The sequence below is a fragment of the Enterococcus sp. DIV0170 genome, from assembly GCF_051710765.1.
GTDB classification, from domain to species: domain Bacteria; phylum Bacillota; class Bacilli; order Lactobacillales; family Enterococcaceae; genus Enterococcus_A; species Enterococcus_A raffinosus.
In genome coordinates, this window is sequence record NZ_JBIOLG010000001.1 from 3,106,099 (window position 1) to 3,163,769 (window position 57,671).

Genomic DNA, 57,671 nt, shown 5'->3' on the forward strand with positions numbered 1-57,671 from the left:
GTTTGGGACTATCCATTGGCGTAGCGATCTTAGCGAAACTATTGGCCTTGCTCTTACCAAAACTAGGAGGCGCCACCTTAGCGATTCTTCTAGGGATCATTTTAGGAAATACCTTCTTTAAACAATCGGTTCTAGCTGACGGGACCAAATTTTCAGAAAGTCGTTTATTAGAATACTCAGTCGTTCTGCTAGGCTTTACCGTGACCTTCCAAACGATTGGAGAAATGGGAATCAAGGGACTGCTCTTCATTGTATTGATTATGGCAACTGTTATCAGCGGTGCCTATTGGATTGGCCGAAAGCTGGGATTCAATGAAAAAATGGCTATGATGATGGCTGGAGGAAATGCGGTCTGCGGCTCTTCAGCGATTGGTGCAATTGCCCCTGCAATCGAAGCCAATGATGACGAAAAAGGACAGATCATCACTCTGGTAAATCTACTGGGAACAGTAATGATGCTGACTTTGCCATTTTTGGGAATGTCTTTGTTTGGTGATGCCCTATTGAGCAAAAGCGCGCTTCTCGGAGGAACCCTTCAATCTGTTGGACAAGTCGTTGCCGGCGCAAGCTTAGTGAATCCAGAAACCGTCAAATATGCGATGCTCTTCAAAATTACCCGGATCATTTTTTTAGTAGTCGTAGTTTTTGTTTTCGAACGCAAAGCTCAGCGAGACAATCTCGTAGCAACAAAAGGATCGAAGAAAAAATTCCCGATCCCCTGGTATGTCACTTGCTTTTTAATTTTCTGTATCATCAATAGTTTCTTTACCTTGCCAACAGTCTTCAGTGACGGCGCTCATTTTATCAGCACTTGGTTTGAAACCACTGCTTTAGCTGCCATCGGCCTGCGCCTAGACTTCCGAAAATTCTTAAAAGAAGGTCCACGCTTTTTGCTTTACGGACTATCGGTTGGGGCTGTTCAAACCGTTGCTGCGTTAGTGTTTATTTTTCTTTTGGGGATTTAATTTAAATAGAAACGATACGTGTTCCATGTGCTTCTGAGACATTTAGAGTTGCTAGTAATTGATCAACATTATCAAATCGAATCCCTGCTCCTGGCAGAATAACTATTCGATCATTTGCATATGAAATCAGTTCTAATAAATGCGAAACTGTCTCAGAAATTGGCTTTTCGCCGCTTCCACCGTGAGTTAAGATACGATCAACTCCTTTTTCTGCCAGCCAATCAATTGCTCGAAATTGATTTTCTCGGCTCAACTCATCGAAAGCCATATGAAAAGTAACAGACATATCTCCTGCTCGGTCTTTTAAATGCAGTATAAGTGGTTCATCTAACCAACTATTTTTCAAACAACCAAAAACAATACCATCTGCCTTTAAGTCTTTACAAATCATCACATCAGCTTCCATAATTTCAGCTTCGGCTTTATTATATTCAAAGTTCCCACCTCTTGGTCTGATCATGACCATAGTGGGAACTTTTTTTCCTTTAGTATAATCGAGTGTTTTTTTTATTACACCATAGCTAGGTGTCGTTCCACCTTCTGCGAGATTATCACACAGCTCGATCCTGCCAGCTCCTGAAGCAATAGCCTCAGGAATCCTTTCAAAATTTTCAGCGCAAAATTCTTTAATTATCTTCTTACTCATTCTACATTCTCCCGTTCACTAGATCGCTTTGTCTGTAATTGCTTCAGCAAAACGCTCCATTCCTTTTATCAAAAATTCTAATGGACAACCGAAATTTATCCGAATATACTGTCCATCACCCTCTTTGAAAATCGTTCCTTCATGTACATCAATGCCATATCTTTCTTTCAAAACGATTCTTATTTCATTAGAATCTACACACGGGCTATCTATAATTTTTATCCAAGCTAAGTATGAGCCTTCAGATTTGATTAGTTCCGCACGCTCTAGGTCAGAAAAAAATCCTTCAAGATAGTGATAGTTTTCTTCTAAAACGTTAATCAGGTTTTTCAACCATAGAAGCGCATCTTCAAAATTTCCATATAAACCATTTAGTGTTTCAATGGCAAATATATCTAAATCGTTTAACCCATTTATCTTAAAACTTTCTGCTAGCCGTGTTTTTATCTTTTGATTTCTAATAATGATGTAGGATGCCTTAATACCTGCGACATTGAATGTTTTCGCCGGTGAAGAGAGCACAATTAGTTTTTCCACAGCCTTGTCTGTTTTTAATACTGAGTTGAATGAATAGTCACTAAATACAAGGTCACCATGAATCTCATCCGAAATCAGATATAAATCTCGGGCTTGTACTAGTTCCTTAACTCTCTCGATTTCAGTATTATTCCAAACACGACCCACTGGATTGTGAGGATTGCATAAAACAAGCGCTTCAATCTGCGGGTCTTCACTCAATACTTTTCTAACTTCATTAAAATCAATCTGATGACTGTTATCCACATGCAGAAGTGGTATTTCAACTACCTCAATGCCAATATTTTCTGCGATAGTTATTAACGGTGGATAACTTGGTGTAAACATTACTATTTTTCCACCTGTTGATAAACAAGTTTCGAGGATTACTCGATAGCTGTGCAAAACGCTTGTCGAAAAAAGAATCTCTTCTGGTCTTACTTCACAATCGTACCGCTTTTTGTACCATTCACAGATCCGATGATTTACTTCCTTGGGGATATCCGTATATCCGAAATAATTCTTATGAACTCTGGAAAGCAAACACTTGGATAAAAACTCTGGTGATTTGAAATCCATATCGGCAATCCAAAAGGGCAAGATCTCCTTCTCACCATAACGCGACCATTTTTTCGAATAAGTTTCTTTTCTGATTTCTGCGACTGTTTTCACTTTATACTCCTATGCTGCAGTTTTTTTATACAAGATCCTAAAAAAGCCCTAAACTTGAAAAGACAAGTTCAAGGCTCTGTTTTTAAATATGAAAGATTCGATCGGCATATTTGTCTTCGATCGCTAAATTACGTTCATGTCCGCCATCAACATTCGCACTCATGTATACAGGCGGCTCAAAGCCTTTTTCTACCATGATTTTGATTGCTTCAAACATTGTTTGCTGCAAAAGTAAGGTTGCCGCAAAGGAAGAGGTTCCACAAACTTTTGTGTCTAACCCTTCGATTTCTAAAGCAGCATCACCGAAACCAGAATGATTATCCAGCACGACATCCGCAAACTCGAATAACAGTTTTCCGCTAGGATGACGCGAAGTCGAAGCTTTCGAGATATCTAATGCCGTAACGACAATTAATTTATTCCCGCGTTTTTTTATTTCTTCTGCAATTTCGATAGCCATCGGATTTCTTCCTGAGTTTGAGATCAAAAAGAAGACATCATTAGGATCAACCATGACCTTATGCATCAGCGTTTTACCTACACCTTCACATTGCTCATACATTCCTCCTGCCGGATCCATGATCGTCTTCGAAGTAATCAAACCGCCAGCGCGTCCGCTAATTTCAATTGCCGCAGCATACGAATGACCACTACCGAAAGCTTGAGTAATCCCGCCTTTCATAATCCCTTCCGCCACAATTTTTGCAGCCTCCGAAATATTTTCTTTCTCATTCTCTTCAAGCACTTTTGTAACTCGTTTACATTCTTCAAAAAATTCTAATGTCATTTTCTATTCTCCCTTTTTTCTAGTAATCATTTTTTACCTGCAATCGCAGAAAATTAAACAGACTAAGTAAAACTAGCATCCCTTTTTTATCCTAAAATCTTAAGATTATAAAAGATAATCGACAACACCATTACTAGTAGAATGGCTTTTGTTGAAGTCATCCCTTTTTTCCCTAGTAACCAATAGATCAAACCTACTAAACAAGCTGGAATCAGTGCAGGCATAATCTGATCCAAAATTTCTTGTAGCTTCATTGTCACCTCACCGGATTTATAGACAAAGGACACATTTGCTGTAATAACTGTCGGAATCAGCGCTCCTACTACAGTAACCCCTAGCAAAATCGCCGCATCCGTCAATGCATTCAGTTTGTCGCTGAATTCATTGACTAGTTTGAGACCTTGTTTGTATCCGAAAGGAAGAAATGTAAATCTGGCGATACAGACAGCAATATTAACCAGCAACCAGATGATCACACCGGTCACATTGCCTTTTTGCCCCATATAAGCCGCAATCGAACCTAAAACAGTAGGAATTAATACACCAAATATCGTGTCTCCAACTCCGGCAAATGGTCCCATCAACCCTGTTTTGATCCCTGTAATTACTTCTCTGGATTCAAATCCTTCTTGTTCCTCGATTGCCAGATCGATCCCAACAATAAAATGCCCCATCATTGGATTACAATTGAAGAACTGATTGTGTGTTTCTAGCATTTCTTTAAGTTCATCCTTGTTGTCGCCGTATTTCTTTTCTAAAAATGGCAACATGGTATAGAGATAACCCGTAGACATCATCCGCTCATAATTCCAACAGATTTGACTTCCTAATAACCAACGATAACTGGCGCGAAAAAGATCCTTTTTTGTGATCGTACTATTCTTCATATTCTCCATCTTCGTAGCCCCCTATAGTTAAACTGGTATCGGCAGCAGCAATAGGTTTCATTTCTGGATTTTTTTCCTCCCCAACCTTACGATTAAAGTGATTAATCGCTAAGGCCAATCCAACCATTGCGACTCCCAGCATCGGTACTTTCAAATAAGCCGCGCAGAAAAATCCCGCTATTAAATAGGCAATATATTTATTTGTAGGAAGATATTTTAGTAAAACAGCTATTCCCACTACGGGAAGCAGTCCCCCCGCTACCTTCAACCCGCCCATCAGCCAATCCGGCATATCATTTACGATGACGTCTACCACCTTTTGCCCAAAGATAAGCATGATTCCAACTGGAATAGCTCGGGATAATCCCCACGGAAACATTCCTAGCACCGTATTTCGAGCAATCCCCCTAGTATTCAACTCTTCGATGTTCTTATCGATTCTGTGTAAGAAAAAGGTATTTGCAAATCGAGCTAACACGTCTAGTTGAACCATCAATAGACCAACTGGTACGGCAATAGCTAGAGCAAACTCAATTCCTTTCCCTGATATATGTGCAAAAGCTGTCCCAACTATCGCACCCGTTGTAAAATCAGGAACGGAAGCGCCTCCATAAGTTCCTACCCCAAGTACCATCAATTGCAAAGTAGCCCCGATCGTCAATCCCAAAGTGACATCTCCCACAATAAGCCCCGCAATCGTGCCAACGATTACCGGAAACTGCATACCAATAACCAGAGTCAAATTGTCTAAAATACAAAAGAATGAAAAAATAATTAAGATTGCAATTTGCCACGTAGCTAATTCCATATTAATGCCCCTCCTTCAGTAGTTTCATGAAATCACTTTTTTCTTCATTGGGAACCATTTGTGCTACCAGATTTACCCCTTTCTGATTTAAATAATTAAATGCTTCAATATCAGTTGATGTGACACCAATTGATTTCGCTATTTGTTTAGAACCTTTCTTCGCAGACATATTCCCAACATTTATTTCTTCTAATACCACACCGTTATCCTTTAACTCAACAAGTGTCTTGGGGTTCTTAACGATTAAAAAGACTTTTTCAGCATCATATTGCCCATTATTTATTCGCATTGAAGCGCCTTTTGTTGTTAATATACTCAGCTTTACTGAGTTGGGCTTTGCCATCTTAAGAACCTCTTTTTCCATCTCATTTTTTACAACCTCGTTATCAACGACCATAATTCGAGTGGCTTTCAAGTGATTCGTCCACATGGTTGCCACTTGCCCGTGAATCAAACGTTCATCAATTCGAACATTAACAATCATTTTTTTCGCCTCCAATTTCTAAAGCTCTTTAATAGATTCTTTGGCATCGACTAAACTTTGCGAAATACTTTCCCCCATTGCTAAACTAAGCATCATAGATAAATTTAATCCTGTAAAAACTCGTACTTTTTCATTTTTCTTTTTAGTTAATAGCGCCGCATTTGCGGGACTTCCCCCAGGAATATCACAGTAAATCGATACATGTTCTGTTGAAGCTGAGATTCGCTCATTGTACTGTTCGATAATATCGCTGACAGACATGTCTTCGGTAAAATCAACAGTGTACATATTTTCTTGTTTTCCTGCGATCATCTCTAAACTATTTTTGATTGCTTCACCGTACTTGCCATGTCCACATAATATAATCATTTTTTCCTCCTATACTGAAGTCACAGTAATATCAAAGTAGTCATGCTTTTTATATGAAAGAATTAATTCAATTAATTTGTTGTCTGCTGAGTATGTTTTTTGTGTTATAAACACTACCGGGGCTTCTCCAGAAATTTTAAGTAATTTCTTTATCTCATTAGGTACAGGAGATAGTATTTTGAAATTTTCTTCGAATTGATTGTTGAATAGATTGATATTTTTCTTCTCGCGAACCGTATCATAGATTGATTTCAATTGTTCCTTCGATGCACCTTGAATATAATTTGAGTCCATATAGGTTGTCGTCAGTTGAATTGGGGTATCCCCAGCATATTTCAGACGAGTAATTTCTTGAACCTCAATCCCCTCCTCAAATTCACCAATAATCTCAGAAGTAGACTCCGTTTTAACAGAAATGACTTCTGTACGCTCATCACTGCGATCAAAATATTTATAATCATTTTCAAAATACCGGACTGTTGTTCCTCTAAGCGCCTTTGTAACAAAGGTTCCCTTTCCTTGGACTCTATAAACATACCCTTCTGAAACAAGCTCATTCAAAGCTTTTACTACGGTTGTTGAACTCACGTTGTACTTATTTTTTAGTTCTGCTTCGCTTGAAATCTTTTGTCCTGGCTGGAATTCCTTTGAAAGTATTCTCTTTACGATGTCCTGTTTAATTTCCTCATATTTTGCTATAGCCATATTTATTTCCTCCTTAAAACTTAACACGTTAACCTGTTAACACCTTGATAATAGCATCTATTAATTATTTGTGCAAGCGTTTTCTAAAATTGATTTATTTTTGAAGAAAGCAAACATACCTCTTCTTTATTTCATAATAAAAGTCCTCCTTTTAAAAAAAGAGGACTTAAATAAGTATTTAAAAACTGGAAAATTATTATTCTACCACCGCTACAATCTCAACTTCAACCAATGCATCTTTGGGTAAATTAGCGACACCAACACAGGAGCGGCTTGGTTTTTCATTATCAAAAAAGCTTTCATAAATTTGATTGAAGGCAACAAAATCAGACATATTCTTCAAGAAGCATGTCGTCTTTACGACTTGGTCATAGTCCGCACCGACCGCTTTTAAAAGTCCACCAACGTTTCGCAATACCTGATAGGTTTGATCCTCGATCGTTTCACCGACCATTTCCCCACTTGTCGGATCTAATGCAATCTGACCTGAAGCATACAACATGCCGTTTACCACTTTTCCTTGTACATAAGGGCCGATTGCCTTTGGTGCCTCTGCCGTTTCAACGGTATAGATAGCTGTTTCTTTAAAATTTACCTTCTCTACATTGTTTTCCATTTTCCCCACTCCTTTTTTGTTTGGTACCTATTACTAAAATAAAAAAGCATCTCACTAATTTCTTAGTGGGATGCTCTGGAGAATCCCACTCAACAAATGTCAAACAGGACCTCAAACTGTTTTTTTCAAAACAAGTTTCAAGTCCTCAGTCTAATAATAATGATCATTTGTCCAGTAGTCGTCGCGTTCATAGAAATTCTCCTTAGAAAAATTAAATTTAAATGGCAATTAAATTAATTTATGGTTGTAATGATAAAGGAGGTTTTATCAGTTGTCAATGAGTTTATAGAATTTTCTGACATTTCATCTCTCATTTTTGTAAGTCGATTGTTCGTTTAATAAATGGTGGCTGACAAAAAAATTCAGTATCGTGGTTTTCAGAGAGAGGAGTTTTTTTATGAACAAAGGAATGACTGGTTTCCAGTTAAAAGTTTTAGGGGTTGTGACCATGGTCATTGATCACATCGGAGAATTTTTTCTCTTTTTGGGTGTTCCCATCTGGTTCCATTGGATCGGACGAATCGCAGCACCGCTGTTTCTATTTGAAAGTTCTGAGGGGTTCATTCATACGAGCGATCGTAAAAAGTACATGTTCCGATTGCTAGCCGGCTATTGGCTGATGGGGATCATTAACTTCATCCTAAATCGTTACTTTTCTATCGGTGGATCAATCGTTATCAATAATATTTTTGGCACCATATTCTTAGGGACTGTCTACATGCAGGCCTGCGAATATTTCAAACAAAGGAAAACCTTTATGAAGGGCCTCGTATGGTTCCTTGTACCTACCCTGTTAAGCATTTTCGCGATGATGCTATTGTCTAACGACAGCCTATTCGATTCGAAAATCGGCTTGTTGTTTTTCCAAGTATTCACTCTAATCGTTCCAACAGTCATGATGACAGAGGGTGGCTTTTTACTAGTGGCCCTCGCTGTTTTATTCTATCTTTTCCACGGAAAGAAATTTCTACAAGTTGCGGCACTAATCGTTGTCGCCGTTATTACACTTGTTTTTGGCGGTGGAATTCAATACGCCTTCTCCTTTAACTATCAATGGATGATGTTCCTAGCGGCAATCCCAATCATTCTTTATAACGGCGAAAAAGGGCGGGGTATGCGGAATTTCTTCTATATTTTCTACCCTGCACACATCGCTATCTTCGCTGTTCTAAGCTTTCTTATCCAACGCTAAGCTTGACCTTGGCGAAAAAAAGCTTTACAATGCTTTCTGTGAATAAATCGTACAGATAACACGCAGGGCGTGTCGAGAGAGAGGCGGTTTCTATTAATTTAGAAACCACCTCTCCTTTTTTGCGAGTTCAACTTTTTGCAGTTATTAAAAGTGTGAGGCCGGTTTCTTCTGTGTCAACTAGTTCAAGTACAGGTTGTTTAGTTGAATCGTATGCGTGACGAAGATATGACTCATTTTTCTGGGTTTTAGAAAAATGAAGTCCCCTTGACTTGAGGTAGCTGCGAGTTCATCTTTTCGCAGAATACCAAAAGATGAAATGAATTTTGGGTCTTCACTAATTCAAGTACAAGCTGTTTCGTTGAATCGTATGCGTGACGAAGATATGACTCATTTTTCTGGGTTTTAGAAAAATGAAGTCCCTTGACATGAGGTAGCTGCGAGTTCATCTTTTCGCAGAATACCAAAAGATGAAATGAATTTTGGGTCTTCACTAATTCAAGTACAAGCTGTTTCGTTGAATCGTATGCGTGACGAAAATATCTCTCATTTTTCTGAGTTTTAGAAAAATGACTTCCGGTCACTTGAGGTAGCTGCGAGTTCAACTTTTCGCAGAATACCAAATGATGAAATGAATTTTGGGTCTTCACTAATTCAAGTATAAGCTGTTTCGTTGAATCGTATGCGTGACGAAAATATCTCTCATTTTTCTGAGTTTTAGAAAAATGAATGCCGCTCCGCTACGCCAATATGAACCCGGCGGCACAAACTCAAAGCACTGTTATCTGTCGAAACAAAGTGAGGTTATTACATGAAAGAAAAGAAAATCCATTTGTTGTTAGCTGTCCTTGCCACTGGAATTATGTCCTTTGCTGGGGTCTTGATTGAGACCGCCATGAATGTGACCTTCCCTACGCTGATAACACAGTTTGGGATTTCGACTGGTATGGTACAGTGGGTCACGACGATTTATCTCTTAGTGATTTCCATTATGGTGCCCTTTTCCAATTATTTATTGAAAAATTTTTCGATTCGCAAGTTATTTATTGTCGCAAATCTGTTCTTCATTGCGGGTTTAGTGATTGATTTATGGTCTCCTTCTTACAGCATTCTTTTAGTCGGACGTTTACTGCAGGGTGTCAGCACAGGGATCGCTTTACCGCTGATGTTTCATATTATATTGAATTTCACTCCTATGCATAAACGAGGCACCATGATGGGGGTTGGAACATTAACGACTTCGATCGCTCCAGCGATTGGGCCCACTTATGGCGGAATCATGACTGCCAGCCTGTCTTGGCATGCAATTTTTCTATTTTTATTACCTGTACTCGCGATTTCTTTGGTGATTGGTCTTTATGCCATCCCAGAGATGCCTGTCAAGAAAGCTGGGGCGCTGGATGTCGTTAGCTTGATTGGCGTCGCGTTACTGTTCAGCGGACTATTAATGTTCTTAAATCAAATTGGCAGCTTGCTAAGTCTTGTTTCGCTAGCTATCGGCATTGTCGGATTCGTGATCTTCTATCGTCAGGCAACGCGCGGAAAAAATCCGCTAGTGCGTATTACCGTATTGAAAAATAAAGTCTTTGTTTTATTCTTGTGCGGCTTTTTGGTTTGTCAGTTTTTACTTTTAGGGATTTCCTTCGTTTTACCAAACTTCATTCAAATCGTCTTAGGCAAAGATGCCTTTATCGCAGGGCTTGTCATGATGCCTGGAGCCGCAGTCGGCGCGATTTTAGCTCCAATCTCTGGACGTGTCTTAGACAGCTTTGGGCCGAAAAAACCGATCTTATTAGGCTTGAGCTTTGCGACGATCGGTTGGATCGCCTTAACACTGTTATTACGTTCACCGTTTCTGCTAGGATTCGTCGCAGGTCATGTCTTTTACATGATCGGTATTGGCTTTTCCTACAGCAACTTAATGACTACAGGAATGAACTTGCTGTCAGAGGATGAATATGGTGATGGCAATACGCTGTTTAATACGTTGCAGCAATTCTCTGGTGCCGTTGCCACAGCAATCGTTGCAACAATCATTAACTTGGCTCAACAATCCCAATCGGATTTTATCGCCGCAACAGTTACCGGCTCCCAGCTTTCCTTACTCGTCCTATTAGCTTTACTACTGGCGGTCTTTACTGCTTGTCTGGTTCATTTTCGCAATAAACCCGCTTTGGATTGATGGTAAGAAACAGGGCAAAAGTTCCTTCTATCTTCGCTAGCTTTCATGTCAGATCCTGATACACTTAACCTATCAAGGTTGGAGGGATAGAAGATGACATTAGGAAACAATTTCTACACTGCACGTAAAAAGCAGGGATTGTCTCAAGAAGATGTCGCCGAAAAACTCGGCGTTAGCAGACAAACCATTTCAAAATGGGAGCTCGACGAAACCCTGCCGGATATCAATCAATCGAAAAAATTAGCCGCCGCATACAAAGTTTCTTTGGATGAACTAATCGAATTCGATCCAGACCTAAACGATATCAAGGAAGTCATCGCTAAAACCAGTGAAGAGAAGCAGCAGAAGATTGACTGGACGACGGTTTGGTCTGAAAAATACCCTGTGTTGGCAACCTATCAAAAGACTGTCCATGTAGAAACGTATGCTTCTCAGCTAACAGAAATGCTGAAGCGTTTGAAAAGGGATTATGGCTACAATGATCAGGACGCTTTTCTAGTGTTGAAGGATATTTTGGCTCAAATCTGGAACAACAAATAACGGGAAAGCCGTGACGGACTCTGTCACGGCTTTTTCCTATTCTTCACATTCAGTTCCTGTACTTACCATTTCTGCGGCTTCGCTTTTTTTCACTTGAAGAATCAAGAGGATGGCGAATAAAACAATGAGTGCCCCGAATAATGGTGTATAGGCAATAGACATTTTACCAGTGACTTGTGCACCGATTGTCGACCCTAATGTAATTCCGATATTGAAGGCGGCGATATTAAACGCTGAAGCCAGAGTAATGTCCTGCGGTACGTACTTTTCTGCTAACTGTACAACATACAGTTGCAGACCTGGCACGTTCATGAAGGCAAATAAGCCTAACAGCATCGCTGCCAGCAGTCCTAGAATACTGTTTCCAATCAAGATGGTCACAAATAAGAACACGAGGGCCGCCATCAAAAGACCGAACATCTTGATCAAGGATGCCAACGGCTTTTCATTCGCGAAATGTCCGCCAACAGTATTCCCGATAGCGACCATTACGCCATAAACGATCAAAATAACCACGACAGCACTGGCAGAAAAACCAAAATCGGCTAAAATCGGCGACAGATAAGTATATGCAGCAAAGGTACCGCCATAACCGAAAGCGGTAATCAAGAAGGACATCACCAATGGTTTATTGGTAAAAATTCGGGGGAAGCCCTTCAAGTCCACTTTACCTGGAATCGGTAAATGACGGGGAACCAAGAAGCTGCTGGCGATTAGTCCCAGCAACCCAACAACAGCGATAAAGATAAAGGACATGTTCCAAGCTGTCTGTTGACCAATGAAGGTTCCAAGCGGTACTCCTGTCACGGTAGCCACAGTCAAACCTGTAAACATGATCGCGATGGCACTTGCACGACGTGAAGGCTCAACAACATCGGCTGCAATCACAGTTGAAACAGACATAAAGATTCCGTGAGCCAAGGCTGCCAAAATGCGGCCTAGCAATAAAATAAAGAAGGTCGGTGCAAAAGCCGCCAGCAGATTTCCACTGATAAACAGCAGCATAATGCCGATCATCAAACTACGTCGGTTCCATTTTCCTGTTAAAACGGTCAATAAAGGGGCTCCAATCGTAACGCCTAAAGCGTACAATGAAACAGTCAACCCTGCTTGCGCAAGTGTGACATGAAAGCTGTGAACGATCATCGGTAACAGCCCGACGCTGATAAATTCCGTTGACCCGATCGCGAAGGCATTAATCGCGAGAGCCAGCAATGTTAAATTTGGTGAGAGTTTCTTTTCCATTTTGTTCCTCCAAAAAAAAGTATTTGTAACCTACGAGAAGATACTATATACTGTTGATGATCTTTTGATAAGTACCCACTTTTTTGTACTATAGATACCTTTTAGTAACTTTTGGATGGTATCAACATTTTAAGGAGGAATTTTTTTTGGAGAATCGTTCCTATATGATCGGTGTCGAAGCGACGATGGATGTTATCGGCGGAAAATGGAAACCCATTATTCTTTGTAACCTTCGCCATGGACCGATGCGTCCCAGCGACTTGAAGCGAGGAATTACTGGCATCAGCCAAAAAATGCTGACACAGCAGCTTCGTGAGTTAGAGGAAGATAATATTATTGACCGGAAAGTGTATCAACAGGTGCCTCCGAAAGTCGAATATTCATTAAGCGATTATGGCCGCAGCCTGTCTGATATTCTAGATAGTCTGTGCAGCTGGGGCGAGCAGCATGTCGCTCACCTGCAGGAGCAAGGACAAGATATTTGTTTGAAGGCAAACTAAAAAGAAGTTGAGAAGGCGCTAGTCTCTAAAATCGTTCGCTTGTAACGTTTAGAGAAGGGACTCTTTCTCAACTTCTTTTTTATTTGATGACGATATTATCGGTCATTTTGGCCCAATGATTGGTTGGACCATGTCCGTGCCCAACAAAAATCGGCTGGCTGATAGCTGCTTGGATAAATTTCTTGCCGATAATAATCGCTTCCTTCAGCTCGGTTCCTTTTGCCAGTTCCGCGGCGATACAGGCGGAAAAGGTGTCACCAGTTCCATGAGTACTTGCTGTCTCCACTCTCGGCGCACTCATCCAGAAGCTTTCTCCTGATGCCAGCAAAACATAATCCGCCGCATCCTTGTTCTGGCTGTGTCCGCCTTTAACGACAACGTTTTGCGTACCGAAGGTTTGCAGCTTTTTCGCTGCCTCGATCATCTCCTGATCCGTCACGATCCGCTGACCAATGATGACTTCTGCTTCTGGCAAATTGGGGGTAACGATCGTCGCTAATGGCAGTAATTGCTGATTGATCGTTTTTACCGCGTCACTTTGTAACAGATGATGGCCGCCCTTCGCTACCATTACAGGATCTACGACTATTGGGCCAAAATCTACCTGCTTCAGCTTTTTTACCACCGTTTCTACTCGTTCCACATCCGCCAACATCCCAGTCTTAGCAGCACCAATCGCAAAATCAGCGGCTAAAGAATCAAACTGCGCTTCGATAAAGGGGCTAGGAATCGCCATGCTGTCTTGTACCCCATAGGTATTTTGAGACGTCAATGCCACAATAATGCTCATTCCAAAAGCTTTTCGTGCCTGAAAGGTTTTGAGGTCCGCTTGAATTCCTGCGCCACCGCCAGAATCTGATCCGGCAATCGTTACAACCTGAGGCGTTTCATTTATCATTTTGATTCCCCCAATACTTTATCCATTTTTTCTTTCAAACGTCGAACTTTTTCGCCGACCGCTTTTGCCTGCATGATTTCGCTAACGATCGATACTCCGGCGATTCCTGTTCCGTAAAAATCCGTCAGGTTATCTTCCTTGATCCCGCCGATCGCAACACTAGGAATCGTTACCTGCTCATTGATTGCCTTCAGTGTTTCGATCGAGGTTAGCGGCGTCTCTTTGGTTTTTGTTGGGAAAATCGCCCCAATGCCTAAGTAGTCCGCACCGGCTTTTTCTGCCTCAACTCCTCGTTCGACAGTTTTTGCTGACACGCCCAAGATCTTTTCGGGACCAATCAGCGACCGCACCACCTCTACTGGCATTTCATCATCCCCGATGTGCACACCTGCTGCATCAGCCGCCAAGCAAATATCTACCCGGTCATTGATGATCAGCGGGATCTGATACCGATCCGTCACCTGTTTTACCTTCAAAGCCAGTGCATAAAATTCTCCCGTCAGTAAGTCTTTTTCTCGCAGCTGAACAAGTGTGACCCCATTTTTACAGGCCTCTTCAATCACCGTCAGAAAGTGTTCATCGCTAAAATCATAGCGAGCTGTTACCAAATAAAGCGTTAAGTCCATTGTTTTTCTTCTCCCTTCACTTCAGTCCACCATTCTTTTTCCATCAAAAGCGAGAGTTGATTCAAGGTTGCTTGTCGAAAAGCCGCCAAGCCATTTTCATCGCCTGCTTGCTCTCCGCATAGATTAAAATAGCTGACCGCCGTAACGACCGCCGCCGAAGCCTCTGCTCCAGTCCCCAATAACGCGGCGATCAAAGCACCGACAACATCGCCGGTCCCAGTAAAGCGATCCAATGCCGGCACGCCGTTTCGCAGCTGCCAGACTCTGCACTGATCCACAATAATATCTTGGCTGCCAGTAGCTAAAAAGGTTGTTTTAGGATACGTCTTTGTTAATTGCTGCAGAGCATTTGTTAGCTCTTCGATTGCTGGGTCGCTTTGATCCAGCTCACTGCCATCCACTCCGCGGGCATGGCTTGGTAAGCCGCAAAAATTACGCAGTTCAGAAATATTCCCCTTTACTACGGTTGGCTTTTCTTCAACAAGCTGACGCCCTATCCGATCTCTTGTGCGGCTGACCCCATAGCCTACTAGGTCAACGACGGTTGGCTTTCCCACCTTGTTTGCCAGCTTCGCAGCGGCGACTAAACTTCTTTCACGTTCCTCCGAGAGATGACCAATATTCAGCAATAAACCGTCTGTCTGTCGAAACAGCTCGTCAAACTCCCGCGGATCACAAGCCATGATCGGCTTTGCCCCGATATAAAGCAGCGCGTTCGCTACCGTTTCACAGGTCACCTCATTGGTTATACAATGAATCAGCGGAGCCTCGGTTAAGGGCAGTAGTTTTGAACCATCTATTTTCATCATCCAAACATCCTTTCACTGGAAAATAAGCGCTGCCAGCGTTTAAAAATCGCTGTTTCCTGCAACTTTACTAAGACGACAAAAGCAATCGCCGAGCCAATCAGGGTCGCACCGACAAAGCGCGGAGTGTAAATCAACCAATACAGCTCGTTCTGACTGCCGGTGAACCACACCATCACAGGATAAGATAAGAGCGAGCCGATAATTCCCGTACCAACAACTTCACCCAGCATTGACCAGATCAGTTTTTTTCCCAAACGATAAAACAACCCCGCAAAGAAAGCACCAAACACCGCTCCTGTCAGCGCCAAAGGCGGAATCCCTAACATCGTCATACGGATCAAGGCACAAACTAGCGCCATCACCGTTCCATAAATGGGACCCAACAACACGCCGGCGATAATGTTCATGACACTAGACATCGGCGCCATCCCCTCGATTCGCATCAAAGGTGACAAAACAACATCCAAGGCAATCATTAAAGCCAATAGCGTCAATTTGTGGATTTTATTTTTCTCCACGACAAAAAACTCCTTTCTCATTTTCAAGCAACCATTCTGCAAGAAACAAAAGGAGTAAAAGACAGAAAAACCCAACCAAAATAAAATGGTCGGGTACGATCAGTCAACTAGCTACATTTCCCTGCGGCAGTCTTAACTGCATCAGGTTCCATGGGTATAATCTCAGCTAAACAGCACCCCAAATGTTTCTCTTCAATTGATTGGAGTATAACATACTTTTTTTAATCCAACTAGCTTATAATAAGAAAAGACTTCGTAAGCTCCCTCAGCTTTGACGCGATAAGACGTTTAAGAAAGCGGCTAGAACGCCCCCAGCCTCTAGTCCTGTTACAATAAACTAGATAAGTAAAAACTGAAAGGATGTTTTTTATGCCGAAGCCAAATTTTTCCGCGATTCACCATGTCGCTATTATTGTTTCCGACTATGAGAAGGCGAAGCATTTCTATGTCGATATCCTTGGTCTGCCGATTATTCGGGAGCATTACCGACCAGAGCGTCAAGATTACAAACTTGACCTACAGTTGAACGACGCAGAATTAGAAATCTTCGCGGTGAAAAATCCACCGAAACGCCCAAGCTTTCCAGAGGCAGCGGGATTACGCCATTTAGCCTTTAAAACAAAGGATATTGAAGCAACCATCGCTTTCTTGAACAGTCACGGAATCGAGTGCGAACCTCTGCGAACCGATGACTTTACTGGTGAGAAGATGACCTTCTTCTTTGATCCTGACGGTCTGCCATTGGAATTACACGAATAAAAAACGCTCCTTTTCGTCGTTGAAAAGGAGCGTTTTCTCTATTCGGTTTTTCTAAGCGCAAAAATACGCGTTACTACGAGTCCAGCTAACAGAAGACTGATCAGATAAAAGAAGCCATTTTCTGCATTGTGTTTCACGCCTGTGACAACGACTGATTCAAGATAACCGGCATTTAAAACGGGCTTTCTTTCTTTTTCGATGTCGATAGTAATCGGATCAGAAAAGCCATCCGGGTTCACGTGACTGCTAAGTTTCGTACTCCCTTTTTTGACAAATCCATACTTGCCATATTCCTCATCCAGTACTTTCACAGAAACCTTATAGGAATTTTGGTCGGTAGCTGTAAAGTAGTAGTTGCCATCTTGGTTTGTAAGGGTTGTTTCGATCGCAACATACTCAGAGGAATTTTCCACCTTCTTATATAAGGTCACTTCTCGATTCTCTAATTCTTCACCCTTGTCATAGGTACTATTTTTGATTTTATCAAGAAAGATTGTCCCAGAAAGGGTCGTTGGCGGTCCCCAAATCGCATAAAGTACTTTGTCACTATCCATCGTAATCTTGTCCGTTCCCTCTGTACTATAGCGCTTGCCTTCACCATCAGCACTTTCGCACCAATATAGAAATACATACTCAGGATGGTCACTTGGCGGGGTATATTTCAACTCTGTTTCTGAACGAATTGTTGCAATTTCTGGAGGATTTAGTTTGAAATATTGTTCCTCATATAGTTCGCCGCCGCCACCATTTGGATCATAAACGATTCTTACTGAGTTCGGGAAATAATTGACCTGATAATCATTCAGATAACTATTTTCAAATCCAAGCGGTCCATTGATAATATGTGGTATAGGCTGCTTTCTCTGAGAACGATTGTCTTCGGTGACCTCACCTGAACCGGTAACTGTAATGTTTCGATAGTAAGCATCTGCATCTACTGGAGAATCATAATAATAATCCTCTGTAAAAATACCGCCACCGCTTCTTTTTGCGACGTTCAGCGAAATGGCACCGCCAGTAACCGATAACTGCGCCGTTGCTTGGAGATACACGCCCGCACCGTTATTGAGCGCGGTATTTTGAGTGATCAAGCCCGCATTCATCTGAAACTCTGCACCGGCACTGGCAAAGACCCCGCCGCCATTTCGTGCAGGATTACTAGCAATCGAACCATCGTTCATGGTAAAGACTGTCCCTGCGTTATCAATATTCACCCCGCCGCCAAAATTACTGGTTGTATTTTCGGAAATTGTACTTGCTGAGCCGTTCATTTCGACGGTACTGGCGCTATTGGCAGAGATCCCACCGCCATAAGAAGCGGTGTTTTTACTCAGACTGCTATTCATGATAATCAAACGAGCATCGGCTTCTAGACGCGCCCCACCACCATTTCCTCCAGCGGTATTGGCTTCTATAAGACTATTACTGATGGTCCCTTCAACATTTTCTTTAAGAAAAAGCGCCCCACCCTGCGATTCCGAAGTATTCTTGATTACCTCAACTTGTTCAGCCTCCGTCCCGCCAAGTGTGAATTTTGCGTGGGCAGTCGCAAATAATGCACCGCCACTGCTTTCGGCTTTATTCCTTTCGATTTTCCCTTTGGTCATCTTGAATTCCGTATCCGGCAAATCGATATTTACGCCACCGCCGTCACCACCTCTATTCTCACTTTCCGTTCCGCTCACTGGCGGCGTGCCCTCTACGATCTCAGACTCACCATCCGCGATAAGACGGGCACTATTTCTTGTAATATCGGTCGCTGTCATCGTGATTTTGCTGCCGTCATTGGCGGAGATGCCACCGCCATAGCGAGACTCATTGCCGCTGATTGTGCTGGTTTCTATTTCTAATACCGTTGCCATCCCCAGCTTTAAGGCGCCACCATACCTGCTGGCCTTATTTGAATCAAAGCGACTCTCGCTGATCTTGGTCTGGGTGCCGTTGACAAAGATGCCGCCGCCTTGATGTCGCGCGGTATTTTCTGTGAAAGTAGACCCAGTGATCGACAACTCTTGACTTCCTTCACTTACATACAGACCACCACCATCATAAGCACTGTTTCCTGTAAATTCACTGTCGATGACGGTCACCTTCGCTGAATACCAGCCGCCAGTCCCATTCGATTGATTCTCGATCATGATCCCGCCGCCATAGCCTTCTCCTGCTTGATTCCCAGTCGATTGATTGCTGCGTACTTTTACATTAGTAATTGTGACAATGGCTTTATCTGCTAAGATACCGCCACTCTGCTTCGCTTTGTTTTCGCTGATTTCTCCTCCTTGCATGGTGAAGGTGGTCGCTGTCCCATCTAAATTGACTCCGCCGCCGCGTTGCCCTGCAGTATTTTTACTGATAGTCCCGTCAGTCATAGTTATTTGGCTATTTTCATTTACCGAGATGCCACCGCCATAATTGGCCTCATTCTCACTAATTTCACTTGCGTTGCCGGTCACCTCGAGAATCGCTTCACCTGTTGCACGTATCCCACCACCATCAGTGTTAGCGGTATTGTTCTTTATCTTTCCATCAATTATCGTTAAGGTACTTTTTCGGATAAAAATACCACCGCCATTTACCTCGCTAGTATTTTGACTGATTTCACCGTTGGATACCTGAATCGGTCCTTCTGTTGTATAGATCCCACCGCCGTTAGCACTAGCTTCGTTCTGATAGATTGTTCCACCTGTCATTTCGACTCTTCCACCAGTAGTATAAATGCCCGCACCATTGGTTGCTTCATTTCGGTTGATTTCACCAGCATTTTGGGTAAGCGTACACCCGCTGACTAGATAGATTCCGCCGCCATTCCCATTGTCCTCTACTTTATTGGCGGTGATACTGCCGCCGTTCATCACGACGCTGCTGTTATTTTCGACTTTGATACCGCCAGCTTCATTGTGCTTCGCAATATTTGCAGTCACTGTCGCTTGGTCGTTGACCGTTAGAGAACTTTGATCTAAATGAATTCCGCCGGTCCGCCATTGTCCGATATTTTCAGAGATGCTGCTCGTCCCGCTGACTTCTACTGTGCTATCTTTAGCGTATATCCCGCCGCCGGTGTCACTTGATTGATTTAGATACACCTTACTGTTGCTTTTTAAGTAGACTTTGCTATTTTCCTTTGCTTCAATCGCACCACCTTTATTTCCAAAGGTCTTGGTAATTTCCGCATTTTCTCCAAGGTTCAGTGTTCCTCCTGTTAGTTCCACACCGCCATTGGATGGTCCCCATTGTCCGTCGTTATAGGCCTTTCCCGCTCCTGCTAAAGTAATATTCTCTAAAGTAAGACTCGCATCACTGCTGACTTTTATGTGGCGCTTTGTTTGTTCTTCTGGGTCCGTTTCACTTTTAGGCTCGATGTTTTGGGTAATAGTATTGTTTGAAGCAGACGTCAAAAGGATGTTTTTTCCTGTAGCAATCGTTGCTTCTTCCCCTTGGGCAGTGTCATCACCTGTCAGTAGAATCGTGAAAGGCTCAGTATTTGTTGTAGCTTCAACAGCAGCTTTTAAAGTCGGGTAAGAGCCTATCAATGCATTTGTGGAATCATAGACTTTATAATTTCCACCTGTTGCGTTGGGTAACCTTTTGAGCCGCATTCCTGCACCTATACCCACGATAGCTTCGTTTTCTGTTACCTTTATCGGCTTAGAATAGGAACGTGAAGATTCCGTTTCCTTGTCGCTATCAAACTTGTTGTCCGTTCCCGACTGAATATCGGCGATCGGAACTAAATAGTCATTGCCATCCAACGTTTGTTCTTCGACGACCACTTGATATTCCCCTGCCGCTAAGTCCTTAAAGGAGTAATTTCCAGAGTCATCCGTCACCGTTTCAGTTATTTCTTGGTTCTTATTTTCCGCTTCCACCAAATAGAGTTTGATCGCTGCTAACTGTCGTTCATCCCTGTCATGTGCACCGTCCTCATTTTCATCTAGCCAGACCATGCCCATGATTGTTCCAGTTATTGCCTGCGCAACAGGGGCTCCTTCAACTTTTTCGGTTGATTCTATGGTTTGCTGCCCTTCATTGTCAGTCGTTGCTTGTGTACTTGACTCTTTTTCATTGCTATGAAGGGATTCTTGAAGCTCTTCTGCAGTGGAGGACCCCTCTATCGTTTCAGCAGAGATCATAGAAAAAGGCATGTTTGTCAAAAAAAGCGTGAGGATCAGCCAAAGAGTCAGCCAGTTTGAACAGCTATACCACCGCTTGCTTTTATTCCTCATTTTTGTCAAACCTCCTCACTTGTATCTTCTTCAGTAATCCTTTTTTATGAAAAAATGACCGCCTGTCATATCCTCAGAAAAAAAGACAACTAGCCTTTGAGAAAGCGTCGACCCATCAAGGATGGATCGACATCTTACTCTTTGGTTTCAATGTATTGCTTTCCTTTGTAGAAACTCATTGCCGCAAGTAAAACAATGAATCCCAATAGCCAAAGATTTTCCTTCAGCTGGCCCGTACTTGGCAGACGACGTTCTGATTCCTCAGTTTTTTCCTTTTCCTGCTTAGTATCGGGCAGAGACTCCGTCATAGGTTCCTCTTGATTTTTTGTTTGTACCGCCGTGTACATATTTTCAAATACAGCCGCAGCTACCTTCAGCTTTTGAGCATTCTTCACTGTAAGATCAACGTTTAAAGCTCCATCTATGTCCACAACATGAGCGGTGATCAGATAGACTTGATCATCATAGATAATCTCAGGTTTATCCGAGGGGATTTGTTGATAGAGTTTATAGATAAACGTCCCTTCATGAGAAAAATCGAACCCTTCAATAATTTTGCTTTCGTTTCCTGCTAGCTGTACTTGATAAGGTGTCTGATTATTAGGCATCGGACTGTTCGGCTCTAACGGTTCAAGAATATAGATACCTGTTTGGGCGATCTGCTCCAAACTGCCAGCGTCCATTTTAAAGGTCTGCTCAATGGGAATATGGGCCGTCGCTTGGGCCGAGACTTGCGTTGGAAAGAAAAAAGCAACGACAAGGAGAACAACTAGATAAAAACAAGTTTCATATCTTTCACGTGTTCTCATTTTATTTGCTCCCTTCTTTTTTCCTTCACAAAAACAAACCAAGCAAGATGACGAGCCAAAGGACCAGCAGGAAAGCACCTCGCCATTTAGATAAATTTCCCCACCAAGCTTGCGGATCAATTCCTAAAAAGGGTTTGACTTCTTCTGCCTGATAAAAGGGATCCTCAAAGGGTTCGTCAAAGAGTTTTCCAATCAATAGATGCCGACCATTTGTCGGTTCAGACGCACAGGTACTTAATAAAACAATCCGATCGTCTTCCGTGACCTTCATCGAACGCGTTTGACTGGCCTGTTCCAGCAAATACGACAAATAAGATTCACGAGCCGCACTCTCCTGAATCCCTGGATTATACAGCTGCCAGTCATAGGCATCCCCCTTAATGAAGGCAAAAAATTCAATCCCATAATTTTTTTCATCATAATAAAGATTGCCGTATTGGTGCTGATTGAAGTATTCTTTTTCAATGAATTTATCCAAACCGCCGAACATCGCTTCTTTATCCATGTGATGACCATAAATAATACTATTGAAGTCAGAAAAATCTGAGGCGTTTTCACTAGATAAAAAAATACTCCCCGCCAGCGAATACTTTCCTAGGACACTTGTATTCACATATTTCTGATCATTATCAGCCTGCGTTACGGGATAATCAATTTTTGTTCCGTAGACTGTCAGCCAGGCAATCACCTCGTCATTGATTTCCTTCAATTCCTGAAAGGATAGCGTATCATCTGCTTCAGGTTTGTATTGTTGCAAATTGGAGGACTGCGCACTTGATAACAACTGATTCGTATCCCACATTCCGTAAATCCCATACGCACATAGCAGCAATAAAAGAATCACTGCTATGCGATCAATCAAGTTACTAAAACAACGGACCAAACGAACGCTAAAAGAAAGTGTTTTTTTCGTTGGTTCTTTTGGCGCTGACATCTTACTGTGCTCTTCTTCGCTTACTTACTGTCAAAAATACGATTCCGACACCAGCAACAAGGACCATGACGATGAATGGGAAATTATCGGTAAGAACCCCTGTGATACTAGGATCTTTGTATTCATTGGTTACAACCGTCGTATTTTTTATTGGCGTTTGGGCTGTCACGTCTTCAGCGTCCACAAGCAGATCGCTAATGCCGCCTACCTCAACTGTGAATTTCAAGTCATCATCAGGTGTGCCATCCGTTGCTACTCCATTTGTACCTCGTCCAGTAACCACTGCTGAAGGGGTATATCCCTTAGCGATTGTTTCGACTACGTTGTAGGTAGAACCGACAGGCAGATTATCAAAGCTGATTTTTTCTCCGTGCTTTAATTTAACATCAATTTCAAAAATTCTTGTTGATTCATCATAGATAATAGGACTGTCTGGATCAGAACCTGAGGGTGTCGTATACGTTAACTCAAAATCCTTTTTAGTTGTTTCTGGCAATGTCACAGTAATTTTAAAATCGAACGCTTTTGTTCGATCCCCAGCGTTTCCTGCAACTCGTTTTTCTACTTCAAGTTCTGTCTCATCCCAAAATTCATTGACGAATCGGAATTCACTGCCGCCATCTAGCGTTACACTACCCGGTGTCGGATCTACTTTGTAGCCACCAGGCGTTCCGTCATCTTTTTTAACTTGATAAACAGTGATTCCTTTAACTACAGGATTTCCATCATCACCATTTTCAACGTAGACACGTACAGTGTAAAGCGCTTCTGAATAATGACTGATCACCTTCGATTTGGTATCAGGCGTTACCTCGACTACTTCATAAACAAAAGTGCCCGCATGAGGAAAATTGAGCGCTTTAATATCTGCCAATAAGTTGGTCGTTGACCTTACAAAGTTATCGTTCGTCGTCCCTTTATCTGGACTGCCAAAATTTATTGCAGGAATCGACCATGCTGGCTGATTGACAATTTCACTGGCATCTATAATCCCATCTTCATCCTCAGTTCCTAATGGTGTGGCAGTAAATTCAAATGACAGATCTGGTACAAGCACACCTTCTGGTATTTTTAATTCCTTCGTCAAAACCGCTTCATCTTCATATAATGTGTCATCTGCTCTGACTTCTGTGGGATTAATCATTCCTATCCCAATAATTGCACTCAATGCTGCTAAACCAATTAAAAAAACATGTAATAAATTTCTCTTTTTCATCCTCTTTCCTCCTCAAAAATATTTATCTATTTAGTTTCAATTTCCATTTAGGTTGAAAACTTAAATACTTCTTCGTCTCAATATCGTGATCACCTTACCAAGCGTATCCTTAGTCTTGATTGGCCCATATACACGGCTGTCTATTGCCGCTTCTCGTTTATCGCCTAAGACAAATACCTCCCCTGCTCCGATTTTTACTGGATAATCGATTCCCTCTGTATAAGGAAGGGTTTCCTCATAAATCTGATGCTCCACTTGTAAATGATTGTTAATCTCTAGTCCCTCTTCGGTTATGTCTACTGTGTCACCTTCAATTGCAACCACTCGCCGAAGCTGCAGGTCGTTCTCGTATTCTAAAGCGATCACATCTGAAGCGACATAGTTTTTATTTAGCCGATAATATAAAGCGACATCTCCAGATTTTACCGCCGGCACCATTGAATCATCTGGATAGCGGGTGATGCCATAGACAAAATGGACGACAAAATACGCCAGGGTCAACAAAACCGCTAGCTTTGTAACAAGAGAAAATAACTCCTGCTTAAAAAAGTCTGAAGAGGCCCTATTACGCTTTTTGGGTTGTTCGTTTACTTTTTGAGCTTTTTTCATTTTTCTTACCTGATTCTTTTCTTAAAAATCATCACACATACTGCCGTAATAACAGTTTAGAATAACGAAAGTTCAATTATAAATTTTATTAAAGTTCAAATAATAGTTTTAATAATAAGTGATATTTATTAGCAAACAATTGCTTTTCAATTATAAATTAACATATATACATATTTAACTCAACTGAAATATTAATCGTTTTTTCATTAAACCAGTTATTTAATCACTGTGTTTTTTTATTAGAAATGAAAAAAACTGATTAAAACACACATAAACAATACTCGGTTTTCGTAAAACGCTTATAAAATCGCGTTTTTCTATTTCATTTTATTTGAATTACATACAAAAACCAACATTATTATAAAGTCGATTATATATAACAATTAAAAACAAACCTCCTAACATAGCGGCTATTCATTTATTAGCAGATTTTTCTTTAAAAAAACAAAAAAGAGCAGATTTCTCTGCTCCATTCGTGGGATTGCTCCGCAAGTTCTATTCTTTTTCTACTGGATACTTCACTGCATTTTTCTTCAACTTCTCACTGATGATCTCATCAATATCAAAATCCAAATTATCTGCCATCATATAAGAATAAATCAGCACATCCGCCAACTCTTCCTTCAAGCGTTCAGTCTGCGTGCGAGCTTCTTCGGATTCTTTCCATTGGAAAAGCTCCAATAGCTCCGCCGCTTCCAAGCAAATCGATAGGGCTAAATCTTTTTCATTGTGAAAAGGACGCCAGTTTCGTTCATCGCGAAATTGATTGATTTTCTCCATACTATTCATACATCAGCCTTCTTTCGCTACTATTCTACCATAGATACTAGCTGACGTTTTTCCTCAAGCTCGTTGATCGTCTCCTGGATCCAACGGGTACTCTGCCGCGTCAAAAAAGGATCGATCACAACGACGGGATACTCCTCCGGCAGTCCTTGAGCAGAGCCTGTAGTAATCAGACAATCGTATTTTTTCAATTCCTGTTGCAGCTGCGGTGTGCCGCCAGACAACTTTTCGAAATGATAAATCATAAAATTCCCATAGATTTTGTCCGAAATCTGTTTGGCTAAAAAGCTTTCCTCTGTTGGTGTCAGTTCAGACAGCAATAAGACTTTCAACAACGGCTCTTGACTAGCCAGCCATTCCATTCCTCTTTCTTCTGTCGTGATCAGCAAGTAGACATAATTTCGGATGAAATCTTCCTCTTGATACATCTGATACTTATGAACAAATTGCTCCACCAATGTCCTCACCTTTTCTACCCCTCGGCAATACATCTTGGAAACCTCTGTAAGAAAGATGGTGCGATTCCGCCAAAGTAAACATAAGTATTGGCCATCAGGATCATACAGATAAAAATCATTGGATAAAACTGTAGCCAAATCAATGCAATTTTGTTTGGTTAGACGATGCCCCAGCAGCTCATTATAGGCTTCTACCAGCTCATAATGCCGATGAAACAATTGTTGGTATTTTTCATTATCTTTCATTGCTAATTCCCGATGTTTCCAACTGAATACGATAGAATCGGAGAAAAGCAGCCATAAGCCATCTCGTGTCATCTCTGGGGTCAATGTCAGATCCGCCCCTTCTCTAACTGACTGCCGCAATTCTTTGTAAGGCAACTCCATGGGTAACGCCAGTCCTTCAATTCTAAGCTCCTCTTTAGGGTAGTCATGACCGTTTTTGATCCGCCAAATACTAATATAGAAATTGTAAATCAAGCGTTTTTGAAAAACATATTTTTCGTGGATCTGATTGATGCGGACAAATTCTTGCACATAGCGTTCAATAATATGGTAGTGTTTCGGCGGCAGCTTAGGCAGCGGACTTTCAAAAGCTACCTGCCGCTCACTATAAAAGCGGTAATAGAAATTACGAATCTCTCCCTCGTTCCCCTCTAAGCGTAGTGGTCGGTAACATAATTCCATGCCTGCCTGAGTAAACATTTGTTCAAGCTTTTTTAAATAGCGCTGCGTATTGGAGGTGCTGAGATACAATTTTTTCGCCAAGATCGTAATACTGTCGCACTCTTCGTATAAAAGCTCTTCGATGATCTGAAATTCCGGACTAGTATTGAGTATATTGGCATATAAATTCCCTAAGTTCACCTTTTTGTCTACCATTAAGCGATAAAGACCTTGCGTCTTCGTAATTTGAAAGCTTGGATATTCTTCATTAATCAATTCAATATCATTCAATAAAATCGGCAACGAACAATTCAGTTCACTCAACAGTTGGTTGCTCGACCAACCATCCCGATGATAATAAAGTCGCTCTACTAATGCCAGCCGCCGCTTGTTGCTTGTCCCCAAAAGTGTACGAAAATCCATGATCATTCTCCTCTCAAAAAGAATGCCTTCCCTAAAAGTTACAAAATCCGGTTCCCCTAAAAGCCCTATCACCAACAACTACCACCGAGCCTATTTTCTTATCAACCTTCACCTAATTGTATGAAATAAATACTCATTCCTTGTATAATTTCTATTTTGTTAACAAATAATAATATGAAAACACAATTATGGCAATTTTTGGTCAAAAATATTCAAAATAGCAGAATTAGACAAACGATTTTTCTAGATTAAGAAAAAAAGTACGCCCTACGATCAGAACAACAAACACCGTTCTTCATTCCTAAATCGACAAATAAATAAGCCCAGTAATCGTTTGATAGAAACGATCACTGAGCCTCTTTCATCTAGCGAAATGAAAAAGATTAATCCACTATTGAAAGATAGTATGTTTGCCAAAATTCCTCGGTAACGACTTTTTCGCCATCTTCTATTACGAATTCACCCGATTCTGGTTCGACAATCCGATCATCTGGTACATGGTACAAACGTCGCTGCCCCTTGATAGAGAAAGGTTTGATGCAACGGACATCTTCAAAGACCCACGCATATGAATCCTCAGCTAATTTTTTTACATCGACAAGATCAACAATGCATACCGCGTGCCCGGAGATGCAGCCAGGTGTTTTAATCGCCGTCGAACATATTAATAACGGTCCGCGATGATGGGTGCTCCACGACCGATATTCTTCAGTTTTTTTGCCGGAAAGAATCTCCATGACCGGCTCAGGGTGAATTGAGATAGCTTTCAAATCATTCGCCTCGCTTTTACTTATTTACTATTATCTTATCACTTTATCATAAAATTGATAAAAATAGTTAATCGTTTTCATTACCTAGTTGAAGCCTTTCAAAAATCGGCAGCCAGGAGGATTCAAAGACTACGACCAACGTGTTGATTGCCTGATTTTCTCTTCGATTAGCCACTTCATAAAGGACCCGAGCGGCTTCTGTCTTAGGATAGCCATAAATTCCCGCACTTAAAACGGGAACAGCTATGGTATGAAGCTCGTGGGAATGAACCAGCCGATATACGGACTCATAGGCAGAGTAAAGCAATCGTTCTTCCTCGTGCTCGCCATCAATATAGCGTGGACCAACTGCATGAATCACGTAGGTAGCAGGTAAATGAAAGGCTTCCGTAATTACCGCCGAACCAGTCGGAGTGCCGCCGATTTTCGCCATCGCCTGCTTCAATTTTGGTCCGGCCGCTCGATTTAGCGCCCCATCAACACCGCCGCCCGGAATCAAGGCTGCATTTGCGGCATTGACGATCGCATCTACAGGCCGTTCTAAACGAGAGATATCACCAAGTTTTACTTCGATCATTCTTTTTCGCTCCTTCTTCTTTTGATTTATTATATCAAGAAGTGAGAATCAATCAGAAGCTTCGCGATTTTATTGGTCAGTGAAGGCGAAAAAAGAGAACGAATTTGGAATCCGTCTCTCTTTTCTTTTAAACCATTAAAATAGCTCTTGATGTTCCTCTTCAAAAGTATCCAAAATCTCCCGCACCTCTGCAGTAGACTTTGTATTCATCAAGCTTACACGCAAGTCATTTGCGCCTGGGAAGCCTTTGACATAAATCTTAAAGAAACGGTGCAACCCAACGATGGAGCGAGGAACCTGCTCCGAAAACTGATCCTGCAGATCAAGCTGCAGTCGTAATAAGTCGATCATCTCTTTCGGTGTGTGCTCCTTTGGTTCTTTTTCAAAGGCATAGGGATTCTTGAAGATTCCGCGGCCGATCATCAAGCCGTCTACTCCGTACTTTTCCGCAAGCGCCAGGCCCATCTGACGATCCAAAATATCTCCATTGATTGTAATCAAGGTTTGAGGGGCAATTTCATCTCGCATTTTAACGATCTGAGGAATCAATTCCCAATGAGCGTCAACCTTACTCATTTCTTTTCTTGTTCGCATATGGACCGAAAGATTGGCAATGTCCTGTCTCAATAAGTGACTGATCCAGCTTTCCATCTCGGCCGTATCTGTAAAACCAAGCCGTGTCTTAACACTCACAGGCAATCCGCCTGCTTTCGCTGCCGCAATCAATTCAGCGGCTACATCTGGACGTAGAATCAGCCCACTCCCTTTGCCTCGCTCCGCAACGTTGGGAACGGGACAGCCCATGTTCAGATCGATCCCTTTAAATCCCATCTCCGCCAAGGCAATACTCATTTCACGGAAAAAAGCGGGTTTGTCTCCCCAGATATGCGCCACCATCGGCTGCTCATCCTCCGTAAAAGCCAACCGACCGCGAACACTCTCGATGCCATCTGGATGACAAAAGCTATCGGAATTTGTAAACTCCGTAAAGAAAACATCTGGTGCCCCCGCCGCTTTAACGACATGACGAAACACTACATCCGTTACATCTTCCATTGGTGCCAAAATAAAAAAGGGCTTTGGCAGCTCTGCCCAAAAATTCGTTGTCATTATGTATATTTCCTCCTACCGCACTTAAGTAAATGTCCGCACGATTTTCAAAACAACGTTATTATACTAAGGTTTGATGGAAGAAGCAAAAAGCGCGTTTTCTCTCGTCCCACTCCTATTAAAAAAGAACAAAATTTGACTAGTGATCATTTATCTAACTGTCTTTGTCTTTATAAATAATAGCGCTTAGTATATTGTGTTTTGATATTAAAATGTATTTTATCCAAAAATTTAATTTATAGCCAAAAAAAATTAAAAAGAATAAAAAAATACTTTGAATATTTTTGATAATGTATGATTGCGGCGCTAACAAAATAATAAGACGAATACGTGAATAGATGCTTATTAACCGTTGTGAATACAACTGGGAATTTACGAATAGGAGTGAAAAATTATGACGAGAGTATTAATCATAACAAAAAATTTATTGGCGGAGCAAAGCCTACAGGCCATTTTACAACGATCAAATGACGAGGTCTATTGTTCCAGTGATTTGATGTTGGATGCACAGCTTTCTCCCCAGATCATCAAGTATTTCTCTTTGGTCATCTTTAGTGATACCATTTCTACTTTAGAAGTTTCAAAGTATTATTCTGCATTTAAGAAAAACGGCTTAGCTCTATTAAGAAAGGGCAGGAAAAATGACCTGAAGAATTCCGAATGCTCCTACTTGATTGATGAGATCGATGATTGGATCGATCCAGAAACCACGGATATCGAGGTCATTGAAAAAATTGCTAAATGGACGAGCAGTCAAACAAAATCAAGCCCTCTTGATAGCGAGGGAGTAGTCCCCCATGCCGAAAAAAATTCTGAGCTATTCTTCTTCAGCCTTTCAGCCAATGAGAAGAAATTCTTGCATTATCTCTATCAGTATCAAAAAACTGGAGAAACGTTGTCTCGTGAGAAATTATGCTATTTAATTTGGGAAAAGGATGCGACCAAATCAAACCTATGCCAGCTATCTAATTTAACCAATCGAATCAAAAAGAAATTAGCCGCCTATCATTTTCCCGAGGGCGAATTGATTACCTCATGGAACAAAGGCTACTTTTTAGGGGATCTATTGTTCAATGAGGTGCAGGAATATATGAATTAACAAATTTTGGGGGAAGTTCGCCAACAAGGCCCTTCTTGCAAAAACAATAGAGGGATACTTATTTTATATTAAGATTTTTCTTAGGTTTAACAATATAAGGAGACATTCAATTGATAGACAACTTTATAGAAAAAGATATCCTACGCAGAGTCAAAATTACTTACGTGCTATACGAATGCAGACAAATCAAAATTGGGGAGCTTGCGGCCAATATGAATACCAGCTTCAACACGATCAAAAAGGACTGTCAAAAAATCGCTGCACGGCTGGAGGAGGACATAGCTTCCTATTCTATCACTCGCTCACAACTATCCTTTCATTTTAAACAGGGCGTCACCTGTTACGATTTAGTTCGTAAAATGTACTCGGACTCCCTTTTTTTGAAGGTATGCTACCGTTGTCTATTAGGCAATAACAACTATACCTCCATAGCCGAAGAAGAGTTTATCTCGGTCACAAAGGTGTTCAATCTAAAGAAAAAGGCTGAAATTTTTTTTAGACAAGGATTAGGCAGCACGCCCGAAGGAAAAATAGCTTTTGAAAATGAGCTTAAGGTACGGTATATCTATTTAACTCTGTGGATGCGAGGGATCGGGGTGGAGGATCTGAAGAAAAATCCGCTATTTGCTAAGTCTGAACAAATCGCCCATGATTTAGGCGATTTACTGAAAAATCATCTCAGCAGCAAGAGCCTTCATTACTTACGCTATGCGGTCTTTTTAAGCATCACGAAAAAAAGTCGTCTTCCGATCGATGGTGAAACGATCAAATTTTTGAAAACGGGGATTCTTTTTAACAGCATCAAAACTTGCTTTTCGCAGCACGAAATAACGCTCGATGATGAGAACATCGCGTTCATCTCTTTTATCTATAAAAACTTGCCTTACAATCCAGAAAGTTACCGCTTGATTGAAATAGACTATCAATATTACCGCAATCGGTTAATTAATAGCCACCCCTCCGTTGTTCAGCTGATTCGACAGTTTGAAGCCGCCTTTGAAATGAATCTGCTGGGAGAAATTGAATTCGAAAAGCCCTTAATGGATCTTGTGTACACGACCTCATTAGGCATCAACGAATTTCTGCTCAATCAATATTATTTTATAAACTGTGAGGATCGCGGGATAAAAGAAAAAATAAGTCAGATCGTATTTACCTGGATAAAAGAGAATTTTTCAGAGCAACTCATGATGTCTGAATCGATCATCCTGCAATTCTGCCACCTCGTCATGCCTATCCTGAAAAAAGGCGCGAAAAAGAAACTCCCCATCATCATCGTTGCGAAAGACGAATACTCGCACATGCTATTTCGGAATAATATCAGCAAGATCATTTCTGAGAACTATTTTTTTATCAATGATGAAATCTATTATTCCATCGAGGATATTCCGGAATTATTTTTCAATATCCCCTGCTTTATCGTCTGCGAACGCTGTTTATTGAATCAAGAGCAGGACTTCATTCTACCAATCTCCATTAACCATTTAACCAGCGATTTAAAAGATATTTCAAATTATATCTTCACCTGTGTTTTGACAAAACAATAATGAAAGCATCGATGATTCATCCTGAGGGAACATAGAACGAAATATTTTTTCAAGAGATTTTGCATTTTTTTATGCGGAATCTCTTTTTTTAGCAAAAAAATTATAATTATTCATCTTACTTAATAAGAAAGAGAGATTTGAAAAAATCCAATAAACAACAAAATAATTTCTTCCATCCGTTTAGAAAAAAATACAATAATCATCCCAAAAATGATGAACAAATCCGAAAAACCAAAAAATATGAACTTGCATTATTTACTCAATTTTTAAATAAAAATAATAGAAAAAAAGTATCACTTCTCCCTATTTACAACCTTATTTCAAACAGTTAACATGATAAATATAACAAAAATGAAAGCGATTTCTAAAAAGATTTTCGCAAAGTGTGGAGGGAAACGACAATGGACGTAGCAAAGCTTGGACAAAGACAATTATTTGGAATGAAGAAGGAGAACCTCTTTAAACGTGTGCTTCGATCCTTCGAGCAAAATCAACAGGCCGCGGAGGTAGTCGAATATCTAGTAGCGATCCTTGTTCGCCACTCGCTTTGTATCAGCGACTTCTCACTTCAGCCACTAAAGGAATTGATCCATGAACTCTTCTTAACCGCAACTCCAAATGACACGCTGCGCCAACATTGTGTCTACTTTCAGCACTTATTTTCTGACGAAGAATGGCAAACCGTCACCCAACGCTTATTCTCCAGCAAAGAAGAATACCAAGCATCTACCAAAGAAGCTTGTTCCTATAAAAAACTATTGGAGAAAAAAAGTCGCGAACACTCACAAGAATCCGACTTTCAATTCGATCTTATCTCCGTTTTTAAAGATGCCGCTGGCAAAAAACATACCTGGACATTGCGGGATACAAAACCCATTACCTCTCCAGAAGAAACCGCCGAAGTATTGAGCATTTTAACCACCTTAACGATTTTCCAAACCTCCGGCGTCCGCCGCTTTGCCGAATACGTAAAATTCAAAAGCAAAAAAAGCTGTCTCGATGCAGAGCACGAAGCCATACCAGCAAATGCTGAGGAACCTGTTCAAGAAACAACCAATAAACAAGAAACGCCTCGTAAGAAAAACACCCAGCAAGAATTATCGACAGCAAAAAACACCACAGCTACTGGCAAGGTCACTCAACAAAAAAATCAGCCTGCTGCAGCGAAATCGAAGACAGAACCACCCACTAAGTCGCCAACAGCCAAATCAAAGAACGCTGCTGGCAAATCCAATCTGTCCAAAACAGAAAGACCACCAGCGAAAAACGCCGCCGCAAACCAAGAGAACTCAGATGCTTCCGACAAGAACGAAGATCAAATCCAACAACGGCGAAACGAACGAAGGGCAAAAAATAGAATTGAAAAGTTTCTTAAAAGGAAGAAGAAAAAGTGATGGGGCTGTAGAGAAGAAGGCTAATTGAATAAGCTTCTTTGGCGTGGAAAGTATCGGATTTGACTCAATGGCACTATTTACAAAAAAGCACTTATTTGGATTTCCAAATAAGCGCAACTTGATTTACTAATAAATTAATTATTCACAGTAACTTCTGAGGTATCCATAAATTTAGAAGAGACAACCTTGTAAGTGACCGGAAAGCCATTGGAGCGGTCTTCCTCTTCTAACTGACCCTCACTATTTATGCGAAACATTGTAATAGTGTCCACTTGCAACTCACTATGCTTCACTCGGACATACGCATAGCCATCATGATTTTCAACAGATAATTTGTATGGAAAAGAATGTCTTCCCATAGTAAACTGCTTATCCAAAACAGCACTGACCCATTCTTTGAATTGCTCAGAGGTTAAATTCTTTGTATTGATGTTTGTGTCAGTCGTGCTTTCAGAAGAACTCGCGGAAGAATTTTCCTCTGGACTAAAAGACCAAGTAATCGTATGCCCATTTAGCTCCGTTTCCCAAGAATCAAATGAAATAAGTCCATTAGTTATAGCATACGGAATATTTCGGTCCTCAATGATTATCTTATTATCAGTTAGCTTATACGTAGTATCATAGTCAGGTCTGTAGGTGCCCGCTAACTCAACATGGACTGTCGTATCATTTGTAAAACTAAAAACTACTCCACCATCATGCATCAAATTTTGCGGCGCTTTATTTTCTTCCATCGCCTGATTGGCATCTTCACCATCATATAATGCAGGAACCATGAAAAATCGTTTCCCCATTAACTGCTTTTGTGCTGTCTTTATGGTGTTTGATTCATCAGACGATGATTCTTTTATATCAGTATTCTGTTTATCCAAACTAGAAATATTGTCCGTTGCAGAACTACTACTAGATTCTTTTACAATGCTACTGGTTTGTTTCGTGGATTCTGCTGTAGTATCCGTATTCGCCTTTTGACAAGCACCTAGTAAAAGCACACTCATAAATAAACAACCCGCCATCACTTTTTTCTTCATCTGACACCCCTATAATCCATTTTTCGTTATATCTAATTGTATAACATATTCCCTCATTTAATCATTACCAATCATCCCCTTCAGTTTTATTGATTTTGAATAAAAGGGGCTTTAATTAAGGTCTAAAAAAGACACCTTCCAAAATGGAAAGTGTCTGAAATGTCGATATATAAAATATATTAACGTTTTGAGAATTGAGAAGCTTTACGTGCTTTCTTAAGACCTGGTTTTTTACGTTCAACCATACGTGCGTCACGAGTAAGTAAGCCAGCACGTTTAAGAGCTAAACGGAAATCCTTATATATCAACGTTTACAATGGTTTTCTCACCATCTTTTATACTTTAGAATACAGTCTTAAATTCTTCAATTTACCTCAAATTTTCAAAATCCAGACCCAAAAATAAAATGGATTTTAGCCACATATATCAAGGGATTAGATAACATTTCAAAAATAAAATAGACCCAATTTATTAAAGTATGAAAAAAATTTCTATGTTCGTGAGTAAAATGAAAACCCCTTAATTTTAGGCTTTTTTATTTTTACCTCTAAACCAAGTTTTCTGCCATTAGCTCTGCTTGTGTAATCACTAAATCAATGGTTTCTAAATCTGTCTTAAATTTATTTTTTCTCAAAAAACGTTTGATTTTAACTCTCATTCGGGCTTTCTCAGAACTACGTTTTGTCCAATCAATTGTCATATTTTCTTCAATAGTTTTAGCGATACCTACTGCAATATCTTTTAGAACTTGTTCATCTTCATCCGAATTTTTAGAGATAACATCATAAAAGGCTTTTTCTTCGACTGTCAAGCCTAATTCTTCGCCTTCTTCTTTCATTGTTTTCATGTCTTTTGCCAATTCAATTAACTCACGAATGGCAATTTCAGAAGTAATTCCTCTAGTATTGTATTTATTTATGGATTTTTTCAATAGTTCAGAGTATTTTTCTGCTTGGACAACATTCGTTTTTTGAATAGACTTAATTTTTCCCGCTAATAAATTTTCAAGTAGTTGTAAAGCAAGATTCTTCTGTGGCATTTCTTTAATTTCTTCTAAAAACTTGTCAGACAAAATAGACAATTCAGCTTTTTCTAATCCTAGAGAATCGTAAATATCCACAATATCTTCCGTTACAACGGACTTAGAAATTAATTGCTTTAGTTCTTCATCGATTTGTTGAGGAGATTTTACTCCATCTACAAAGTTTAATTTAATTAAATATACTTTTACAGCTTTAAAAAAGGCAATTTCAGCATTGTATTGTTGGACTTCTTCTTCTGTCACACACAAAGCATACGCTCGAGTGATTTCCGTTACTAAATCTTTAAATCTCTTAACATCTTCAACATCATCTAATCCTAAAATATAGTTTGCAGCATTTGTAATAACTTGTAATTTTTTCGTATAATCTGTTGAATTAAAATCAGAATAATCGAACTTATCTAGAATCGTATTGGTAATCAAGTCATATTTTTCTTTGACTAAACTCACGGCAACTTGGGTATCAATCCCTGCTTGTTTTTGGTCATTTGGTGTATACTCTTGTAGAGCATTTTTCAAATTCGGTGCAATCCCAATGTAATCTACAATCAATCCGCCTGTTTTGTCTTTAAATACGCGATTTACACGAGCGATTGCTTGCATTAAATTATGTCCTTGCATTGGTTTATCAATATACATCGTGTTCATAGACGGAACATCAAAACCTGTCAACCACATATCTCGAACAATGACAATTTGAAGTTCATCAGAATCATCTTTCATTCGCTTCGCTAATTTATCACGTCTTGTCTTACTCCCAATAAAAGGTTGCCAATAATCTGGGTCACTACTTGAACCTGTCATTACAATCTTAATTTTCCCTTTATCATCGTCATCAGAATGCCAATCAGGACGAAGTTTAATTATTTCTTGGTATAAATCAATCGCAATTCTTCTTGACATTGTAACAATCATTGATTTACCGAAAGAAGCTTCTTGTCTTGTTTCAAAGTGTTTCACAAAATCTTGAGCTAATTTTTCTAATCGAGGTTGTGAACCTGTGATAGCTTCTATTCGACTCCATTTTGCTTTCGTTTTTGAAGCGACATCTTCTTCTTGACCTTCCACAATGTCTTCTACTGAATCGTCTATATCTAATCCATCAGGAAGTGATACAGGGATGATTCGGCTTTCATAATAGATTTTTACTGTAGCTCCATCTTCTACCGCTTGGGTCATATCGTATACGTCTATATAATCCCCAAACACAGCTTTTGTAGACTTGTCTGCACTAGAAATAGGTGTTCCTGTAAAACCAATGTAGGAAGCGTTAGGTAACGCATCTCGTAAGTATTTAGCATACCCGTATTTGATTGAGCCATCTTTATCATTCACATCCGCACTAAATCCATATTGAGAACGATGAGCTTCATCTGCCATTACAATAACGTTTCGTCTATCAGTTAATATATACATTTGATTGCCTTCTTTAGGTGCAAACTTTTGCATGGTACTAAAAACGATGCCACCTGCATTGACAGACAATAACTCTTTTAACTCATCCCCATCATTGGCTTGTTTTGGTGTTTGCCGTAATAAATCACTTGATTGACTAAACGTTAAAAACAATTGGTCATCTAAATCATTTCTATCAGTTAAAACTACAACAGTCGGATTGTTTAATTCTTGCACCAATTTCCCAGTATAAAAAACCATTGATAGACTTTTACCTGAGCCTTGGGTGTGCCAAACAACCCCAATTTTATTATCTCCTTCAGTGCTAACCGCACGTTTTGCTTCTTCTACTGCACGATTCACTGCATGATATTGATGATAAGCCGCTAAAATCTTAATCGTTTTATCCCCATCAGTTTTAAATAAGATAAAATGATGCAGTAAATCAAGTAGTACTTCTGGATTGCACATTCCTTTTATCAACACTTCTAATTGACTACTAGCTGTTCCAGGTTCCACTTTCCCATCAATTGTTCGCCAAACCATGAAACGTTCTTCATTACTTGATAAAGTCCCCACTTTTGCTTGCACTCCATCACTAGCAACCATAAATTCATTAAACGTTAACAGCGAAGGAATTTCTTGTTTATATGTCTGTAATTGGTTATAAGCGTCTGAAATACCCACGGCTTCATCCGTAGCATTCTTCAATTCAAACAGCACAATAGGCAATCCATTGATAAATAGAATAATATCCGTTCTTTTGCGTTGATTATCCTCTTCTACAATAAATTGATTGACAGCTAAAAAGTCATTGTTTCTAGGTTCATTAAAATCAAATAATAAAATACGTTTTGTAACATTGCGATTGCCTTCTCGTGTAGGAATTTCAATACCATCTGTAATGTATCTATGGAAAGTCTGATTATTGACTGCCATATCGGGATGTTTATGGACAGTAATTGTCTTAATGGCTTCATCAATTACTGCCATTGATACATCAGGATTAATTGTTACAAGAGCTTCTTTCAAACGGTCTATCAAAACAACTTCTTTGTAGTCTTTCCGTTTAGACATCCCACTATCTTCTAATTCTTTGGCAGAAACAGAAGTGTATCCCACTTCTTCTAACCAGCGTAAAGCAACTAATTCTAGTTCATTTTCGTTAAAACTGTATTCTTCAGCCAAAAATTACGCCTCCTCATCTTCTGGTAGTTCTATTTCACCTGATAGTAATTTGGGGAGTAAGGAATCTCGTAGATTTGAAAGTTCTAAATTTTCAATACCTTTTTCAGTTACCATATCAATCGTAGGACCTAAAACTTTGCCAAACTTCTCTAACATATCGATTGACGGAATAAGAACTTTAGCCTCATTTAAATGCTGTCTCTTAATATGCCCCATAGTTGTAGCCTTATCTTTTGCAATGCCTATAAATTTATTCATGTAAAACTTTGTCCATAGATAATAATACCATTTAGGAAATTTATTTGAAGTGACCTTAAATAGATGCTGATTTAATCCAGCGTCTCCTCCCGTCCAAATTTTAACTAATAAAGTTCCTGACCAAGAAAAAACAACATCACCATTCTCAATTTTAACTTCGTCACTGATGTCAATACTACATCTATCACTATTGGAATCAGTAAAACCTTGATTTAACTCTTTTATTTTAAGAACTGGTAAAGATTCTTCATCCTCATCTGGTCTAAATTTCTGCATTGCAAGTCCATTTTTATAATTAGCAATATCTGATAAACTAGTTGCTTCCCATCCTTCAGGAATTTTACCTAATTCACTATCAACCATCTTTCCACCACTGGATTTATATGGATTTTCATTTTCATCAGGAAATTCAAAATCAACAAACCATTGTTTAAACAATGTGGATGCTAGTTCTTCAAGATTAGAAATAATTTGATTATTTAATTCTATTTTATGTTGAAAATAAAATAGAATATCACCAATTTTCTCTTGTTTGTTATAAGAAGGAACTTCAAATTCTAAATTCATTATTGCATTTTTGTCTCCACGTGGCATCTTTGTTCCCTTAGAAGAAAGCACCATCTGATTAAAAAAACTATCTTGAAAAAGTAACGCGTACAAAAATCCATTACTTACGCCCTCTTTTGCTCTAAAATTCAATACATCAGCTGAATGTCCCCCATCCTTATTAGCAAACCAAATTTTTTTAAAATAAGGTCGAATATTTGATATAAGAATATCTCCATTTTTATAAGCATTGACTTTTTTTATTTGAGGTAATTTATCCGCAATACAAATTCCTGCTTTATTAGGTAATATGTTCTCTGTCGAAACATAATTACTCTCATCAACTTTATCAATCTCAATTTTTTCAGTACTGTAAAAAGCTAATTCTGAAAGTTTATATTTCATACCCAATCCCTCCAAGTGCTTTTCGGATATCTTCTTCTAATTGATGAGATTGGATAAATTGTTCTGATAACAACGTAGTTAATCGTTCCATCTTTTCTTCAAACGGCTCAGAATCTTCTATTTTCTCTTCTAACCCTACATAACGACCAGGAGTTAAAATATAATCTTGTGCCTTAACTGTATCTAATGAAGCTGATGAACAAAATCCTGCTATATCAACATATTCTTTGGCACTTGTCCCCTTCCAATCATGATAAGCATCTGCTATTTTTTTAATGTCATTTCTACTAAAAGTTTTTGTTGTCCTATCAGCCATGTAACCTTCGTTTCTGACATCAATGAAAAGAATCTCTCCTTGATGATTGCGTTCATTTTTTTTAGCTTTAGATTTTGTGACAAACCATAAACATGCGGGAATTGGAGTGTTATAAAACATTTGACTTGGTAAAGTCACGATACATTCCACTAAATCATTCTCGATTAGATTTTTACGAATTTCATATTCACTTTTTGTTGATGTAGACATACTTCCATTAGCTAATACAAAGCCTGCCGTTCCTTCTGGTGCCAATTTAGATATAATGTGTTGAATCCAAGCATAATTTGCATTATTTTTTGGTGGCAGGCCATATTTCCAACGAGAATCTTCTAATAGCTTTTCTTGCCCCCAGTCACTGATATTGAAGGGGGGATTAGCTAAAATGTAATCTGCTCTTAATCCTTTGTGAAGGTCATTTTGGAATGTATCAGCATTATGTGTGCCAATATTTCCGTCAATTCCTCTAATTGCAAGATTCATTTTACATAATTGCCATGTAGTTGGATTAAATTCTTGCCCATAAACAGAAATATCTCCAATTTTCCCCTGATGATTTTCTACAAATTTTTCTGATTGAACAAACATCCCCCCTGCTCCACAACATGGGTCATAAATACGTCCTGAATATGGCTCTAACATTTCAACCAACAAAGTAACTACTGGATTTGGGGTGTAAAATTCACCACCGCTTTTACCTTCAGCACCGGCAAACTTTCCAAGAAAATATTCATATGTTCTTCCTAAAGTGTCAGTTTTGCGGTTTTCTGAATCCCCTACTTTAATATTAGTAATTAAATCAACCGTTTCTCCTAAACGAGTTTTATCCAATTGAGGTCTTGAATAGTTTTTAGGTAATACATTTTTCAAAGATGGATTCTCTTTTTCTATAGCAATCATCGCTTCATCAATTGTTTCACCAATTTTTGGTTTTTTGGCATCACGATTGATTTTTTCCCATCTTGCTTCAGCAGGTACCCAAAAAATATTATCAGCCAAATATTCATCTTTATCTTCCGGATCCGCATACTCATCTTTGGTTAGCTCTTCATACTTTTCTTCAAAACTGTCTGAAACATATTTTAAAAATATTAATCCTAAAACAACATTTTTATACTCTGAAGCATCCATACTTCCTCTTAGTTTATCTGCAGCTGCCCACAGTTTATCTTCAATTTTAAGTTCTGCTGAGACCATTATTTACTTCCTCCTAATCATTGTCATACTTTACTATTATAACAGCTTTTAAGCATTTTTAGGACAGCAAAAAAACCCATTCAAAATAGAGTGGGTTTATCCGTTTGAAATTTTTGAGACATATGATAATGCAAAGCAATTGCTCTAGAATTCTCCTCTGTGTAAACTGAAAAATCATAGTTTTCCTTTAGCTCGTCCATCAATGCTTGTAATTTCTCATTATACTGTTTTGGATAATAATTCTTTTTCCTCAAATGATGGAAATCTTTTTCGATTTCTACGTAAGTACGTTTTGTATTCATTTTTAATGCATCATCCTTATTTAACTTAATCAATTATATCTATAAATACCAATAAATCAACTTTATTAACTTGTCCTCTTATCAAAAATACGCAATAGCTTCAATATCATTTGAATTAGTTTCTATAATAATTAGTTCACTTCCGTCATTTTCTAAAGTTTTTTCAACAATCGTTTGAACATTTTCTCTGAATATTTGGTTGCCTACATAATCATTCGGCAATGAATCTAACGCTAGTAAAGAGAAGATAGCTTGTTGATAACTCAAATTTGATTTAATAATTGTTACTCTGTCCTTCATGTTATTGACCTCCGTATCTTTTATAGGTCCAGAAGACTACCATCCTTTAAAACTATAGTCAATATGTGCTATGTAAAATTATCTGCGTATTTCCAATAAAATCTACTTAAAAATCGAACTACTTAAAAGCCTGTATTATTAAGGGTTTTATGATTGTTGACAAAATTAATAAATTATTGAAATATCAATGTTTCGAGGCACTATTTCCCAAAAAACACCTCTCACACCACACAAAGAAATTTTTGTGGGTAATTCTACGCTTATTTACATCTGAGAGGTATCTTTTATGTAGCAACCAGTTTTTGAGTAAATAAAAAGACCGAAAAGTCATTAAAACTTGCGGTCTTTTCAACTCTTTGGATAATATATAGTTATAGATATCAACTCTCTAACCCTTTCCTAAAAAATGAAAGATAAATCAATTATCAAATAATTATTTTCTCGTCAGAAATTTTTTCTTTCATGGGAAGTGACAATGTTTTTAAAATCGTTGGAAATTGTTCTGTTAAAATGTCTACAGCTTGACTAATGTCTCCAAAATCCAAAGCTCCATCATAATTTTTAGCAGACAAATACTCTGCCACACGCAATATATAAAATTCTCCTTTTTCTCTACTATTTATATAATCTGCAATATCCTTTAAAAATCGTTTATCTGAAATATCTGTAATAACAATTGGTTTCTCTAATTCCTTAAGATAGAGATTGGATTTTTCACGAAGTTCCAGTTCATCACTGGTTGATATAGGTAAGTCTTCTTTTATGAACATTCTCATTCTTTCTCGGTAAGGCTCACTTACTTGTAATATACACTGGTATTTCCGATAAAAATTCTTATACCATTGAGGAAATCTTTCTCCCTTGTCAAACTTCCGTAAAATACTGTCTAACACTTCATCAAGTTCTAATATTCCTTGCTCAATTTCCTTAGCGATATTTTTAGGAATCGAAGTGTGTTTTTCTAAATGATGTAAACTCAAATTTATCAATTCACCGCTTTTATTAGAACATAATACACACTGATATTTAATTTCTCTGCCACACTGACAAAACAACCGTTCTTTTTTAGATACGCCCTTATCCTGATAATGTAAACTTTCTTTATAATCGATAAATTCCCAATCGGTATCTTTCAAATATATTTGATTCAAAAAATAGTTTCTTCTATCTTTCAGTTTGTATTCAAATAAGACATTTCTTTGCGACGCCGTCATTTTCCCTAAAATTCTATCTCGTTGTATTTGATTAAGCACAAGCACTTTCTCCTTTCTTTATATAGCGTTTAATGGTACTTTCTGATAGATGTAACTGTTGAGCAATCGCTGAAATAGTAAGTCCTTTTTTTCGAAGTTCTATTGCTCTATTAATTAACTTTTGCTTTTTCTCTTGATTCATGGCTTTTGTAGATAAATATGCTTCTTTTTTTCGCATATTCTCTTTTTGCCGTTTTTCTTCTATTTTTTTCTTCTGAACATATCGTTCTCGTTCTTTTTGATTTTTCCTTTTCTTTTTTATTTGAGGATTTATCATGGTTTTAAAGCTATTTTGTTCTTTTTCTGAAATATTTAATTTTTGAATCAGATAGGTATTTGTAAATTTATATGCTTCATTTTTAGAAAATGAACTTTTTACAATTCGTTTTATCTCGCTATCAGATAACGGATTCACTAGCGTGGCATTCCAGCTTTCAACTGTATCCATAATTGATTTTTCTGAATACTGAAGTTCCATTAAAAGATTGGCATAGATAAAGAAAAAATCATTTCTGTGACCTGTCAATTGATAATTTCTTTGTTTTATTAACTGATTCAAATCATGGATTCTTGCGGTATATAAGCTCCGTTTACTAAATTTTTTTCTTACTCCAGAAAATGTATCGCTATCTTTTTTCTGAGATTTTCTTTTACTTCGATAGCTACTTTTTATCGGATAATCAATTAGAATCATATTATTTTTCTTCTTTTGCTTTTCTATATCAGCATTAAATTGAAGTTGAAAATAGTCTCTAAAGACGCTTAGTTCATAGTCTTTCTCATCGTCTACATAAATGATTGATACGTGTTGATTTTCTTTTCCTTCTTTTTTATTTATTGTGCCTGCAATTCGTAAGTGGCGGCTACAATCAATCAAATAATCAGCTTTCAACTCTTTAAATAAACGGCTTAATTTTGTTTGAATCGATTTATATAAAAATGTCACACTAGGATGATTCACTTCAACAGGAGTGATTATCCAATATAAATGTAACCCACGACCGCTATTGACAACTAGACTGGGAAAAGGAAATTGTTTTTCTTCTAAAAAAGGTATTACTTTTTGTTGCCAAAAGTCTTCGCTTTTCATACACCATTTCTTTTCCGTATCAATATCGCAATAAAAGGCATTGACCGCTCGTAAATTTTCTTCTCTTCTGGAACAATATCTAAAGCTATTAATGCTTAAAAAGACATTTTCATACACATTTTTATAGTCGAGATTTATCAGAGCTTCTTCTGTATTGAGAAAATCAATACTTTCATAATGAACATTTCCTTCACTATCTCTTATCTCATAACTAATGATTCGATGAAATATCATGTTATAGGTTAATCTTCTAACATAGTATTCTAAATCTGATTCTCCTAATTTCCTAGTAGGTATTCTTTCCCCCATTCTCATTTCATATTCTTCTGCAAAATTTTTTATGATTACTCCCTCCATATTAGTTATTATTAAGTATTTAATTTATTTCTTTAGAGAATACATATATGTATAAGTGCAGGATGAGAAAAGATGCACAGTATCAATAGTTATTTACATTATTTTTTCTTAACCTTTACTTTTTTCAATAATATGCACTCTATTAGCGATGGAAAATTTTTGACCCTATTAAAATCTATCCCCCTTTTTCTTTATGTTTAAAAAATCCCATCGACATCCATATAATAACACTATTATCTATTATGTAAATAGTTAATCTTAAATTCTATACAAGAATTTTTTTATGGTGTATTTCTTGTATAATCGATTTATACCAAAAAAAATATATTGTCAATATTTGAAAAAATGCCTAACAAACCCTTTTATTACAACGATTTTGTTTATAAAATAAAAGTGTTGTGAGATATACAATAGTTTTGTTCACAGCTAAATAAAACAAATTAACAAAAGTCAAAAACACCATCTTCAGTTGGCTAACTCCAGAAATAAAATAACAATAAAAAAATTATATTTACACTTTTCAAATTGTTTTTGTAAAACCATGCTTTTTTATCGACTTTAAACATTCTTAATAATTTCTTAAAACATTCGAAATTAACTGTTTAAGCGGTGCATCACCCATAAATATTTCTTCGTATTGTCTGAGAGGGATTTTTCCAAAAATAAATCGTTAAAATGTTGATGTTTCAACATCCTAATGTTTTTGTCAATAAAGAGAAACGAGTTGATTTTATTGGTTTTTTTCAATGCCGATTTTTAAGTGGTTTCTATCATAAATGTTTAGATAAATTTTTGAGTGAAAAAGAGGCACGATTTTACTCACACCTCTTCCAGCAATTCCCTATTCACTCTTTCCATATATTTATTCCATAATGCCATGACTAATTTTCCAGACAAAAGTAATTTTTCTTGTTCAATTCCTGCTAATCCTTCAAATTCTTTATATAGCACATTTGCCAACTGATTCACTACAATTTTAGGAATTGTTGCATTTGATTGATAATACGTTTTTCTAATCTTGTGTTGAACAAATTTCTTTTTGGCTAATTCATCCACTAATTTTCAATACTCCTAGGCTACCATTTACTTCTTCTCGGTAGCTGGCTAGATTGTCATTGGTTAGCGGGGATATATAAATATATTCTGTTTCTTCCAACACATTCCCTTGTTCATCAATTATGCTGCAATTCCCACCTTCAGATTCTTTCATTGCTGATAATCCATTATCATTAAATCGTTGAATGTTATAAGCAAATGGTTCTTTGACTATTTCTGCAGTGTTTACGTTAATCAAACCATATTTTCCATCTTTTTCTAACTTATATGGAGCAATTCCGTTGGCATTTGGTTTCTTAATTTCAAAAGCGAACGGTTCTTTGATAACTGTTCCATCAGATGATATAATCCCTTTTTTGCGTGGAGTAAAATCTATACTTGATGGAGTAGAATCATCGGGTATTACTTTTTCGTTTAAGTCTTCGTAGATATAATTTTCTGCTCCACCAATATCTCCCATAAATTCACCATCACCAATATTTTCTTCAATTCCATAGTCAGTAAATTTAAGAATATTAATATTTGATGGATAATTGTAGCTCACATCAGAATCCAAATCATAAAATGTCCAAATCGCAGGATCATCTACTAATCCAGTAGTGTATTGTCTGATAAATAGACGGTTTTTATCGTTTATATTTGTTGCTGTATCTAGTTTCACTGTATTGATTGTTTTAGCAGCAATGTTTTTTTCACCGCTACTGTTATCACCACTATCTTTTAATTTAGCATCATAAATCTGAACAGAAGTATCATTAACTATTTTTTTATCATTCATTTGGTCAAGAAGTGTGAAATAGCCATTTTTATTTATATCTCCCGACATACTTCCATGTGCTGTTGAAAACCTCTTTTCTCTGTATCCGTTAGCTAAATAATTAATTGTAACTCCTGACCCATCACGATAAGGAATAATTTCATATTTACCAGAAGTTAATGTATTTATTGACACGTCATTATCAGTTGTTCGCTCCCCTAGACTAATCTTTGCTAATTCAGCATTTTCATCTAAATAAGTGGAATATACTTCATCTTCATGAACATCCTGTTCTATTACTGCTGTTCCATTTACCTTTTTTGAATAACCTGTTTCTAACGAATGAGCCAGTTCATCTCTTTTCATATCAGCATTTAAAATAGAATTTTTTTCATTTAATTCCGTATCATAAATCGTCCAATTATACGAACTATCGTCTCCAGTTTGAGCAATAACTAAACCATTTTGAACATAAATAGCATCATAATCTGTAGCTGTTTTTTCTATAATAATTGATTCTTTTTCCTTAATTTGTTCTGTCGATTCAAGCGTTGACGATTGAGAACTTCCTTCACTTTCTTGAGTGTCTTGTTTTTTATCGCAAGCACTTAACACAACAAGTATTAATAAGCTCATACTTGTTAGTTTTATCCATTTATTCATTTTAATCACCACACCTATCTTATTATTTACTTACTTTCACACCAATAAATAGAGCTACTGCGATAAAACCAAATAAAAAAATTGGATGGCTCATCAAAAAATTGAAACCTAATACCAAAATCCCAATGATAATAGCAAATCCAATAAGCCAACTTATACTGGCTGTTAAACAACCACCTTCCTGTTTGTCAGGAACCTCTATCATTTCTTGAAAGATTTTTCCACCCTTTAATGCCACATAATCAACCCTTTCTTTATTTTAGCTGCATGAATGAAACGTTCGTTTAAGACCAACAAAAAAAGCTGATACTTCTGAAAAGAAAACATCAGAGTTATCAACTGTTCTATGTATTTATATTTTTTTAGGCTCTATCGGTAACAAACGAACGTCTCTTACCGGCAATTATTATACCAAATTAAGTAGAATAATGAAAAGCGTTATCTGGTCAATTGATACCGTTTTTTTACATTATACACGGTTTTAATACATACATGACATTTTTCGGCAATTTCTTTCTGGGTTAAATCAGTTTCTGTATATAACTTTTTAATTTTATTGACAGTTCTTCGGTCTAATCCCTGATTACCTAATCTCACGCCATTTTCTTTGAGAATTGCCAGTGCTTCTTTCGTCCGTTCCGATATATAATCGGCTTCAAGCTCGGCAATCGCCGATAATATAGTAAAAATAACCTTCCCCATCGGTGTCGATGTATCAATATTTTCTTTGATACTAATCAAATTGATTCCTCTTTCTTGTAGCTCGCTCATGATATTGACCAATTGCTTGGTGGAACGTCCTAATCTGTCTATCTTATAAATAATCAGCGTATCTCCTTTTTCTAATTCCCTCAGAGCTTTATCTAATTCTTTTCGATTCTCTTTCCTTCCTGACACTTGTTCGATAAAAAAAACATCAATTTTATAACGAATAAGTGCTTCTTTTTGAACTTCTACACCTAAATTTTGTGAATTTTTACTAGTTCTAATATAACCGATTGTTTTTGTCATAATGATTCTCCTCCTTTCGTCTATAAATTTTAGTGTGCTACGCTATTCAAATTCAAAAATTACCTGACTATCACAGTCAGGGTTTAAAAATAATAGTACAGGTGATAGTATTCTGGATTGTCTTCTATATCAAGGTTATCTTTAATTATTGCATCATCCCCCACCGTTGTCGAGAAAATCACTTATGTCTTTACTTTTATATGGAAACGTTCTATTTAAAGTTGTTTTATACCGCTTTCAGGAATTGTTAGCAGAAAAACTCTTATTTTGTCAACAACTCGAAACACAACATTCAAATTTTCATCTTTATTCTTATGATGCTATACTGGAGCGGGAATGAAGGGGTAGATACTTTTAAATTTGGGATACTTTCGAGGGATAGTTGCGAGAACCAATTCCTTTATTCTATCATTCATGCCCTACATTGCCCTTTCTTTTTAGGCTCCGTAACCCCTACATCATCCTTAATAAAAGGCTGTTTTCCAAAAATCAAATGATAACAAAAAGATAACTTTTGGCATAACTTTTTTAAAACTCTATCATTTTTGATGCTGTTTTTTAAAAAATCGAATGGAAACCTCCATAATTTTTTTAAATGCTTGCCAAATGGAAAATCTTTAAATTCCAATAGCCTATTGCTCTACTGTTCTGATGGATAAAAATAAAGGATTCTTTCGAGAATCACTATTTTCGTTTTTGAAATAGCAAAGCTAAATAATCACTATATAAAAAATAATGGAGGGAGTGAACATGAACACACCAATTGTAAACAAAAGAGCTATTGATTCAGAAGAATTATTTCAAATAATAAATAATGCTGAAGGGATTTATCAATCAACTTTAGAAAAAATGCTTTTATGCAATCGAATCAGTTTAGCATCACGACTAGACACATTGAAAAGACAAAAATGGATTCAACAAGAGAGATTTCACAAACAATTTGTTTATACCAATAACTTTGACTTAAAGAACTTAAAAACATTAGATGCTCAAGCAAACATCATTCAAAAATTACACACATTTAATATCTATGTAGACAAGATAACCGTCTTTACTAATTCAAAAAAACAAAAAGAATTGTTTCTATCAACACATTCGTCAGGAAGAACATGTTTTAAAACAATAACAAGGTTAAAACAACAAGCTAATCAACTCATTAATCAATTACCATATGAGTCTGCTGAATCTGATTTTTTCGTCGAATGTGTAAAAAATGAACTAACAAAATTTCCTATCCTCGCTTCAAGTATGACGGAGGAATCGAAAAACAGCTACTATACAGCTTCTTTAGATACCATAGAAATTTTGACAGTTCCTACTATTGAATTCCTTCCGTTTCTCAAATCTAAATTAGATGATTTTTCTTACAGAAATATTGAGAGAAATACCCATTATATCCGAGAAGATATCCTTGTTTACATTGAGCAAATAGATAAGCTTATTTATTTTAAAAAGAATGAACACAGAGAATATGAGTTTAATCAAATAATTTCCATTATGGATTTTTACTACTTTTTAGCAAAATATTCTCACTCGAAAGATTCTGTCTATTTTTCTTTATCTAAAGATGAATTTGACAATGCTCACACTTTGTATCGTAAAAGCGAGGAAAACAAACAAAAATTTAATACTGTCCAAATAAAAAAGGACAAACAAAAAGCACAATCTTAATCGACTGTGCCTTTTTATTTAAACGGGTCAAAATCTTCTAATTTCGCTTTGATATCGTCTTCTTCAATACCAGCATATCTTAAAGTTACTGCTTGGCTACTGTGGTTTAAAATTTTCATTAATGTTACAATATCTCCTCGATTATGCTTTAGAAAGAAATAAGAAAAAGTCTTTCTTAGTGTATGTGTGCCAATATAATCTAACCCCATACTATCAGCTACTTTTTGCATGATTTTGTAATATTGATGACTAGCCAAGGGTTTACTTCTATCTGAAGGACTTGGAAATAACCATTCTGATTGAGAATCATGTTCTTCATTTAAATATTCAATAATAGATACGGTCAATCTGTTTAAATGCAACGTTCTTCTTTTTCCTGTTTTTTGTTCAATAATTTCTGTTTGTGTTTTATTTTTCACGTCAGAAACCTTTAAATTAAGTATATCTGAAATCCGTAACCCTGTTTTAATTCCGATTGCCATGATTAGATAGTCTCGTTTTCCATGCTTCCCTTTTTTTAACTCTTTTCCAAATTGGTTCAGGACCTCTTTATTTTTTATTGGTTTTACATTTATCATTTTTTGTCCCATAATTTGCCTCCCTTATTTCTATTTTGGTGGATACTTTTATTAATTTCTGATACAAAAGTATCCATCACCCTATAAATCAAAAATGAAACATTAATATAATAGGATTCGTGATGGATACTAATTGAAGAAGTATCCCTTTCATGGTCCGTTATAGCATCACAATTTGATGGTTGCAAATTTGTAGAACATCCTCGATATCCACTCTGAAGTGAGGTATAATCGCTGCACACTTCTTCAGAATGGAGCGATTGGTTTGGCTAAAATAGAAAAATACATAAAGAAAAATGGAGCAACTGCCTATAAATTTAGGCTTTTCCTTGGGTTAGACTACCTTGGTAGACAAAAATATATTAAAAAATCTGGATTCCCGACAAAAAAACAAGCACTTGAAAAACTAGCTGAAATAGAAGGGAAAATTGAATCTGAGCAAAAATATATTCAATTATCATTTCAGGATATGTATAAAGAATGGTTGATTACCTATAAAGATTCTGTCAGATTGGTTACATACAATAGAACAATTGATTTGTTTAGATTAAAAATATTACCCATTTTTGGTAAAAAATATGTTGATGAAATAACTACAGAATTTTGTCAGCAAATACTAAATAAGTGGGCAAAAGAATATCATAAATACAAAGCTTTAAAAGGTTACACACAACAAATTCTTGATTTAGCAGTAAAAAAAGATTTAATTCAAAAAAATCCTATGCGACTATGCACAATGCCAAAGATAAATAAATCTCGAATGAATATTGCTAATACTGTCGAATTATCAAGTGATAATACCGAAAATTACTATGATAAGAATGAATTGAATAATTTTTTGGATGTGTTGGAGCAGAACTATGATTATATGTGGTTTACAGCTTTTCGATTATTGGCTTTTACGGGGATGAGGAAAGGCGAACTGATGGCTTTAAGATGGTCTGATATACGTGCTGACAGTATTATCGTAAATAAATCAATGACGATGATTAAACGCATTGCTTACGTATCAGACACTAAAAATGAACAAAGCAATAGAGTAATTAGCATCGACCCTACGACTTCTAATATTTTAAAAACTTGGAAAGAGAAACAACAGGCACGCTATATTAATGTTAAGGATAATCATTTAGTATTTACAAGAGATATTCCATTAAAGAATGAAAAAGACCAACCATTCGACCCAGATTATCTTAATAGATGTATGAAAACAATAACCAAAGAAAATAAAGAAATAAGAGAAATTACAATTCACGGATTTAGACATACTCATTGTTCTCTATTATTTGAAGCAGGAGCAACACTCAAAGAAGTTCAAGACCGATTAGGACACGCTAATAGTGATATAACTTTAAAGATTTATACTCATGTCACAACTGAAACTAAAAGAGAAACAGCAAATAAACTTGCTTTATACTTAGATAGCTAAGAAGCTAGTTCATACGAATTAGCTTCTTTTTTAGTTCAACAAAAATAAATTTTCTATTCACCTATTAAAGACTTTCTATACATTCTAAACCAACAAAAGATACATAAAACACAATGTTTTACGTCCCAAAGGTAAAAATCATAATTCGATAACAATTTTATACTTTCGCATTACCTAACACTGCTAAAAACATAGTAAACATTAGAATTAAATAAAATTTAAAAATAACAGATTTTTCCAAGTCTCGAAAACAGTTTATATAGAAAAGGGTCTGTAAAATAGACCCATTTTTTAAGAAATTTAGCTAAAAAAAGACACCATCCAAATAGATGATGTCTTGAAATCCTTGATGTAATAAGGATTAACGTTTTGAAAATTGACTTGCTTTTCTTGCCTTTTTTAACCCTGGTTTTTTACGTTCAACCATACGTGAATCACGTGTAAGTAATCCAGCGCGTTTTAATGGTGCGCGGAAATCAGGATCTACTTCTAATAAAGCGCGTGAGATACCGTGACGGATAGCGCCGGCTTGACCTGCGTAGCCCCCACCGTTTACGTTTACGAATACATCGTATGAACCTGCTGTTTCAGTAACGCCAAATGGTTGGTTGATTACTAAACGTAGGTCAGCATGTGGGATATATTCTTCAACGTCTTTTTTATTTACAGTAATTTTACCAGTTCCTGGTACTAAACGTACGCGAGCAACTGCATTTTTACGACGGCCTGTGCCGCTATATTGAACTTGTGCCAATGAATTTCCCTCCTATTAAATTAAGTTTGTGATGTCTAAGACTTCTGGTTGTTGTGCTGCATGTGGATGTTCTGCTCCACCGTATACGTGAAGTTTCATGCCTTGAGCGCGACCTAAAGTGTTCTTAGGAAGCATACCTTTAACAGAAGTTTCGACCAAACGGCGAGAATTTTTAGCACGCAATTCGCCTGCTGAGACTGATTTCAATCCACCAGGGAAGTTTGAGTGACGGTAGTAAATCTTGTCAGTTGCCTTTTTACCTGTTAATTTAACTTGATCTGCATTGATTACAATTACAAAATCACCAGTATCTACATGTGGTGTGAATGTTGGTTTATTTTTGCCGCGTAGTACAGATGCAACAACTGTTGAAAGACGTCCTAAAGGAACATCAGTTGCGTCTACTACGTACCATTTACGTTCTACTTCGCCTGGCTTAGCCATATATGTTGTACGCACGTTTTTTTCCTCCAATTTCGATTTCGAATGTTTGACAAACACTTGAGTTTCCGGGGCTCTCGTGGGGCAAACAATACCATTTACCATAATACTTGCTAAGCCTTGGCATGTCAATGTTTTTCTCTTTGAAAACGCAAATTCTTTTCATTTACGCTGCGTGTTTCTACTATACAAAATGAATGCTAATATACACACCAAACTGAATAAAGAAACGTATTTTTAAAAATATTTTGCATAAATATTTAAAAAGTGCTTGCTTTTTGTATTTTACGATGCTAATATTGCTTCAACACATTAATTAGATTTTAATGAAAAAGCGATAAGGGAGCAATCAGGATGAAAGAAAAAGTGATTTTAGCATACTCAGGTGGTCTAGATACTTCAGTCTCAATCAAATGGCTCGTCGATGAAGGATACGACGTGATTGCCTGCTGTTTGGATATTGGAGAAGGCCGCGACACTGAATTTATTAAGAAAAAAGCACTGCAAGTCGGTGCGATTGAATCTTACGCCATTGACGCGCGTGAAGAGTTTTCGCAGGACTTCGTATTAATTGCGCTGCAAGGCAATACCTACTATGAAAATTCTTACCCATTAGTTTCAGCATTGTCTCGTCCATTGATTTCGAAAAAATTAGTGGAGTTAGCACATCAGACAGGAGCAACGACCATCGCTCATGGCTGTACGGGAAAAGGAAATGACCAAGTTCGTTTTGAAGTTTCCATCGCTGCCCTTGATCCAAACTTGAAGATCATCGCCCCAGTTCGTGAATGGAAATGGTCTCGTGAAGAAGAAATCAATTACGCGGCTGAAAAAGGCGTGCCGATCCCAGCGGATCTAGACAATCCTTACTCCATCGACCAAAACTTATGGGGACGTGCCTGCGAATGCGGCATCTTAGAAGATCCTTGGGCTACTCCACCAGCTGGAGCTTATGCCATCACTGCTGAATTAGAAGATACACCAGACAAACCAACGATCGTTGAGATCACCTTTGAAAAAGGGGTGCCGACAGCGTTGGATGGGGAAGAATTATCTTTAGCGACATTAATCATGAAACTGAACACGATTGCCGGCGTACATGGTATCGGCAGAATCGATCATATTGAAAATCGTCTAGTGGGCATCAAATCGCGTGAAGTTTACGAATGTCCCGGTGCAGAAGTGTTGATGAAGGCACATAAGGAATTGGAAGATCTGACCTTTGTTCGTGAGATGGCGCATTTCAAACCAGTTATTGAGCAACAGCTTTGCCAAATGATCTATGACGGATTGTGGTTCAACCCGACGATGGACGCGTTAATCGCCTTCTTGAAACAATCCCAAGAAGTCGTGAACGGCGTATTGCGTGTAAAACTCTTCAAAGGCAATGTCATCGTTGAAGGACGTAAATCTGACAACAGCTTATACAACGAAAACTTGGCGACGTATACGTCTGCTGATACCTTCGATCAAGATGCAGCGATCGGCTTCATTAAATTATGGGGCTTGCCAACAAAGGTACACGCTGAAATCCAGGCGGAGAATAAACAACCGAGTATTTAATGAAATTGCAAGTGGAACCAGATGTGAGGCGGCTTTTACTTGCCGGTAAATAAGGCCGTCCGGTTTCACATCTTGCCATTGCTCTTAGGAGAGTTTCTTTTCCGGTCAGGAAATAAGGAAACCAGCAATGTTTTCATCCTGAGGTATCTGAGAAGATGCCTCCTCCCTAGACTAAAAGCTACGCAGGCTCGTTCAGCTCTTGAGCAATAAGACAAAAATTTTGATAAGTCGCTCTTCAGACTTCTCAAAATTTTCGCTTATTGTCGAAGAGAGCTAGCCTGCATGCTAGAAAAAGAAAAGTGTGATACTTCGCTGAAAAAGACCGACTAGTCGGTCTTTTTTTAGCAATACACTTCTTATATACTGATTATAAAAGAAAAGCGAGGACAACTATTATGGCAAAACTTTGGGGCGGGCGTTTTGATGGCAAAAATGAGGCTTGGATCGACGCATTTGGGGCTTCCATCCCCTTTGACCAGCAATTAGCGACACAAGACATTACCGGCAGTTTGGCTCATGTTAAAATGCTTGGGGAAACAGGTATCATCACTAAAGAAGAGGCGCAGCAAATCACCGCAGGATTAACTATATTAGCAGAAAAAGCGGCAAAGAATGAATTAACCTTTACGATTGAAAATGAAGACATTCATTTGAACTTGGAGAAAATGCTTCATGACGAGATCGGACCTGTCGCCGGCAAGCTTCACACCGCTCGCAGCAGAAACGACCAAGTCGCTACCGACATGCATTTATACTTGAAGGAGCATTTGGCTGAGATTATCGAGAAGGTTCATCATTTTCGTGCGGTCCTAGTCAATAAAGCCGAAGAACATGTTGAAACGATCATGCCAGGCTATACCCATCTGCAGCATGCACAGCCGATTTCCTTTGGGCATCATTTAATGGCCTATTACGGGATGCTGACGCGGGATCAGGCACGGCTTGAGGAAAGTCTTAAGCGGGTGGATATCTCTCCGTTAGGCTGCGCGGCGCTTGCGGGCACGACTTTTCCGATTGATCGTCATATGACCGCGGATGAACTGGGCTTTGCGGATATTTACATGAACAGTCTTGATGGGGTCAGCGATCGTGACTTTATTCTTGAATTTTTAAGCAACAGCTCGATCTTAATGATGCATCTCTCTCGTTTCTGTGAAGAGATCATTCTATGGTGCAGCCATGAGTTTAAATTTATTGAATTAACCGATACGTTTTCGACGGGCAGCTCCATTATGCCCCAAAAGAAAAACCCCGACATGGCGGAACTAATCCGTGGAAAATCTGGGCGTGTCTTCGGTGATTTGATTGGTTTATTAACCGTCATAAAAGGGCTACCGTTGGCTTATAACAAGGACCTGCAAGAAGACAAAGAAGGTATGTTCGATACAGTCCATACGGTAGCGACTAGCTTAGACATCATGGCCGGGATGATTGATACCATGAAGGTCCATACCCAGACTATGCACGATGCGACAGAAAAAGATTTTTCTAATGCGACGGAGCTGGCGGATTATTTAGCGGCGAAGGGCATCCCTTTCCGTCAAGCTCATGAGATCGTTGGGAAATTGGTCTTGGCCTGCACCCAAAAAGGGATTTTCCTGCAGGATGTGCCGTTAGAAGAATATCAAGCCATCCATTCTGTGATCGAAGAGGACATCTACGACACCTTGTCTTCTAAAACGGCTGTCACACGTCGTCATTCTTTAGGCGGTACTGGCTTCGACCAAGTCAAAAAACAAATTGAATTGGCGAAAGAAGCCTTATAAGACATTAAAAACGACTGCCCGCTACAGGCAGTCGTTTTTCTTATGCATTCGTATAAACAGAAGTGGCCGTTTCCTTTAATACCGCATTTAATTCTTCAATGTTTCGTCTGCCTTCTTCGGATAACCAGGCAACTGCTTGTCCTTCGCCTTCTTTTACAAAGGGCTCTACTCCGTTCGCCCAAGTTGCTCGTCCACAAAGTACCCCATTAAAGGTTGACCCCGCTTGTTTCGCGAAGCGTAAAGTTTCTTGGAACAGCGCTGCACTGACACCGGCGCTTAAGAAAATAAACGGCAGATCTGTGGCCTCTGATTGCTCTTTGAAGTAAGCCGCAGCCTCTGATTGGCTGTAGCAGACTTCTTGACCATAGCCTTCAACAAAGTTCATGTTTACCGGGACCTCTACCTTTAAAACATCCACTTGATAACGTTCCTTAGAAAATTCCCGCATCGCTTCAATCACTTTGCGGGGCTTCACCTTCGCGTAGTCCAAGGATGAGGTATCTGTGATCTTAGCATCATAGGACACAATTTCTAAAAAGAAAGGAATATCTTCTGCGGTACATTCAGAACCGATCCGTTCCATATAAGCCCGCTTTTGCTCATTGATTGCTTCTGGCTCATCCACATCGTAATAGAGCAGGAATTTGCAGGCATCGGCACCGGCTTCTTTCAGGCGCTTGACTGACCAAACGTTTAATACATCGGGCAAACGTCCAGGGGTTGTCGCGTCGTAGCCCGTTTTTTCATAGGCTAACAGCAGTCCGCAATGGTCGTCCCGCACGTCCGCGGCAGGCAGACCATATTCTGGATCTAACAAAATAGCCGACGCATAGGGCGTTAACTCCTGAGAAACCAGCTCCTTGAATTTGATGATATCATCTGTCGTTGCTTCCTTGTATTTGCCGATCATTTTCTTCAAGGCGCCCCGTTGATCGATCGCTAGCGCACCAATGATTCCCGCTTCATTTGTCAGTTGATCTAAATACTTCTTCTTTCCTGCACTGATTGTCTTCATTCATTCTCACCTATTTTTTCATTTAGTAATGTTGCGATTTCCGTTTTTGTTTGCGCCACTTTCAGCTGTTCCGTCACTTCGTTTCGCATCAACAGCCGAGCGACCGCGGATAATAATTTCAAATGAGTCGTTCCCGCCTCTGAATCAGGAATAAACAACACAATGACAAAGTTGATCCGCTGACCATCCATGCTGTTCCACTCGATTCCCTGATCCAGCGTAACGATGAGGATGCTGGGTTCTTTGATCGACTGATCCTTCGCATGTGGAATCGCGAAGCCGTCCATCATGCCGGTCGTTCCTTCATTTTCACGTGCGACTAATTTCTGATACACCTGCTGCTCATCGGCTGAAATACCTAAAGCCACAGCTTGTCTCGCTAAAAATTCAAAGGCTTCTTTTTGAGTAGACAGTGTTTGATGTAAAAAGATGTTTTCTTCTTGAATGATCCCCATACTCGTTCTCTCCTTACTCTGCGATGGCTGATTTATCTGCTTGTTCCGCATTGGCTTTTTTCTCTTTCGCAGCGACACTGCTCTTTTGGATCAATCCCAAAATGACTCCACCGATAATAGAACCGATGAGAATCGAGAACACCCATTGGAATTTCCCTGTCACAACTGGCAATACTAAGAAACCGCCATGAGGTGCTGGTACTTGCACACCGAACATATACGTTAGGACTGCCGCAATTGATGACCCCAGCATCATCGTTGGCAATACGCGAATCGGGTCCTTTGCCGCAAATGGGATCGCACCTTCTGTAATATGGGTAGAGCCTAAAATGAAGTTGACTAGACCCGCATTGCGATCATTCGTATCGAAATATTTTCCAAAGAATAAGGTCGCGAATCCTGTGATCAACGGCGGTGCGATACAAGCTGCTGAAACGCCTGCCATAAAGGTCGTATTTCCTTGCGCTAATAATGCCGTTCCTGTTACATA

At 38.6% G+C, this 57,671-nt stretch carries 56 protein-coding genes, 1 pseudogene and 1 riboswitch (2 of these 58 only partly in view); of the genes and pseudogenes, 13 read left to right on the forward strand and 44 right to left on the reverse strand.

From position 1 onward, the window contains the following. Window positions 1-965: the 3' portion of a YeiH family protein gene (locus IGI50_RS15025; RefSeq protein WP_438777509.1), read on the forward strand. It extends 43 nt beyond the left edge of the window; only the last 965 of its 1,008 coding nucleotides appear in the window; its start codon lies off the left edge, out of view; the stop codon is at window positions 963-965. A gap of 1 nt (window position 966) precedes the next feature. Here IGI50_RS15025 and IGI50_RS15030 read toward each other — a convergent pair whose 3' ends face one another. From IGI50_RS15030 to IGI50_RS15070, 9 genes are all read right to left on the reverse strand, one after another. Next, complete coding sequence (locus IGI50_RS15030; protein WP_028020394.1) at window positions 967-1,599, reverse strand: copper homeostasis protein CutC; 633 nt, start codon at window positions 1,597-1,599, stop codon at window positions 967-969. A 30-nt stretch (window positions 1,600-1,629) separates the two neighbouring features. Beyond that, the gene (locus IGI50_RS15035) at window positions 1,630-2,799 is read right to left on the reverse strand and encodes a MalY/PatB family protein (RefSeq protein WP_438777510.1); all 1,170 of its coding nucleotides are present in this window, start codon (window positions 2,797-2,799) and stop codon (window positions 1,630-1,632) included. Window positions 2,800-2,881: 82 nt separating this feature from the next. Beyond that, complete coding sequence (locus IGI50_RS15040) at window positions 2,882-3,586, reverse strand: SIS domain-containing protein (protein WP_218256205.1); 705 nt, start codon at window positions 3,584-3,586, stop codon at window positions 2,882-2,884. Window positions 3,587-3,672: 86 nt separating this feature from the next. Further along, window positions 3,673-4,482 (reverse strand): PTS system mannose/fructose/sorbose family transporter subunit IID, encoded by an 810-nt coding sequence (locus IGI50_RS15045; protein WP_010745072.1) that lies wholly within the window; start codon window positions 4,480-4,482, stop codon window positions 3,673-3,675. Beyond that, window positions 4,463-5,281: a PTS mannose/fructose/sorbose/N-acetylgalactosamine transporter subunit IIC gene (locus IGI50_RS15050; protein ID WP_438777511.1), complete on the reverse strand. Its 819-nt coding sequence runs from the start codon at window positions 5,279-5,281 to the stop codon at window positions 4,463-4,465. Before IGI50_RS15050 ends, IGI50_RS15045 begins: the two co-directional genes overlap by 20 nt. A gap of 1 nt (window position 5,282) precedes the next feature. Beyond that, the gene (locus IGI50_RS15055) at window positions 5,283-5,765 is read right to left on the reverse strand and encodes a PTS system mannose/fructose/N-acetylgalactosamine-transporter subunit IIB (protein WP_245001258.1); all 483 of its coding nucleotides are present in this window, start codon (window positions 5,763-5,765) and stop codon (window positions 5,283-5,285) included. Between the two features lie 18 nt (window positions 5,766-5,783). Next, window positions 5,784-6,134, reverse strand: coding sequence for a PTS sugar transporter subunit IIA (locus IGI50_RS15060; protein ID WP_245001259.1), 351 nt, complete (start codon window positions 6,132-6,134; stop codon window positions 5,784-5,786). Window positions 6,135-6,143: 9 nt separating this feature from the next. Next, a complete protein-coding gene (locus tag IGI50_RS15065; protein ID WP_438777512.1) occupies window positions 6,144-6,839 on the reverse strand; it encodes a GntR family transcriptional regulator in 696 nt (231 codons plus the stop codon). Window positions 6,840-7,035: 196 nt separating this feature from the next. Further along, entirely contained in the window at window positions 7,036-7,455 is a 420-nt protein-coding gene (locus tag IGI50_RS15070; protein WP_010745067.1) for a Rid family detoxifying hydrolase, read from the reverse strand. A 397-nt stretch (window positions 7,456-7,852) separates the two neighbouring features. On the opposite strand from IGI50_RS15070, the gene IGI50_RS15075 reads away from it, so the two are divergent. The 3 genes from IGI50_RS15075 (at window position 7,853) to IGI50_RS15085 (ending at window position 11,366) form a co-directional block, all read left to right on the forward strand. Continuing rightward, window positions 7,853-8,647: a TraX family protein gene (locus tag IGI50_RS15075; protein ID WP_438777513.1), complete on the forward strand. Its 795-nt coding sequence runs from the start codon at window positions 7,853-7,855 to the stop codon at window positions 8,645-8,647. 808 nt (window positions 8,648-9,455) lie between these two features. Then, window positions 9,456-10,826 (forward strand): MFS transporter, encoded by a 1,371-nt coding sequence (locus tag IGI50_RS15080; protein ID WP_438777514.1) that lies wholly within the window; start codon window positions 9,456-9,458, stop codon window positions 10,824-10,826. 93 nt (window positions 10,827-10,919) lie between these two features. Then, window positions 10,920-11,366, forward strand: coding sequence for a helix-turn-helix transcriptional regulator (locus IGI50_RS15085; protein ID WP_438777515.1), 447 nt, complete (start codon window positions 10,920-10,922; stop codon window positions 11,364-11,366). A gap of 36 nt (window positions 11,367-11,402) precedes the next feature. Here the strand turns inward: IGI50_RS15085 and IGI50_RS15090 are convergent, their stop codons facing one another. Continuing rightward, complete coding sequence (locus IGI50_RS15090; RefSeq protein ID WP_438777516.1) at window positions 11,403-12,611, reverse strand: MFS transporter; 1,209 nt, start codon at window positions 12,609-12,611, stop codon at window positions 11,403-11,405. A 146-nt stretch (window positions 12,612-12,757) separates the two neighbouring features. On the opposite strand from IGI50_RS15090, the gene IGI50_RS15095 reads away from it, so the two are divergent. Then, window positions 12,758-13,111: a winged helix-turn-helix transcriptional regulator gene (locus IGI50_RS15095; RefSeq protein WP_010745062.1), complete on the forward strand. Its 354-nt coding sequence runs from the start codon at window positions 12,758-12,760 to the stop codon at window positions 13,109-13,111. A gap of 79 nt (window positions 13,112-13,190) precedes the next feature. Here IGI50_RS15095 and thiD read toward each other — a convergent pair whose 3' ends face one another. From thiD to thiW, 4 genes are read right to left on the reverse strand one after another with little or no spacing between them, the layout of a single operon-like run. Then, entirely contained in the window at window positions 13,191-14,009 is an 819-nt protein-coding gene (gene thiD / locus IGI50_RS15100; protein WP_438777517.1) for a bifunctional hydroxymethylpyrimidine kinase/phosphomethylpyrimidine kinase, read from the reverse strand. Further along, window positions 14,006-14,635, reverse strand: coding sequence for a thiamine phosphate synthase (gene thiE, locus IGI50_RS15105; protein WP_438777518.1), 630 nt, complete (start codon window positions 14,633-14,635; stop codon window positions 14,006-14,008). The genes thiD and thiE overlap by 4 nt, the downstream gene beginning before the upstream one ends. Beyond that, window positions 14,626-15,444 carry a hydroxyethylthiazole kinase gene (locus IGI50_RS15110; protein ID WP_438777519.1) on the reverse strand — a complete coding sequence of 273 codons (819 nt, stop codon included), beginning with the start codon at window positions 15,442-15,444 and terminating at the stop codon, window positions 14,626-14,628. The genes thiE and IGI50_RS15110 overlap by 10 nt, the downstream gene beginning before the upstream one ends. After that, window positions 15,441-15,920, reverse strand: coding sequence for an energy coupling factor transporter S component ThiW (gene thiW, locus IGI50_RS15115; protein ID WP_438777602.1), 480 nt, complete (start codon window positions 15,918-15,920; stop codon window positions 15,441-15,443). The genes IGI50_RS15110 and thiW overlap by 4 nt, the downstream gene beginning before the upstream one ends. A gap of 143 nt (window positions 15,921-16,063) precedes the next feature. Next, window positions 16,064-16,153: riboswitch (TPP riboswitch) on the reverse strand. 178 nt (window positions 16,154-16,331) lie between these two features. Between thiW and gloA2 the strand changes: the two genes are divergently transcribed. After that, a complete protein-coding gene (gene gloA2, locus IGI50_RS15120; RefSeq protein WP_438777520.1) occupies window positions 16,332-16,721 on the forward strand; it encodes an SMU1112c/YaeR family gloxylase I-like metalloprotein in 390 nt (129 codons plus the stop codon). 38 nt (window positions 16,722-16,759) lie between these two features. Here the strand turns inward: gloA2 and IGI50_RS15125 are convergent, their stop codons facing one another. The 10 genes from IGI50_RS15125 to IGI50_RS15170 all read right to left on the reverse strand — a co-directional run bounded on the left by IGI50_RS15125 (window position 16,760) and on the right by IGI50_RS15170 (window position 29,302). Then, the gene (locus tag IGI50_RS15125) at window positions 16,760-20,944 is read right to left on the reverse strand and encodes an SdrD B-like domain-containing protein (protein ID WP_438777521.1); all 4,185 of its coding nucleotides are present in this window, start codon (window positions 20,942-20,944) and stop codon (window positions 16,760-16,762) included. A 134-nt stretch (window positions 20,945-21,078) separates the two neighbouring features. Continuing rightward, entirely contained in the window at window positions 21,079-21,753 is a 675-nt protein-coding gene (locus tag IGI50_RS15130) for a hypothetical protein (protein ID WP_438777522.1), read from the reverse strand. 25 nt (window positions 21,754-21,778) lie between these two features. Beyond that, entirely contained in the window at window positions 21,779-22,687 is a 909-nt protein-coding gene (srtB, locus tag IGI50_RS15135; protein ID WP_438777523.1) for a class B sortase, read from the reverse strand. Between the two features lies 1 nt (window position 22,688). Beyond that, a complete protein-coding gene (locus tag IGI50_RS15140; RefSeq protein WP_438777524.1) occupies window positions 22,689-23,903 on the reverse strand; it encodes a DUF7601 domain-containing protein in 1,215 nt (404 codons plus the stop codon). 60 nt (window positions 23,904-23,963) lie between these two features. After that, window positions 23,964-24,512 (reverse strand): signal peptidase I, encoded by a 549-nt coding sequence (gene lepB, locus IGI50_RS15145; RefSeq protein ID WP_218256220.1) that lies wholly within the window; start codon window positions 24,510-24,512, stop codon window positions 23,964-23,966. A gap of 495 nt (window positions 24,513-25,007) precedes the next feature. Further along, complete coding sequence (locus IGI50_RS15150; RefSeq protein ID WP_218256221.1) at window positions 25,008-25,301, reverse strand: nucleotide pyrophosphohydrolase; 294 nt, start codon at window positions 25,299-25,301, stop codon at window positions 25,008-25,010. A gap of 20 nt (window positions 25,302-25,321) precedes the next feature. Then, window positions 25,322-26,845: a helix-turn-helix domain-containing protein gene (locus tag IGI50_RS15155; protein ID WP_218256222.1), complete on the reverse strand. Its 1,524-nt coding sequence runs from the start codon at window positions 26,843-26,845 to the stop codon at window positions 25,322-25,324. A gap of 383 nt (window positions 26,846-27,228) precedes the next feature. Next, window positions 27,229-27,615, reverse strand: coding sequence for an ASCH domain-containing protein (locus IGI50_RS15160; protein WP_438777525.1), 387 nt, complete (start codon window positions 27,613-27,615; stop codon window positions 27,229-27,231). Window positions 27,616-27,682: 67 nt separating this feature from the next. Then, on the reverse strand, window positions 27,683-28,192 hold the full coding sequence (locus IGI50_RS15165) for a macro domain-containing protein (RefSeq protein ID WP_438777526.1): 510 nt from the start codon (window positions 28,190-28,192) through the stop codon (window positions 27,683-27,685). Between the two features lie 135 nt (window positions 28,193-28,327). Further along, entirely contained in the window at window positions 28,328-29,302 is a 975-nt protein-coding gene (locus IGI50_RS15170) for a tRNA dihydrouridine synthase (protein ID WP_438777527.1), read from the reverse strand. A 394-nt stretch (window positions 29,303-29,696) separates the two neighbouring features. Here IGI50_RS15170 and IGI50_RS15175 point away from each other — a divergent pair, with 394 nt between their 5' ends. The 3 genes from IGI50_RS15175 to IGI50_RS15185 all read left to right on the forward strand — a co-directional run bounded on the left by IGI50_RS15175 (window position 29,697) and on the right by IGI50_RS15185 (window position 33,342). Beyond that, on the forward strand, window positions 29,697-30,401 hold the full coding sequence (locus tag IGI50_RS15175; protein ID WP_222226147.1) for a helix-turn-helix domain-containing protein: 705 nt from the start codon (window positions 29,697-29,699) through the stop codon (window positions 30,399-30,401). A gap of 110 nt (window positions 30,402-30,511) precedes the next feature. Further along, window positions 30,512-31,948: a helix-turn-helix domain-containing protein gene (locus IGI50_RS15180; RefSeq protein ID WP_438777528.1), complete on the forward strand. Its 1,437-nt coding sequence runs from the start codon at window positions 30,512-30,514 to the stop codon at window positions 31,946-31,948. Window positions 31,949-32,349: 401 nt separating this feature from the next. After that, window positions 32,350-33,342 (forward strand): hypothetical protein, encoded by a 993-nt coding sequence (locus tag IGI50_RS15185; protein ID WP_438777529.1) that lies wholly within the window; start codon window positions 32,350-32,352, stop codon window positions 33,340-33,342. Between the two features lie 134 nt (window positions 33,343-33,476). Here the strand turns inward: IGI50_RS15185 and IGI50_RS15190 are convergent, their stop codons facing one another. The 14 genes and pseudogenes from IGI50_RS15190 to IGI50_RS15255 all read right to left on the reverse strand — a co-directional run bounded on the left by IGI50_RS15190 (window position 33,477) and on the right by IGI50_RS15255 (window position 48,137). Further along, a complete protein-coding gene (locus tag IGI50_RS15190; RefSeq protein ID WP_438777530.1) occupies window positions 33,477-34,373 on the reverse strand; it encodes a hypothetical protein in 897 nt (298 codons plus the stop codon). Window positions 34,374-34,552: 179 nt separating this feature from the next. After that, a pseudogene (rpsI, locus tag IGI50_RS15195) lies at window positions 34,553-34,669 on the reverse strand (30S ribosomal protein S9); the annotation flags it as partial. Window positions 34,670-34,920: 251 nt separating this feature from the next. Beyond that, window positions 34,921-37,998 carry a type I restriction endonuclease subunit R gene (locus IGI50_RS15200; protein WP_438777531.1) on the reverse strand — a complete coding sequence of 1,026 codons (3,078 nt, stop codon included), beginning with the start codon at window positions 37,996-37,998 and terminating at the stop codon, window positions 34,921-34,923. Between the two features lie 3 nt (window positions 37,999-38,001). Further along, the gene (locus tag IGI50_RS15205) at window positions 38,002-39,207 is read right to left on the reverse strand and encodes a restriction endonuclease subunit S (RefSeq protein WP_061053470.1); all 1,206 of its coding nucleotides are present in this window, start codon (window positions 39,205-39,207) and stop codon (window positions 38,002-38,004) included. Continuing rightward, on the reverse strand, window positions 39,197-40,720 hold the full coding sequence (locus IGI50_RS15210; RefSeq protein WP_061053471.1) for a type I restriction-modification system subunit M: 1,524 nt from the start codon (window positions 40,718-40,720) through the stop codon (window positions 39,197-39,199). The genes IGI50_RS15205 and IGI50_RS15210 overlap by 11 nt, the downstream gene beginning before the upstream one ends. Before the next feature lie 80 nt (window positions 40,721-40,800). Further along, a complete protein-coding gene (locus IGI50_RS15215) occupies window positions 40,801-41,022 on the reverse strand; it encodes a hypothetical protein (RefSeq protein WP_061053472.1) in 222 nt (73 codons plus the stop codon). An 81-nt stretch (window positions 41,023-41,103) separates the two neighbouring features. After that, the gene (locus IGI50_RS15220; RefSeq protein WP_061053473.1) at window positions 41,104-41,322 is read right to left on the reverse strand and encodes a hypothetical protein; all 219 of its coding nucleotides are present in this window, start codon (window positions 41,320-41,322) and stop codon (window positions 41,104-41,106) included. 425 nt (window positions 41,323-41,747) lie between these two features. Continuing rightward, the gene (locus IGI50_RS15225) at window positions 41,748-42,575 is read right to left on the reverse strand and encodes a hypothetical protein (RefSeq protein ID WP_061053474.1); all 828 of its coding nucleotides are present in this window, start codon (window positions 42,573-42,575) and stop codon (window positions 41,748-41,750) included. After that, the gene (locus IGI50_RS15230; RefSeq protein WP_061053475.1) at window positions 42,568-43,980 is read right to left on the reverse strand and encodes a primase C-terminal domain-containing protein; all 1,413 of its coding nucleotides are present in this window, start codon (window positions 43,978-43,980) and stop codon (window positions 42,568-42,570) included. The genes IGI50_RS15225 and IGI50_RS15230 overlap by 8 nt, the downstream gene beginning before the upstream one ends. Before the next feature lie 861 nt (window positions 43,981-44,841). Beyond that, entirely contained in the window at window positions 44,842-45,078 is a 237-nt protein-coding gene (locus IGI50_RS15235; RefSeq protein ID WP_061053476.1) for a hypothetical protein, read from the reverse strand. Next, on the reverse strand, window positions 45,071-46,498 hold the full coding sequence (locus IGI50_RS15240; RefSeq protein ID WP_061053477.1) for a hypothetical protein: 1,428 nt from the start codon (window positions 46,496-46,498) through the stop codon (window positions 45,071-45,073). Before IGI50_RS15240 ends, IGI50_RS15235 begins: the two co-directional genes overlap by 8 nt. Before the next feature lie 22 nt (window positions 46,499-46,520). Further along, window positions 46,521-46,736 carry a hypothetical protein gene (locus tag IGI50_RS15245; RefSeq protein WP_061053478.1) on the reverse strand — a complete coding sequence of 72 codons (216 nt, stop codon included), beginning with the start codon at window positions 46,734-46,736 and terminating at the stop codon, window positions 46,521-46,523. A 200-nt stretch (window positions 46,737-46,936) separates the two neighbouring features. Next, window positions 46,937-47,509 (reverse strand): recombinase family protein, encoded by a 573-nt coding sequence (locus tag IGI50_RS15250; RefSeq protein WP_061053479.1) that lies wholly within the window; start codon window positions 47,507-47,509, stop codon window positions 46,937-46,939. Between the two features lie 412 nt (window positions 47,510-47,921). Then, a complete protein-coding gene (locus IGI50_RS15255) occupies window positions 47,922-48,137 on the reverse strand; it encodes a hypothetical protein (RefSeq protein ID WP_061053480.1) in 216 nt (71 codons plus the stop codon). A gap of 122 nt (window positions 48,138-48,259) precedes the next feature. Between IGI50_RS15255 and IGI50_RS15260 the strand changes: the two genes are divergently transcribed. Next, window positions 48,260-49,180, forward strand: a complete 921-nt coding sequence (locus tag IGI50_RS15260; protein WP_225869332.1) for a hypothetical protein — start codon at window positions 48,260-48,262, stop codon at window positions 49,178-49,180. Between the two features lie 14 nt (window positions 49,181-49,194). On the opposite strand, the gene IGI50_RS15265 is transcribed toward IGI50_RS15260, so the two are convergent. After that, window positions 49,195-49,770, reverse strand: a complete 576-nt coding sequence (locus IGI50_RS15265) for a tyrosine-type recombinase/integrase (RefSeq protein WP_061053482.1) — start codon at window positions 49,768-49,770, stop codon at window positions 49,195-49,197. Between the two features lie 253 nt (window positions 49,771-50,023). Between IGI50_RS15265 and IGI50_RS15270 the strand changes: the two genes are divergently transcribed. Next, window positions 50,024-51,187 (forward strand): site-specific integrase, encoded by a 1,164-nt coding sequence (locus IGI50_RS15270; protein ID WP_104858522.1) that lies wholly within the window; start codon window positions 50,024-50,026, stop codon window positions 51,185-51,187. A gap of 361 nt (window positions 51,188-51,548) precedes the next feature. On the opposite strand, the gene rpsI (IGI50_RS15275) is transcribed toward IGI50_RS15270, so the two are convergent. Then, on the reverse strand, window positions 51,549-51,941 hold the full coding sequence (gene rpsI, locus IGI50_RS15275; protein WP_010744355.1) for a 30S ribosomal protein S9: 393 nt from the start codon (window positions 51,939-51,941) through the stop codon (window positions 51,549-51,551). A gap of 15 nt (window positions 51,942-51,956) precedes the next feature. Next, the gene (gene rplM / locus IGI50_RS15280; protein WP_192926194.1) at window positions 51,957-52,385 is read right to left on the reverse strand and encodes a 50S ribosomal protein L13; all 429 of its coding nucleotides are present in this window, start codon (window positions 52,383-52,385) and stop codon (window positions 51,957-51,959) included. A 351-nt stretch (window positions 52,386-52,736) separates the two neighbouring features. On the opposite strand from rplM, the gene IGI50_RS15285 reads away from it, so the two are divergent. Both IGI50_RS15285 and argH read left to right on the forward strand, forming a co-directional pair. Then, on the forward strand, window positions 52,737-53,945 hold the full coding sequence (locus IGI50_RS15285; protein WP_010744353.1) for an argininosuccinate synthase: 1,209 nt from the start codon (window positions 52,737-52,739) through the stop codon (window positions 53,943-53,945). Between the two features lie 395 nt (window positions 53,946-54,340). After that, a complete protein-coding gene (gene argH / locus IGI50_RS15290; protein ID WP_438777532.1) occupies window positions 54,341-55,711 on the forward strand; it encodes an argininosuccinate lyase in 1,371 nt (456 codons plus the stop codon). Between the two features lie 40 nt (window positions 55,712-55,751). Here the strand turns inward: argH and lacD are convergent, their stop codons facing one another. The 3 genes in view from lacD to IGI50_RS15305 are tightly spaced (at most 13 nt apart) and all read right to left on the reverse strand, a layout consistent with a single transcriptional unit that may run on beyond the window. Continuing rightward, on the reverse strand, window positions 55,752-56,726 hold the full coding sequence (lacD, locus tag IGI50_RS15295; RefSeq protein ID WP_438777533.1) for a tagatose-bisphosphate aldolase: 975 nt from the start codon (window positions 56,724-56,726) through the stop codon (window positions 55,752-55,754). Beyond that, entirely contained in the window at window positions 56,723-57,181 is a 459-nt protein-coding gene (locus tag IGI50_RS15300; protein WP_438777534.1) for a PTS sugar transporter subunit IIA, read from the reverse strand. Before IGI50_RS15300 ends, lacD begins: the two co-directional genes overlap by 4 nt. Window positions 57,182-57,194: 13 nt before the next feature. Continuing rightward, window positions 57,195-57,671, reverse strand: the end of a protein-coding gene (locus tag IGI50_RS15305) for a PTS fructose transporter subunit IIC (RefSeq protein WP_438777535.1). 966 nt of this gene lie beyond the right edge of the window; only the last 477 of its 1,443 coding nucleotides appear in the window; the start codon falls outside the window, past its right edge — the gene reads right to left on this strand; the stop codon is at window positions 57,195-57,197.

What these genes read in the sequence shown, in the direction of transcription:
- IGI50_RS15260 (WP_225869332.1), top strand. Translation starts at nt 48,260, where the DNA reads ATGAACACACCAATTGTAAACAAAAGAGCTATTGATTCAGAAGAATTA.
- thiE (WP_438777518.1), bottom strand. Translation starts at nt 14,635, where the DNA reads ATGGACTTAACGCTTTATTTGGTAACAGCTCGCTATGATTTTAGCGAT.
- IGI50_RS15210 (WP_061053471.1), bottom strand. Translation starts at nt 40,720, where the DNA reads ATGGTCTCAGCAGAACTTAAAATTGAAGATAAACTGTGGGCAGCTGCA.
- thiW (WP_438777602.1), bottom strand. Translation starts at nt 15,920, where the DNA reads ATGATTGCCTTGGATGTTGTTTTGTCACCTTTGATGCGAATCGAGGGG.
- IGI50_RS15220 (WP_061053473.1), bottom strand. Translation starts at nt 41,322, where the DNA reads ATGAAGGACAGAGTAACAATTATTAAATCAAATTTGAGTTATCAACAA.
- IGI50_RS15045 (WP_010745072.1), bottom strand. Translation starts at nt 4,482, where the DNA reads ATGGAGAATATGAAGAATAGTACGATCACAAAAAAGGATCTTTTTCGC.
- IGI50_RS15070 (WP_010745067.1), bottom strand. Translation starts at nt 7,455, where the DNA reads ATGGAAAACAATGTAGAGAAGGTAAATTTTAAAGAAACAGCTATCTAT.
- IGI50_RS15175 (WP_222226147.1), top strand. Translation starts at nt 29,697, where the DNA reads ATGACGAGAGTATTAATCATAACAAAAAATTTATTGGCGGAGCAAAGC.
- IGI50_RS15285 (WP_010744353.1), top strand. Translation starts at nt 52,737, where the DNA reads ATGAAAGAAAAAGTGATTTTAGCATACTCAGGTGGTCTAGATACTTCA.
- IGI50_RS15040 (WP_218256205.1), bottom strand. Translation starts at nt 3,586, where the DNA reads ATGACATTAGAATTTTTTGAAGAATGTAAACGAGTTACAAAAGTGCTT.
- IGI50_RS15155 (WP_218256222.1), bottom strand. Translation starts at nt 26,845, where the DNA reads ATGGATTTTCGTACACTTTTGGGGACAAGCAACAAGCGGCGGCTGGCA.
- IGI50_RS15110 (WP_438777519.1), bottom strand. Translation starts at nt 15,444, where the DNA reads ATGATGAAAATAGATGGTTCAAAACTACTGCCCTTAACCGAGGCTCCG.
- IGI50_RS15060 (WP_245001259.1), bottom strand. Translation starts at nt 6,134, where the DNA reads ATGATTATATTATGTGGACATGGCAAGTACGGTGAAGCAATCAAAAAT.
- IGI50_RS15085 (WP_438777515.1), top strand. Translation starts at nt 10,920, where the DNA reads ATGACATTAGGAAACAATTTCTACACTGCACGTAAAAAGCAGGGATTG.
- IGI50_RS15165 (WP_438777526.1), bottom strand. Translation starts at nt 28,192, where the DNA reads ATGATCGAAGTAAAACTTGGTGATATCTCTCGTTTAGAACGGCCTGTA.
- thiD (WP_438777517.1), bottom strand. Translation starts at nt 14,009, where the DNA reads ATGATAAATGAAACGCCTCAGGTTGTAACGATTGCCGGATCAGATTCT.
- rplM (WP_192926194.1), bottom strand. Translation starts at nt 52,385, where the DNA reads ATGGCTAAGCCAGGCGAAGTAGAACGTAAATGGTACGTAGTAGACGCA.
- IGI50_RS15250 (WP_061053479.1), bottom strand. Translation starts at nt 47,509, where the DNA reads ATGACAAAAACAATCGGTTATATTAGAACTAGTAAAAATTCACAAAAT.
- IGI50_RS15240 (WP_061053477.1), bottom strand. Translation starts at nt 46,498, where the DNA reads ATGAATAAATGGATAAAACTAACAAGTATGAGCTTATTAATACTTGTT.
- IGI50_RS15300 (WP_438777534.1), bottom strand. Translation starts at nt 57,181, where the DNA reads ATGGGGATCATTCAAGAAGAAAACATCTTTTTACATCAAACACTGTCT.
- IGI50_RS15150 (WP_218256221.1), bottom strand. Translation starts at nt 25,301, where the DNA reads ATGAATAGTATGGAGAAAATCAATCAATTTCGCGATGAACGAAACTGG.
- gloA2 (WP_438777520.1), top strand. Translation starts at nt 16,332, where the DNA reads ATGCCGAAGCCAAATTTTTCCGCGATTCACCATGTCGCTATTATTGTT.
- IGI50_RS15125 (WP_438777521.1), bottom strand. Translation starts at nt 20,944, where the DNA reads ATGAGGAATAAAAGCAAGCGGTGGTATAGCTGTTCAAACTGGCTGACT.
- IGI50_RS15055 (WP_245001258.1), bottom strand. Translation starts at nt 5,765, where the DNA reads ATGATTGTTAATGTTCGAATTGATGAACGTTTGATTCACGGGCAAGTG.
- IGI50_RS15185 (WP_438777529.1), top strand. Translation starts at nt 32,350, where the DNA reads ATGGACGTAGCAAAGCTTGGACAAAGACAATTATTTGGAATGAAGAAG.
- lepB (WP_218256220.1), bottom strand. Translation starts at nt 24,512, where the DNA reads ATGAAAAAAGCTCAAAAAGTAAACGAACAACCCAAAAAGCGTAATAGG.
- IGI50_RS15205 (WP_061053470.1), bottom strand. Translation starts at nt 39,207, where the DNA reads ATGAAATATAAACTTTCAGAATTAGCTTTTTACAGTACTGAAAAAATT.
- IGI50_RS15065 (WP_438777512.1), bottom strand. Translation starts at nt 6,839, where the DNA reads ATGGCTATAGCAAAATATGAGGAAATTAAACAGGACATCGTAAAGAGA.
- IGI50_RS15075 (WP_438777513.1), top strand. Translation starts at nt 7,853, where the DNA reads ATGAACAAAGGAATGACTGGTTTCCAGTTAAAAGTTTTAGGGGTTGTG.
- argH (WP_438777532.1), top strand. Translation starts at nt 54,341, where the DNA reads ATGGCAAAACTTTGGGGCGGGCGTTTTGATGGCAAAAATGAGGCTTGG.
- IGI50_RS15230 (WP_061053475.1), bottom strand. Translation starts at nt 43,980, where the DNA reads ATGAGAATGGGGGAAAGAATACCTACTAGGAAATTAGGAGAATCAGAT.
- srtB (WP_438777523.1), bottom strand. Translation starts at nt 22,687, where the DNA reads ATGTCAGCGCCAAAAGAACCAACGAAAAAAACACTTTCTTTTAGCGTT.
- IGI50_RS15130 (WP_438777522.1), bottom strand. Translation starts at nt 21,753, where the DNA reads ATGAGAACACGTGAAAGATATGAAACTTGTTTTTATCTAGTTGTTCTC.
- IGI50_RS15080 (WP_438777514.1), top strand. Translation starts at nt 9,456, where the DNA reads ATGAAAGAAAAGAAAATCCATTTGTTGTTAGCTGTCCTTGCCACTGGA.
- IGI50_RS15265 (WP_061053482.1), bottom strand. Translation starts at nt 49,770, where the DNA reads ATGGGACAAAAAATGATAAATGTAAAACCAATAAAAAATAAAGAGGTC.
- lacD (WP_438777533.1), bottom strand. Translation starts at nt 56,726, where the DNA reads ATGAAGACAATCAGTGCAGGAAAGAAGAAGTATTTAGATCAACTGACA.
- IGI50_RS15190 (WP_438777530.1), bottom strand. Translation starts at nt 34,373, where the DNA reads ATGAAGAAAAAAGTGATGGCGGGTTGTTTATTTATGAGTGTGCTTTTA.
- IGI50_RS15090 (WP_438777516.1), bottom strand. Translation starts at nt 12,611, where the DNA reads ATGGAAAAGAAACTCTCACCAAATTTAACATTGCTGGCTCTCGCGATT.
- IGI50_RS15170 (WP_438777527.1), bottom strand. Translation starts at nt 29,302, where the DNA reads ATGACAACGAATTTTTGGGCAGAGCTGCCAAAGCCCTTTTTTATTTTG.
- IGI50_RS15140 (WP_438777524.1), bottom strand. Translation starts at nt 23,903, where the DNA reads ATGAAAAAGAGAAATTTATTACATGTTTTTTTAATTGGTTTAGCAGCA.
- IGI50_RS15050 (WP_438777511.1), bottom strand. Translation starts at nt 5,281, where the DNA reads ATGGAATTAGCTACGTGGCAAATTGCAATCTTAATTATTTTTTCATTC.
- IGI50_RS15215 (WP_061053472.1), bottom strand. Translation starts at nt 41,022, where the DNA reads ATGAATACAAAACGTACTTACGTAGAAATCGAAAAAGATTTCCATCAT.